Raw genomic sequence first — 47505 nt, 5'->3', positions numbered from 1 at the left:
TGATCGTCGATACCTGGCAGAACAAACGCAATCGGATGAAACAGGTGTGCACCAATTGCCATACCGACAATTATGTCAACGCGTTCTACCAGCAATACGACGACTTCGTGATCAACTACAACGAGAAGTTCGCCAAGCCAGGACAAGCGATCATGGGCGCGCTGCGTTCGGCAAAGCTCATTTCAGAGCAGGAATTCGACGAGCCGATCGAGTGGACGTGGTTCTACCTTTGGCACCATGAAGGACGCCGCGCTCGCCATGGCGCCTCCATGATGGCCCCAGACTACGCTCATTGGCACGGCATGTACGAAGTGGCCGAACGGTTCTATCAAGGACTCGTGCCCGAGGCCCGCGAGTTGGCCGATCAGGCAGCCGAGCACGGCAATGCGGAGGCCGCTGAATCGGTGCGCAAAGTCATTGACGAGATTCTGGCGCGACCAGAACACAAATGGTACGAAGCTCATCGCATACAGCCGCCGCAGGCGGCGAAAATCTCATTGCCAGCGCAGGTCGCCGAGGATCGCGTTGAAGCGCCCTAAACGGCCGATTCGCGCATGACGGCCATCGGCGCGCGTTATGAACTTGCCGTCTCCGCGTCTTCACGCCGTTCACCGCCGCTCGGCAGCGTATGCGCCGTGCCCAATAGCGCGCCGGATCCGGCGCCGTAACGCAGGATCGAGCGTACCGTCGTCAGCATGGAGGCCTCGAGCGGACGGACGCGATCAGCGGTCATGAAGTAAAGCGACCCCACTGCGGGAGTAGGCGCGCTCGGCACGTAGACCGTGACCAGCGAGTTGGGGGCGCGCTCGATCACAAAGCCGAGTACCCAGCAATCGTCAAATTGGATTAGCGCGGCGGGCAGTCGTGATTCGGCGTCGCTCCCCGTTAGGCTGTGGGTCAAAGCCCTGACCAGCGAAAAGCCGGGCAAATGACGCAAAAATATAGAATCGACACGCTGGCTCATCGCGCGCCCGGGCCGCGTGGCGATCACCAAGCCGGCGAAGAACGAGAGCAGCACCAGCACCAGGATCGCAAGTAGATCGACGATCAAGACGCCGGCAAACTGTTCCGTGGGAAACAACCTGGCGACCGGCCGCAGGAGGTCTGCCGTCTGCCGCAGCGCCGCTCCGATGATGACCAGGCCGACGAGCAACGGCGCCACGACTAGCGCGCCCCCCAACACGGTCGCCTTGAAGTATTGAGCGAGGGCTTTCACAGGTCTGCCTTTCCCAACAGGATTCGTGGTGTTCTCAATGGAGCACATCATATCTGCGCGCTTATGGCGGCAGGAGATTTCTTCCGCGTGGCGGAAGCAAGAGGCCAACGAGCGCCAATGAGAGATCGGCGCGGGCAATACTTTCGCCGCACGATCGCGCGCTATTTCTGCTCGGCGGGCGCGATGGTAAGCCAGGGCTGCTCGGTTCGCTGGGTTCGTCCGGCGATGGCCGCCATGGCACGGCGCGACATGGGGGGCGCGCCGGCTGCCTCTCCCACGCACTGAATCGGCCCGGTGAATGGTTCGGCGCCGGCGACAATCGTCAGCTTGATCTGTTTGGCCGTGTCTCCCTCGGGGGCCGAGGTGATAGCCTCTGCTGTCGCTCCGGCGGGCAGGCCAACTAGCCGCACCGAGATAGGCTCGGCAAAGCCGTGGCGCCGCTCCACCTGAACCGGGATTTCGAGTTTGCCTCCGGCGGCCAACACGAAGGAATCGCGATCGAGTGAAAGCGCAAAGTCGGGCGCCGCGGCCTCGCAGGTGAGGCGATACACATATCGCTCTCCGCCCTGTCGATGCAAATCGCTGATCTGCGCGCGATAGTCCCCCGCTGCGGGGACGGCAAAGACCAACTCGCCGTCGCGCTCGGCGCCAATGTCATCGACACGCGCCAGCAACTTGCCAGCGGCGTCTTGAACTTCGATCACCGGGTCGAGCGGAAAGCCCAGCGCCCGACTCTCGGCGCGGAGCAGCACCTTGGCGCCGGCCGGCGCGTTGAATTGATAAACGTCTTTGTCGCGCGGCGCGTCGATTCGTCCTGTCACCGTCACAGGCCACGGCACGCATTGCGGCTGATCGACGCCATTGGGTTCGCTCTCCACGATCGCGGCGTGGTCGACCCGCGGCACCATATAGCTATTGGCCAGCGCCGGATGCCGGGCCAATAGCAGTTTGCCATCGGTCGAAGGAACTGGAACGATTTGCCGCGCCTCGGGCGGGATGTTCCAGCCGACTGGTTCAACGCTCTGCTCGCCGTTGGCCACGGCCAGCGGCAGCGTGTAGTCGATCCAACCGCTAGTCGCCAGCGTTAGGCGGTAGATGTAAGTGTCGTGCCCAGCCAGCGAAATGGAACTATTGGGATCCGCGGGAAAGCCCAACAGGCGAACTAGGTACGTGCCTGCCCGCGGCGCGGTGAACACCAGTTGTGGATCGAGTCCTTGCGAGTCGTCATTCTCTTGCAGTACAAAACCGCGCTCGTCGAGCACCTGCACAATGGCGTCGAGTGGCGCCGCGAGGACTTGGTTGGCGTCGACCCGTGCGACTAGCGTCTGACCATGCGCCAGGCTCACGGCGTACAAATCGACATCGCCGGTGCGCTCGAGCCGGCCATTTAGCACCTGATTCGCCTGCGCAATAACTTGTGGCTTCTGCGGCAGATCGTTGGGCTCTGCCTCATTGATTTCCGGCATTTGGCCAACGACGAACGGCACGGGGCGGCTGGCGCCTTGAGCGTTGTATAGCCGCGCCCAATAGGCGCCCGGCAACGCGTCGGCGGCAACCACTGCCTGCAATTTCCCAGACTCGGGGAGCGGTTCGAGCGCCACGCCGGCGCGATCGACCCAAACCTTAGGCGGCCACGAATCGAATTTGCCCTGCGCGGTCAGTTGCGTTGTGGCGCCAATTGGCGCGCCGGCGGGAAAGAAATAGCTGAGATCGGGAGGGGCCCCGAAAAGAGCGGGAGCGGCGACCAGGCAGATCACCGAGGCGACAAACACGCCGTGCCATAGTCGGCTTTGCGACATCAGCCCATCAACTCGCTGATTGGATTGGGATTACTGACCAGATGCGCCGGCCGGCCATTGGGGGCGTAATACATTTTGTTGGGATCGATGCCGAGCTTGGAGTAGACGGTCGAAACGAAATTCTCCGGCGCCAGTAGTCGATCGATCGGGGCGAAGCCGTTCTTGTCGGTGGCGCCAATCACTTGGCCTCCGGGCGTGCCGCAACCAGCGAACAAGATCGACATGGCGTTGGACCAGTGATCGCGGCCGGACTTGTCTTGTCCGGCGAGCGTGGAGATCTTCGGCGTGCGGCCAAACTCGCCCAAGGCGACCACCAGCGTGGTTTCCAACATTCCGCGCGCTTCGAGGTCGGTGATGAGCGCGGCGATCGCCTGCTCGAAGGGAGGCATGCGGCGCTTGATCGCGCCAAAGATGTCGGAGTGGTGATCCCAGCCCCCCTCGTTGAGAGTGATGAAGGGCACGCCCGCTTCGACCAATCGCCGCGCGAGCAGGGCGCGCTGACCAAAGGTGTTTTCGCCATAGGCCTCGCGCGTCCCTTTCGGCTCGGCGTGGATGTTGAAAGCGCGCTGCGCCGATTCGCTCGTCACCAGATTGTAGCCTTGCTGGTAGTACTCATCGAGCGCGTTGACCGGGTCGGCGGCCGCCTCGTCGGCGATGCGGATCATGCGGTCGACCACGCCCCGCAGGTCGCGGCGCTTGAGCGACCGGTCGTCGGCCAACCCTTCCGGTGGCGCCACATCGCGCACGCGAAAGTCCTTGTGATTGGGATCGCCGTTGACCACGAACGGCGCATAACGGGCGCCCAGAAAATTCGGTCCGCCAGAGCGCGTCATGCTCGGCATGGAAAAGTAGGCGGGCAATCCCCCCTGGCTGCCGCGCTCCAAGGCGGCCACCGATCCCAGGCTGGGATGAAAGCTGACAAACGCCCCACAGCCCACCGGGATGCGCGGCGGCGAGCCGGTCATCATGTAGTGATTGCCGGCGCCGTGGTTGCCCTGGTTGTGGCACACCGAACGGACAATGGCCAGTTTGTCGGCCATCTGCGCCAATCGCGGCACATACTCGGAGAAGTAGACGCCGGGGATCTTCGTGCCGATCGCCCCCAACTCGCCACGAAACTCGGCGGGCGCCTCGGGCTTGGGATCGAAGGTTTCGAAGTGCGACGGTCCGCCATCCATCCAGATGAGGATGCAGCTCGTTGGCCGCTTGAGCGGCGCCGGCGACGACGCTTCATTGGCCTGGCCGGCCAGTCGCAGCAGATCGACAAAGCCGCCCCCCGCCAACACGCCAAGTCCCAATTGCAGACAATCTCGGCGGCTGAAGCCTTCGCAATTTCGATTGACGCTCATCGAGAAGCTCCTACAAGGGGGTCCGCGTTCTAGTCCTTGAACACAAACTCGGGCGAGTTAATCAGGGCCCACAACAGGTCTTCGACGATTGGTCGCCGTTCCCCCGTGGAGAACAGCGCTGTGGTGGCGGCCGATTCTTCGCTAGTGGGCGGACGTGAATAGCACGCCAGATACAGTTCTTCGACGATCGCCGCGGGGGGCTGATCGCTCTTGGCCAGCCGCGCAGCGCGGCCGGCGTCGCTCACCACTTTGTTATGCAAGCCGGGCGCGTTCATCAGGTGCAGCGCCTGCACCATGGTCGTGTCGGGCGTGCGCTCGCACGGCGGGTCCTGATTCGCGTCGGGACGGCCAAAGGCGTCGAGGAACAGCGAGTCGACGCGGTGCGTCCACAGCTCCACCGCCCGCGAGCCAGAGGGCATCGCTTCAAACGACTCGGGGACCTCGGTCACGTCGCAGATCGCGTCGAACAACGTCTCAGCCCGTAGACGCTGGCGATAGTGCCGCGAGTAGTTGCGAGTGTCGGCCACGTTGCGCTCGCCCGGCAACGACGACAAACCGTAGACGTACGATGAGGCGATTAGCCGGATCAATCGCTTCAGGTCGTACTCACCGGCGCGAAACTCCTCGGCCAGGGCGTCGAGCAATTCTGGATTGCTGGGGGGATTGGTCGCCCGCAGATCGTCGACCGGATCGACGAGTCCGCGCCCCATCAGTTCGGCCCAGACGCGGTTAACGGCCACGCGCGCAAAGGGCTGGCGACCGTCGGCCAGCATCCAATCGACCAGCACCACGCGTGGATCGTCTTCGGGGCCGATCTCGCGCGCCGCGCCAAACAGCGGACGCGGCGGCAGCGTCTCACCTGTCAAGGGGTGGCGGACGTCGCCACTGTCGGCGGTGAAGATGATTTCTTCGCCACCGGAGATGGGTGGCGATAGGCCGGTACCCTTGTAGCCCACCCGCGCAAAGAACGCGGCCAGGCTGTAAAAGTCCTTCTGTCCCCAAATTTCGAATGGGTGCTGATGGCACTTGGCGCATTCGAGCCGCGTGCCGAGGAATAGCTGGCTGACGAGCGTGGTGATCTCGTCCGGCGAGCGTCGATCGCGAAAAATAGTGGTCGCGCCGTTGCGCCAAGTGCTGCCTTGCGCGGTGACGAGTCCGCGCACAAACTGGTCGTACGGCAGATTGCGCCGAAACGCGTCGCGCAGCCAGGCGTCGAGGCTGCGGGTGGCCTTGATGCCAACGCGATACGGATTGGGCCGCAGCAGGTCGGCCCATTTGTTGGCCCAATGGTCGGCGTACTCCGGACGCGCCAGCAGCGCGTCGATCAGCTCGCCGCGCTTGTCGGGCGACGCGTCGGCCAGAAAATCGCGCGTTTCTTGCGGGGTGGGCAACCGGCCGATGATGTCCAAATAGAGTCGCCGCAGCAGTTTGCTGTCGGCGGCCGGCTCGCTGGGAGTGATGCCAAGCGTTTGCAAGCGATTCCAAACATGGCCGTCAATCACGTTGTAGCGTGGCAGCCCGGCGTAAACTTGCGGATCGACGGAGTCGGCCAGCGGCACGGCCGTGTTCCAGGTGGCGATGTTGCCCATATAGCGCGCCATGATGCTCGCCTCGCCAGGGAGCGCGCCGGCGGTCAGTTGCCCTTGTCGGTCGACCGACACCACCGCCGCCTCGTTGGAAGCAAAGCTAGTCAGGCGGGTCACATCGCGCGTTGTGCCATCCGAATATTCGGCGGTGACCACCAATTGCTCGCGCGAGTTGGCCGGCAGCACGTGCTGCGCAGGCGCCAGCGCGATGCCCACGACGGTGGGATCGTCCTTGGTGGCCCGGGGCATGCCGGTGGCGATCCAACGGCGGACCGTCTGGTACTCGGGCCCGGCGGGATCGAGCCGCTTGCCGCCGCCATGGGGCAGTTGGGCGCTGGGCTTTTGCAGCAGCAAACTGTAATCGGGCGCAGCCGGAAACACGCGCCGACCACGGCTTTGCAGTACGATCGAGTCGTAGTCAAAATTGGGGTCGAACCCCAACAGCGACAGCGCAAAGCCATTTTGACCGCGGGCCTTGCCGTGGCAGGCGCCGGTGTTGCACCCAGCCGCCGTGAAAATCGGCTGCACATCCAGCTCAAAGATCACGCGCGACGAGTCACTCTCAAGCGCCGCCGGCGGAAGGCGATTGGCCTCCGCGCCGCCGGCAACCTCCAGCATCAAACAAAGCGCCGCGAGCAAGCTCACAAGCGCGAGGCGGGCGATGGAACGAGCGGTGTGCGACATGGCGGGGCGCATGGGGCGGGCGGGTCGTGGCTGCCTGCGCGGCAGCCGAAGTGACCCTTAGGCTAACCCATTCACCACCATCCATCAACAATTATCCATCTGTTGACGTTTCGGCCGCTGGCTCGCGCTCGGCGTCGGAGCCACGGTCGCGCCGCGGGCCGCCCCGCGAAAACAGCTTCAAAATGTTGGTCAGCTCTTCTTTGTTGATGCCGCCATCGCGATCGCGGTCGGCCAGCAATAGTCGTTCGCCCATTTCGTCGGGCAACTCATCCTTGGTCAACTTGCCGTCGCGATTCGCGTCGAGGGCCGCAAAGACCTTTTCGGGATCGATTCGGCCAAACGCGCGGCCGAGCGATGCGTTTTCTGGCACGCTCCCTTTGGGATAAACCTCGACATAAAAGCCAATCATCATCTCTTCAAACGTCTGGTCGCCCCAGGTCACCTGTTTGGTCGGATCGGGATTGGAGAGATTGTTCTCCGAGTTGTCCCAATGCGCGGTGCAAACCAGCCGCGTTCCCTTGGGAAGGGTCTTTGGCTCGGTCAGGTTATAGGTGGTTTGCCAGTTGAAGTCGTAGGCCGGCACGTCAAGCAAGATCTCCTGCTCGCCGTTGGGGTAAAACGCTTCGTACCGGAACGCCTTGCCACGCGTGTGCATATGTGGGGTCATGTTCAAAAGCGTGATGTCGTGCTCCAGCGTGTTATCGGCCGTGACCTGATAATCTTCGGCGCCCGCCGGAATCACAAAGAAGGGGGTCATCACCGCTGTGCTCCGCGCCACGTGGGTCACCTTGGCGGGGTCGGCAAACCGAAAGCCCACAAAGCTGCGATCCTTCTGCGGCGAACCGTTGGGGGTGTAGTGCATTTGAAAGATCAGCTTCGAGCCGGCCTTCACGTGCATGGCGGTCGTGCCGTCGGTTTGCACCATCGGGTTCATGCCCGGCGCATAGCCGGCGATCAAACTTCCGTTGGTGAGGCCAACACCTTCAAATTCCCCGCGACCGCCGCGGTTGCCGCCGCGCTGCGCCAATCGGCGCCGTCGCCGCTGTGGCTGGTCGTCGCCGCTTCCGTCGGAGGCAGCCGACTCCGGCTTGTCCCCCGCGCCACCCTCATCGCGCGGGCGCGCGGCACGGCGGGTATTGGGGGGCGCCACGAAAACCAGAATGTGATGAACCGTCTCCAAATTGCCCGGCCGCGCCTCGGCGGCCATGATCCATTTGTCTTCGGTCCAGCCGGGATCAACCACAAAGTGGTAGTAATCAATCACTCCTTCGGCCGCCACATCAACCGGCTCCTCGGTGGCGTAGATGATCTGGTCGGGTTCGCCAATCGTCCAGCCTTCGGTAAATTCCTTCGGCGCCGGCAGGTCGGACGGGTTACCCTCCGGGCAGCCGTTCTCCACCCAGGTGGCGATCAACTTTTTGTCGTCGTCCGACAAGCGCAGATCGTTTTGGAAATGTCCGTACTTGGGATTGGCGTGCCATGGCGGCATGCGTCCCTGGTCGACGACCTCACGAATCATTTCGCCCCAGCCGACAACGTCGGCGTAGTTGGTCATGGCGAAGGGACCGATGCGTCCTGGTCGATGACACTCAAGGCAATGTTGTTGAAAGATGCGCGCGATCTGATTGCTGTAGGTCACCGCGCTATCGGCCTTCACGGGACGCACGCGGCCGATGAAGCAGCCAATCGCTTCGGTCGACGGCACGCTCACCGACTTGCCGGCCAGCAGTTCGTCGACCGCCATGGCCAGATCTTCGCGCGTGGCGCTTGGTCGTTGAAAGCCGACTCCGTCGTCAAAGCCGTACTGGTCGTCGATCCGCCCTTGGTAGCGGACGACGCGATCGCGATCGAGCACGTACACCACCGGAGTGCGCTCGGCGCCAAACTTGTCGGCCACCTCGTTGCCGGTGTCCTTAAGAATGGGGAACTCAATATTGTGGCGCACCGCGTACGCGCCGATCTCTTGCAGCGAATCCTGCTGATTGGAGTCGATGCCGACAAGCGCGACCTTGTCCCCCCAGCGCTCGCTCAGTTCGGCCAGCCGCGGCCCATATAATTTCGCCAAGGGACATTCGGTCCCCACGAAGGCGACCACCACCACGTCGCGATCCTTGAAATCGCTGAGTTGGTAGTCCTTGCCGAAATGACTCTTCAGAGTGAAGTCGTCGATCTTGCGGCCGATCGCTTCCGCCGCAACGGCGTTCGCCGCGATCAGCAAGACGGAGCACAACAAGAGAACCCCAAACGCAGCACGTCGCATGATGGCGCCTCGCGGGAAGAAAGGTCGCAGAGTTTGAATTGGATTGGCGGACGCCATTGTCGAACGACAATGTGGGAAATTCTCGATCGGCGTCCTGGGCAATTATTCTAGACTTTGCGGGAAATAAAAGCACGCTCGATTCCGCGAGCACCGCCCCCCCATCGGAGCTATTCACGCACCTCGGAGCTAGGGCGTAGCCAATAAGAGAACTCCGGCGCGGTGAACGCCTCGCGCGCCTGCTCGCTTTCGCGATTGAGGACCGTCGGACGCCGGACGCCTGGTAAATAGCAGATATCGAACAACTCTTGGCACCCCGCGGTGAAGCGCAGCATGCCAATCGATTGACCGGTGCGCAGATCGACCACTGCCAAGCCACATTGCAACTGGCTAAATCGCTCATGGACGGGCAATCCGCCAAAGATGTGCCGCTCGCGAATTTGCGAAAGGCCAACCACTGCATAGGGGCCGACGAAGCACAGGCCGCGCAGGTAGCCGGGCAGCGCGCAGACCACGGTATGGTCGCCGCGAACCAAATTGGCGCAGATGAATTCGCCCTTGCCAGAGTTGAGCAACCACAGCGCGCCATCGTAAATGCGTGGCGAGTGCGGCATCGACAAGCCGCGCAGGACGACCTGATTGTTCGCCACGTCGACAACGACTCCGCCGCGCGCCTTCTGGTCACGCCAGCCACCCACGGCGTCGCTTTCTCCGAGGGCGGTGACGAATCGTGGAACGCCAGCCTCAATCGCCAGGCCATTCAAATGGCAGCGATCCTCAGGGGCAAGTTCGCTAATGAACGGCGGGCGCCAGCGCGGCAAAAAGCTATAGTCGGCGCCCGGTTGGCAGAGACAAGAAAATCTGGTGTTCACCAGCCACAAGCTGTCGGCGCCGAAGGCCACATCGTGCACATTCGCGTCCCCCGTGATGAAGCTGGCGCGAGGTAGATACAACGCGTCGTAGCGCCCCGGTTCCTCCTCGACCAGGTCGGGAGCTAGCAACGGCGCATTGGCCAAGAGCAACACCTCGTGCCGAGTGGCGATCGCCAGCCGATTCTCATGGGCGGCCAGGCCCATCGGCTTGTCGAACTCGCGCATCAACAGCGAGACCTGCGCGCCGTTCCAACCGACAAGCGCCAAGCGGTTGGCCTGATAGGTGGTTACCGCCAGCGATCCGCCAAGCTGCGACATCCAGGCAGCGAAACCCGCATCGAGCTCGCACGTCACCAGACAAGGCTCGGATTGCGGCGTCAACGATTCGCGATCGGTCATGCGCGGACTCCTCGCCCGATAGTCATGGCCTGCGGCGCGCGTCTATCTGGCCGCGCGTCCGCTCAGGCGATGTCGGTGCGAGTTTCCTCGACAAGCCAATCCGGGGTCAAGTCAACGCCGATTGTGACCAGGAACCAGTCCTGATCAGCATCGCCGAATACCTGATCCACCGCGCTGTCGTTGGAAATGTTGACTCCCGGCTGCAAGAAGACATTGCCGTTGTTGCGCGGACCCACGCCCGTCCCCGATAGGTTCGCCACCCTTTCCGCATAGGTGCGCGCGCTGGTCCATTCCGCTCGCACGGCGGCCAAGTCGCCATTGGCGGCGGGACGGTGCATCGCGGACACCAGCAAATCTTCTCCCGCGCCGCCATGCATGGTGTCGGCGCCGGCGGTGATGCTCTTGATGGTGACGATGCCAAGGTCGCCAATCAGCACGTCGCGCCCATCGCCACCGTTGAGCGTGTCGTTGCCGCCCTCAGCGCCGTCGCCGCCCACCAGGATATCGTCGCCCAATCCACCATCAGCGGTGTCGTTGCCGCCACCCGTGTACAGGATATCGTTGTCGGCCTCGCCAAAGAGCAGGTCGGTTCCTCCTTCACCGCCATCGGCGTCGCCATAGATGACGTCGTCGCCATTGCCACCATAGACGGTGTCGCCGGAGGTCAGCGAGCCTTCGGCGCCATCGGCGTAGATCGTGTCGTTGCCGTCGTCACCGTAGATGGTGTCTGGGGCGCCTTCGCCACCATCGCCATCGCCGTAGATCGTGTCGTTGCCCGCGCCGCCATGAATGGTGTCGCTGCCGAGGAATTGCTTGGCCAAGGAGACGCCGGGCGTGGTCGCATGTTCGCCAAACAGAATATCGTTTGCGCTGCCACCTTGGAGCAGATCGGCGCCGCGGCCGCCATAGAGCCGTGCCACAATGGACAGGGCGCTGGCGTTGAGCGTGTCGTCGCCATCGCGGCCATGCGCCACCACAGCGCCAGTCACGCCAGCCACATCGACGCTCTCGTTCACCACGGAGCCATTCAGCAGTGTGCTGTCGACACGGATCGTCCCCGGCGCGACAACGGAGAACGCCACGGCGTCATTCGCGGTCGTGCCGTACCAAACCAGGTCGGTAACGCCAGCATTAGGAACGAGCGCGTATGCCAACACATCGATCGTTGTCGATGCGCTGGAGCTAACCCCGCCGTCTTTGTCGGTGGCGGTGACGCGCACCGTTTGCAAGCCGGCGACATTAAACACATGCGATACTTGCAACCCCGAGGCGCCGCTGGCGGTTTCGTCCACCGTGCCGTTTCCATCCCAATCGATGGCGAACGTGAAAGGCGCCGCCTGATCGGCGCCCGCCGGGTCCGTGGCGCTGAGGGTTAAGGTGGCCGTTGCGCCTCGTGGCGCGGTGGCTGGGCCACTCACGCCAGCCGTGGGCGCCGCGTTGTTCACGGTCAGTGTGACCGGGATCGAATCAACGCTGCCGCCGTCGCCGTCGTTCACTCGCACGGTGACTTGCCGCGTGGCGGGCCCATCGGCGATACCGAGCGCGACGAGCTGCGCCCAAGTCAACGTCGCGTTGTCGCCGATCGCATCATCAAATACGCCATCGCCATTGATGTCCCAAGAATAACTGAGCGGATCCGCGACGCCCGCCGGATCGCTGGCGGCTGCGGAGACGGCCAGGCTCTCGCCTTCCTGAATGGCGGGCACGGAAACCGAGTCGATCGTGGGCGCCAGATTGTTGATCGTCAGCGCGACGGCGGCAGAAGTCGTGACATTGCCCTGTCCGTCATCAACGCGCACGCGGACCATGTTGGCGGCGACTTGGTTGTCGACGATTCCCAGCGCATTGAGTTGCGCCCAAGTCACCGTGGGTGTCAGTCCGCTGGCATCGCCGAAGACATCATCGCCGTTGATGTCCCACGTGTAGGTCAGCGCGTCGAGGTCGGGATCGCTCGATAAGGAAGCGTTGAGCGCGAGCGTTCCCCCTTCGTCAATCACATAGGGGCCTCCCGCATCGGCCACCGGAGGCAAGTTGACGCGGTAGCGCTGTCCATAGTTGCCATAGCCGGACCCATCTTGCGCCGCGCTCGACCACACGACAATGCTGTTGCCATTGTCGTCCATGGCTACGGACGAGAAAAATTGATTGCCGGTGGTGTACGTATTGGCGCGAAACTCAGCGCCTTGCGGCACGCCAGCGGCGTTGTAGCGCTGGGCGTAGACGCCGTACAGGCTGCCGTCCTGTTGCAGATTGGGCGCCGGCGGAGGATCGGCGGCTGCCACACCGCTGGACCAACTGACGACAAAATTGCCGCTGGAATCCATGGCCAGCGACGGCAAGAACTGTTCGCCATCGGTGTAGGTGTTGACGAGGAATTCGTTGCCTTGGGCGGTTCCCGCGGCATTGTAAAGTTTGGCGTAGGCGTCGGTGCGCAGCAGATCGCCGTGATTGCTCGCCCAGGCGATGGCAAAGCCTCCCGCGTGCATCTTTACCGTGGGAAAGAACTGTTGTCCGCTCGTGGTATTGTTCACCAGGAACTCGGTTCCCTGTGCCGAACCCGCCGCATTGTAGCGCCGCGCGTAAACTCCAAAACCGCCCGAGGCGTCTTGTCCATAGGCGTTCCAGGCCACCACAAAGTTGCCGGCCGTGTCCATCGCCATGGTGGGCAGGCCCTCAAAGCTATCGGTGGTGTTGTTCACACGAAACTCGTTGCCTTGGGCAGTTCCCGCAGCGTTGTAGCGGCGCGCATAGACGCCGTACAGCACGCTGTCTTGCGGCAAGGGGAAGGTGAGAACGTCTTGCGTGCCGCTCTGCCAGGCGAGCGCGAAATTGCCCGCCGCGTCCATGGCGATCGAAGGCGAGTTCTGTTCGTAAGTCGTGCTCTGGTTGACTCGGAATTCCGTCCCTTGCGCGACGCCTGCCGCGTCGTAACGCTGCGCGTAGACATCGGTGTTGCCAGACGCTTTGCTCGTCCAGGCAATGACGAATGCGCCGCTGGCGTTCATGGCAATCACGGGCTGGGCTTGATCGGCGGCGGTGGTGGTGTTCACCAAGAACTCGCTGCCTTGCGCTAGGCCTGCCGCGTTGTAGCGCTGCGCATAGACTCCCGCGCCGCTTCCGTCTTGACCGTAACTCACCCAGGTCGTGACGAAGTTGCCGCTGCCATCCATCGCCACCTTGGCGTATTGCTGATTGCCGACGGTGGCCGTGTTGATCAAGAACTCCGGTCCGGCAGGATTGATCGACAGCAAGCGGCGTTCTTCCAGCCCCTCGCAGCGCAGAGTGCGCGACTTGGCAGCGGAAGGGATTCTATCCGTCGAACGACGCCAAATTGCAGGTAAGCGCATTTGGATCCTTCTCAAGTGTGGACGAGGGCTCTCGTGCCCATGATGGGGTGCGATTCTCAGCCAGAGGCGGCCGCAATATGCCGCCGTCAAGCGACAAGCTGCTACTGGCAGACAAAGGCGGGTGAGACAGTTCCGTTGAAGTGCCACTGGCCAACACAAATGCGCGGCGCAAGCCATTGGCTTTCGTGATTTCCTGGCGGCATGAACGGTGCAAGGTAAAGCGGAGAGAGCCGAACGTCAAACGCTAGCAAGTGCGCGTGAAGCGAGTTTAATGTTGGTGGCGCCGTGCGAATATGCCGGCGGAGCAACATTTCAGCCAACAGTAACCGGAGGCGCGCGATAAGGATTCTCCTCGAGTGTTACCCCTTCCGGCGCGCGCAGATCGATGTTTTGCAACAGGTGGTCGGCTTCTCCCAGACTGGGACGAAACACCGCCTGCTCGCGATGCCGCGTCCAGATCACCATCGTTCCGGCCCAATGGTCGCCAAGCCGTTGTCCACCGCCAACCTGTAGCGCGGCGATGATGGCGCTCAAAGGTGTGAGCAGCGCGAGAGTTCGCTTGATGCACGCTGCCAGCCCGGCCGGTTGACCGCTACGAGCGTCGATCACCCGCAGACCAAAGAGCGCCTTGCCCGGCGAGGCGCCGGCGCCCAACAGATGATCGCGCGCCGCCAGTGGGACGATGGTAAGTGCGAGTGTAGCCACCGGCAGCGCGGCAGCAATGACGGAGCGTCCTTCGAGGGCGATGTAAATCGCCGCCGAAAAGAACCACGCCGATACCGAGGCGACTTGCCAGAGGATCAAGTCGAACAAGAGCGCGGCCCGGCGACGATTGACGAATGCCAAGCCACAGCGCTGACAGACCCAGTGACCATACAAATGGCGTCGTCGTTCGGTGCCAGCGCCGCACAGCGGACAGCGCCAGTCGGCTGCGCCGCGCGCGGCGCCGATTGAATGTGAAGCGACGTCGTGCATCACCAACCTAGCAATTTGGCAAGCCGATAAGCCAACATGGCCAGGCAGGCAAAGTATGCCGCGTTGGCGAGGCGCAGCGCGGATAGCTCCGCGCGATCAATCCACATCGCCTGCATAGGGGAGAATGTCAGCGAGCGCGGCGCGTGATCAACTGCCCACGATCCACCCCGGTATCCCAGCGAAAAAACGAGCGCCGCGGCCAACACCAGCCACTCGCCGCGAGCTTCCTCGTATAGCACGCGGCCGGCATTGGCGACAATTGGCAACAGCGCGCTCGACAGCGCCGGTTCCGCCTCGATCTCCGTGATGGCGATTGCATCGCGGGCCGGCGGCGCGGGTGTCGGCTCCGCGGCGAGCGCGACGCCAGAAGACTGCGCCAGCAGTCCCAGTGCGGCGGCCATGCAGCGCGCGTGCTCGCCGCAAAATAGTTTGCACAGCGACTTGATGGTGAATGAAGCCGAGTTCATGACGCTCGTCGCCTTCCGATGATGCCTTGCGCGCTGCACGTGTCCCTATTGAATAAGGACGTAGGCGGTCGAGATGCGACAATCTGAACAGAAAAAAATCGGACGGTGAAAAACTCGCGGCGCGCGAACTTTTTTTTTTGCGCGCGGCAATTTGGTTTTGCCCACGCATTAATAGTTTGTCCGGTGAGGGGTGCTTTTCTCGTCTAGTTAATTAGAGGGGTGCGTGGAGGGTTCCGCGTGACACAACCTAGAGTGGGCGACGCCAAAGGCTATCCGGCATGGAAATGCGCGCGCTGGATTCGAAAAACGTTCGACCACTCGGCGGTTTTCAACCGCACGGCGTTCGCACAACTGCGCCGCAATCGCTGGAGCAACTGTTCGATTTCTATCGCGGCTATCTGCTGTCGGCCGCAGCGCGGCGCTTGAGCACCGACTTGCAGACCAAGGCGAGCCCCTCGGATCTAGTCCAAGAAACTCTCGAAACCGCATACCAGGTGGTGGACCGGTTTTCTGGCGAATCCGAAGCCGAACTGCTGGCTTGGCTCATGCGCATCTTGCAGCGCCGCTGCAACACCGCACGGCGCCGCTATCGCGACACGCTCAAGCGTCGGTTGGCGCGCGAGGTGACGCTCGACTCGGTTGCGCGCGATCGCTCGCCGACGTTGGCCGACGCCGAGCGCACCCCGTGCGCGCTGGCCATCGCCCACGAGGAGTCGGCGCTAGTTCGGCAGGCCATCCGCGCCCTGCCGCACGACTATCGCCGCGTGCTCATCCTACGCAATTGGGAGCGATTGCCCTTTCAGGAGATCGGACGGCGCATGGGGCGTTCGACGAAGGCCTCGCAAAAACTTTGGACTCGAGCACTGGCGTGTTTGCAATGTCGACTGAAACTGGCGACTCGCGATTGATCTGGGCCGCGCGATCGACGGCGGTGGAGAGCGCCTCATCGCGCAGCGCCGTCGCAATCGATCGGCTTACCAGCGCACTGACCGAGTACGACGAATGGCTTGGTCGAACTTCGGCTGCCGAGACGCACACAACCGAAACATTGGCGACCGTTGAGTTGAAAAAGTGCTTGCGCGACTTGCACGCCGCGGCGTCAGTGTTGAGCGTGGATGAATTGTTGACTGAAGTCGATGCCGTCGATGAGGAAGGCCGCGACGATCCTTGCTCCGCGTCTCCGCTACCCTGCCAGCTCGGGCGTTTTCGCATTATCTCGCGCGTCGCCGAGGGAGGGCATGGGATCGTGCTGGCCGCGTGGGACGAACTGCTCGAAAGGCGCGTGGCCATCAAACTTCCGTTGCCGCGACTGCGGCGCTGCGCCGGATGGAAGCCGATGTTTCTGATGGAGATGCGAGCGGCTGCGCGGCTAAACCATCCCAATATCGTTTCGCTCTTGGAGGCCGCCGAGACCGGTCCGTTTTTGTATGCCGTGCAGCCCTGGTGCGCGGGGAGCACGCTGCGCGATTGGCTCCGATCCACTTCGTCGCCCATGCCGATCGGCGCCGCCATGCGGTTCGTCTCGCTCCTGGCGGTCGCTATGCACTACGCCCATGGCCAAGGCGTGTTGCATCGCGATCTCAAACCAAGCAACGTGCTTTTGGCGCCGTGTGAACCAGGGAACGCCCATGGTGTGCGACTGGGGCGGCGCCGCTGGTCGACGCCAATGATCTGCGATTTTGGGTCGGCGCGCTATTGGAACCCAGGCGGCGGCGACTCGCGCCAGCCGTCAATCTGTCCGGCGCTAGGCACCGTGCCGTATATCGCCCCCGAGGAAATGACGGAACCCGGCGTGCGCTCAGGACCGTGGACCGACGTCTTCTCGCTCGGCGCCATATTTTATGAGCTTCTCACCGGCTCGCCGCCATTTCAGGCCGAAGATTTCACGTCGACCTCCAACTGGCTGCTCTCGGGCCACCCTCCCCGGCCGTTAAGGCAATCGCGCGCCGACGTGCCGGACGAGCTCGAACGGATTTGTCTGAAATGCCTGGCCCGTGAGCCTGTGGAGCGATATGCCTCCGCTGCGGCGCTGGCCGGCGCTTTGTCGCACTGGCTGCGTAATGAGCGCGCGCAATTGGCGAAGGGCGAACTGGGCGACGTGGCCGGCGCCGCATGCGTTGCGCGTTCTTGCGCCAAGATGTCGGTTTATTCCTGCAAACAGCGTTCTAAATATAGGCGCAGGCCGAAAGGCCAATCGAACACTCACGCTGGAATGAGCGGTTCCGCGTGAGTGTTTTTTAAATTCGCGGCGGGAGGAAACTCTATGATCTCGGTCTTGATAGTGGACGCTATTCCTCAGCGCGCGGCCGGCTTGGCCGTGCTGTTGCGATTGCAGGGACACGACGCCTACACCACGCGGGAAACCACCTGCGAGCGGTTGATCGAACGCTCGCCGAGGCGCGAGGTGGTGCTGGTGCGCGCGCCCACGTTCGAGGACCAGTGGATCGTGCGCATGTTGTGGCCCGAAGGCGCATCAGACGATTCGGCGCATGTCATCAACGCGGCGCTAGCCAGCCTCCGTTCGCCTCCTGTCGCCGCGCTGGCCACACCAACTAGCGCCATGGCCGATGCTCCTGGCACGCGCGCCGCGTGGAAGTTGGTCACCAACCCGGTGCACGCCTCACGATCACCGTTCACTGGCCGGCGAAGGATACTCCGTGCGACGCCATTGGCAACACGTTGAATGCCGCATAGGTCGTCTACTCAGCGTTGTCGTCGTGCTGGGGCTGGTCCGGACCGGCGCGGCGGCGCCGCTGGTCGATCTTGCGGCGCTAGCCGACCTAGTAAGCGAAAGTCCCCTCGCGATCGCCGGGTACCCGCTGCCGCTTGTTTCGCCACCGGCCGATACCGGGGAAGGACTCGTGGGACCGGCGCTGTTTCTCAGCGATGGATTTCATCCGGGCACAGTGCCGCAAGGAATCATCGCCAATGCGTTTTTGCAAAGCGTGGCCGACGGCTACGGCATCGACACCGCTGCCTACCGAATCTCGGATCAAGAATTGGTGGCGCGCGCGGGACTGGCGCGACCGTCGGGCGAGACTTACATCAATGCACGCCGCTTCGTACGGCTGACGCCAGAGCCGCGCACCGCGCAGTTCGTGGCGGTGTTTGGCGGCATTTGGCTGCTGACCGCCGTCGCGCAGCGCAGTCGGCGGCGGCGTGCGGTTCGCGCCAGGCCCGGCGTTAGCGCCCCTTCTTGAGCAGCATCCGCAGCACAGTTTGCAAGATGCCGCCGTTCTTGTAGTAGTCCAGTTCCACCGGCGTGTCGATCCGCGCCCGGCAGGTGAACTCCTTCACATCACCCCCCGCGCCAGTGGCCTTCACTTTGAGCAGCGCGCGCGGCTTGAGCGAGTCGTCGAGCCCCTCGATGTCAAACACCTCTTCGCCGGTGATGCCGAGCGATTGCCACGTCTGACCCGCCGGAAGTTCGAGCGGCAAGACGCCCATGCCCACCAGGTTGCTGCGGTGGATTCGCTCGAAACTGACCGCCAGCACTGCCCGCACGCCGAGCAGCAGGGTGCCTTTGGCGGCCCAGTCGCGGCTGCTGCCGGTGCCATACTCAGCGCCGGCGATCACCACCAGCGGCACGCCCTCCTGTTTGTAAAGCTCGGCGGCGTCGTAGATCGGCATCACCTTGCCGCCGGGCAAGTGGCGCGTGACGCCCCCTTCGGTTCCAGGCGCCACCTGGTTGCGAATGCGGATGTTCGCAAAGGTGCCGCGCGTCATCACGCGATCGTTGCCGCGCCGCGCGCCGTAGCTGTTGAAGTCCAACGGCTGCACGCCGTTCTCTTGCAAAAACTTGCCGGCCGGGCTGGCCGTGGCGATCGAACCGGCGGGCGAGATATGGTCGGTGGTGATCGAGTCGCCCAATAGCGCCAACACCCGCGCGCCGTGAATCGGCTGAATCGGCTCGGGTTCGGCGCCGATATCGACCAGAAACGGCGGCTCTTGGATATAGGTGCTGCTGGCGTCCCACTCGTAAAGGTCGCCGCCGCCGACAGGCAACTTGTTCCAGCGCTCGTTCGATTGAAACACGTTGCCGTATTGCTTGCGGAACATTTCCGGGCCGAGCATGTCGCGCACCATGGTGGCCACTTCTTGTTGCGTGGGCCAAATGTCGCGCAGGTAAACTGGCTGGCCATCATTGCCGGCGCCAAGCGGCTCGCGATTGAGATCGATGTCGGTGGTGCCGGCCAAGGCGTAGGCCACCACCAGCGGCGGACTGGCTAGGTAGTTGGCTTTCACCAGCGGATTGACGCGACCCTCGAAGTTGCGGTTGCCACTGAGCACCGCCGACGCCACCAGATCGCCTGAGGTGACCGCCTTGGCCACGGGGTCGGGCAGCGGACCGCTGTTGCCAATGCAGGTGGTGCAGCCATAGCCCACCGTGTTGAAACCCAACTGATCGAGCGCCGCGGTGAGCCCGGCCTTGTCGAAGTAATCGGTGACGACGCGCGATCCCGGCGCCAGACTCGTTTTGACATATGGCTTGACCTGCAAGCCTTTGGCCGCTGCCTTTTGCGCCAAGAGTCCGGCGGCCAACATCACCGAGGGATTGCTGGTATTGGTGCAACTGGTGATGGCGGCGATCACCACGGCGCCATGGCCGATATCGACGCTGTTTCCATTGTCGCTGACCGTGCCCGTGCGCCGCAGGGCGGCGGCATCGAGGGCGAATCCCCGTTCGGCGACCGGCGCCACCAGCGCCTTGCGAAACGCATCTTGCATGTCGGCCAGCGGCACGCGGTCTTGCGGCCGTTTGGGGCCTGCCAGACTTGGCTCAACCGTGCCCAAATCGAGCGACAATGTCGAAGTGAAGCTCGGTGCGGGGGCGTCGTCGGTGCGGAACAGGCCTTGTTCCTTCGCGTACCGTTCGACCAGCATGGCCTCGGCGTCGGTGCGGCCGGTTTGCTTGAGGTAGGCGATCGTATGCGCATCGATCGGAAAGAAACCCATCGTGGCGCCATATTCGGGCGCCATGTTGGCGATGGTGGCGCGGTCGGCCACGCTCATGGTCGAGACGCCGGCGCCATAGAACTCGACGAACCGGCCCACCACCCCCTTCTTGCGCAGCATCTGCGTGACGGTCAGGACCAGATCGGTGGCGGTGGTGCCCGGCTTGAGTTGGCCCGTCAGCTCAAAGCCGACCACTTCCGGAATCAACATATAAATGGGCTGACCGAGCATCACCGCCTCGGCTTCAATGCCCCCCACGCCCCAGCCCACCACGCCAAGGCCGTTAATCATGGTGGTGTGGCTGTCGGTGCCGACCAGCGAGTCGGGCAGCGCCACGTCGCCATTTTTGTCTTGGCGGATGAACACCCCCTTCGCCAGGAATTCGAGGTTCACCTGATGAACGATGCCGACCGACGGCGGCACCACGCGGAAGTTGTCAAACGACTTTTGACCCCAGCGTAGAAACTCGTAGCGCTCTTGATTGCGCTGATACTCCAGATCGACGTTTTGCGCTAGCGCCTGGTCGGTGCCAAAGCGATCGACTTGCACCGAATGGTCGATGACCAGATCGACCGGAATGAGTGGGTTGATATTCTTGGGATCGCCGCCCAATCGCTTCATCGCCGTGCGCATCGCCGCCAGATCAACAACGCACGGCACGCCCGTGAAATCTTGCAGCACCACCCGCGCCGGCAAGAAGGGAATCTCCGCTTCGGGCAAGCTGTTCGCGTTCCAGGCGGCCAGGTTCTTCACATCGTCCTCGGTGACGAGGAATCCATCGCAATTGCGCAGCGCCGATTCGAGCAGCACGCGAATCGAGTAGGGCAATTGGCTGATTTTGGCGAGCCCCGCCTGTTCCAACTTCGACAGCCGATATATCCCGGCCTGGCCGCTGCCCGTGTCAAACGTGTCGCGCGCATGAAAGGGATCGAACTTTTGACCGGCCGCGTTCATTTCAGGCTCCTCTTTCCAAATAATCCGCAACTCGCCGGGTTCGGTTGGAGGGGAGAACCGAAGCTCGGGCTTTCATCGGCGTTGGCAGCCGGATTCTAGCCCATCGTCGAGAAACTGTCTTGGGGTTGGCGCGCGGCTGGGGCGGCGCGCTCGGCAAAGACGCTACGACCGGCCAGCCAGCCGGTTTGCTCCGGTGGAGTGCGCGTTCTAGGTTTGAGATGCCAAATCAGGTCCCTAGCCACAAACCTCAATAGTCGCTACCCATGCCCGAAAACAGCACCGACACATTGCTCAAGCGTCTGGCGTCGCTGAACAAATCGGGGGCCGATCCCGAGGCTTGGCAGTCGGTCCGCTCGACGCAGCCCAACCACGATGTGCCGACGCACGCCAAAGTCGAAAGCGCGCCTGCCTCGCCGCCCGCCGACTCCACGCTCGACCGGATGTGTCAGCGAATCAGCAGCCTGGTGACCAGCCCCGGTCGAGCCGAGGTGAACACCGGTTCGGAACGCGGCGAGTTCGTGCCGATGGAGCCGGCGACCTTCGCGGACGCCGGCATCACCGACACCGAGGTGGAGACGCTGATCCTCAAGTTCTTGCTCAATCGGGGCGCGGCGTCGGGCCGTGAGACGGCCGACCAAGTGCGCCTGCCATTCAAGTTGATCGAAGAACTGCTGCGGCAGATGAAGAACGATCAACTCTTGGTCTTCAAGGGCTCGGCGCCCATGAACGACTACATCTACACGATCACCGACATGGGGCGCGAACGGGGTCGGCGGCTGTTCGAGTTTTGCACCTACTTTGGCGCCACGCCCGTCTCCCTCACCGACTACATCGCCAGCGTCAAAGCGCAGTCGATCGAAAAGCAGCGCCCCACCGTCGACGACCTGCGCCGCGCGTTCTCCGACTTGTTGCTCAGCCAGCGGATGCTCAACCGCCTGGGCCCCGCCATCAACTCCGGCCGCGGTTTGTTCCTGTATGGGGCGCCGGGCAACGGCAAGACGAGCATCGCCGAACGCGCCACCCGCGCCTTTGGGCAAACGATCTGGATTCCGCGGGCGATCAGCGTCGACGGCAACATCATCCGCCTGTTCGACCCGGCCAACCACGAGGAGGCCCCGCTCGACTCGCACGACGGGCTATTGGACCAGAGCCGCGTCGACAAACGCTGGGTGCGCATTCGCCGCCCCACAATCGTCGTCGGCGGCGAGCTCACCATGAGCAGCCTGGAAATCACCGCGAGCGAAACAACCAACATCTGCGAGGCGCCGTTGCAGATGAAGAGCAATTGCGGCACGCTGGTGATCGACGACTTCGGCCGTCAGCGGATGAGCACTGACGAGCTCTTGAATCGCTGGATTGTGCCGCTGGAAAAGCGCTACGACTTTCTCAATATGCCCAACGGCAAGAAGATTCAGGTGCCGTTCGATCAGCTCATCATCTTCTCCACCAACCTGGAACCGAAGGACCTGGTGGACGAGGCGTTTCTGCGGCGTATTCCGTACAAGATCGACGTGATCGACCCCAGCGAGGAGGAGTTCCGCGAGCTGTTCCGGCTGATGGCGCCCAAGCTCGGCTTTGTCCATCGCGAGGAAGCGGTGGACCATCTGGTCGACAAGCACTACAAGTCGGTCAAACGCCCGTTCCGCTGTTGCCAGCCGCGCGACTTGCTGATGCAAGTGCGCAACTTCTGCTTCTATCAAGACCGCCCGCAGGAGATGACCCGCGAGAACTTCGACTTCGCCGTGGAGAACTATTTCGCGGTGATGTAAGCGGCCAGCGGCGCCAGCGCGCTATTTCACCCGCTCGTACCCAAATTCGAGCTTAAGCTGAGGGTCTTTTTCGGCGTCGGGCTGCAACTCGCGGAACAAGAGACTCGGCTGAATGTCGCGGTTGTGCTGGTACTTGGCCATGTACTCGGTGTGGTCGCCGCGAATCTCGTGGTAGAAGATCTGGCAGATCTGCACCCCCGGATAAATGCGGATCGGCTGCACCGCGAACATCTCCAGCGTCCAGTAGCCGGCGAAGCCGACGTCGCCAAAACCGGCCGTGACATGGACGAACAACCCCAACCGCCCCACCGACGAGCGCCCCTCGATCATCGGCACCAGATCGTGCGTCTCGGTCAGTTCGATCGTGCGCCCCAGATACAACTGATTGGGGCTGAGCACCAAACCCTCGGGCGGGATCACCAGCCGCCGAAAGCGGTTGGGCTTGCGCATGTCGAGCACCACCTCTTCGTAGGCGAGCAGTTCGTGGTGCAGGGTCAGGTTGTAGCTGTTCGGATTGAGGTTGGCCTCGTCGAACGGCTCGATCTTGACCTCATTTCCCAGGCGTCGTTGGATTTCCAACCCGGAAAGAATCATCGCCACGGCTCCCGACGGCGGTTGTCGACTTGATATTGCGGTTGCTGGCGCCCCGCGACGCGGACCGTCAGCATAACAAATGACTCACTCGCTGACTTTGACTCCCACTCGCGGACAATCGGCCGCCAAGGGGCACCGGCTGCAGCGCGGCTTACGCGCCAGACAGACCTGGCGTCCGTGATGAATCAACCGATGGCTGAAATCGATCCATTCCTTGGCTGGCAGAAGCTCCATCAAATCACGTTCGATTTTCACCGCGTCGGTCTGCCGCGTCAGGCCAAGGCGGTAGGTGATGCGCGAGACATGGGTATCGACCACCACGCCCGAAGCGATGCCGAAGGCCGTCCCCAGCACCACGTTGGCGGTTTTTCGGCCCACACCAGGAAGCTGGACCAATTGGTCGAGGTCGCACGGCACTTCGCCGCCATGCTCCGCTACCAGCTTTTGGCAACAGGCCTGAATGTTCTTCGCCTTGTTGCGAAAGAAGCCGGTGCTTTGGATGACCCGCTCCAGCGCTGCCAACGGCGCACGCGCATAGTCCTGGGCCGTGCGGTACTTCTTGAACAACTCGGCCGTGACCAGGTTCACTCGCTGGTCGGTGCACTGGGCCGATAGAATCGTCGCGATCAATAATTCCAGCGGATTCGCGAAACGCAGCGCGCATTCGGCGTTGGGGTAGTGCTTGCGCAGCAGTTGGGCCACGCGTTTCGCACGGCGCTTGGCGTCGGCGGCGGCCTGAGAGCGTGCCAAGCGGTGACTCGAAAACGAGGGCTGGAAGCGGACAAAGGCGTCCCGATTGTCGAGACGCCTTTAAGGGGTGTCAAGCAACCGTTTTTCAGCAGCGAAATGCGTTTGCCCCCAATCGACTCCCGCAGTAGATTTCTGGCAGTAGTGGCGATCGTCACAGCGGCGTTGTATTTGGCCACCGGCGAGCCCTGCGCTCCCTCACAGTATCTCCTACTCCTTCTCCCCACAGGAAAGGGGCTCCCATGAGCTCGTACGAAAATCCTTACGCAGTCGGATTAGGCGGGGTCGCTGCCCACGCCGGTGAGAACGAACGGGCCGACTTCATCACCAAGACTTACCTGCATCTGGCGGGCGCCGTGGCCGCCTTTGTGGCGCTGGAGGCGGTGCTGCTCAACCTGCCCGGCATCGACGGCATGGTGCAATTGATGGTCAGCGGGCGCTGGAGCTGGCTGATCGTGCTGGGCGCGTTCATGCTAGTGTCGACAATCGCCAGCAATTGGGCGCAGTCGACCACCAGCCTGTCGACGCAGTACTTTGGGCTGGCCCTCTATGTGGTGGCCCAGGCCATCATCTGCGTGCCGCTGTTGTGGGTGGCGCAACGTTTCGCCGGGCCGCAGGTCATTCCGTCGGCCGCGCTGATCACCGGCGTCATGTTTTCCGGACTGACCGCCGTGGTACTGTTCACCCGCAAGGACTTTTCCTTCTTGCGCTCGGTGCTGATGTTTGCGGGCTTCGCGGCGCTAGGCATGATCGTCGTCGCGGCCATCTTTAATTTTGAGCTTGGGGTGATTTTCACCTGCGCGCTCATCGCTTTGGCCTGCGGGTATATTCTCTACGACACGTCGAACGTGCTGCACCACTACCGCACCGATCAGTATGTGGCGGCGTCATTGGCTTTGTTCGCTTCGGTCATCCTGCTGTTCTACTATGTGCTACGCTTGCTCATGTCGCTTAAGCGCGACTAAGCAAGACTGTCAGCCGTCGCCGGCAACGGCGGTAAGAATCGAGTTTGTTTCGGCCTCGCGTACTCGCCGGTACGCGGGGCCTTTTTTTTTGCTCACTCGCGATGGCGTCGCCTACATCGCAAACCGCTCGAGCGCCAAGGTCTTGAGCGCCTTGAGATCGAGCTTGCCGGTTCCCAATACGGGTATCTCGTCGACTTCGGCGAAGCTGTCGGGCGAGGGAATCCAAAGATTCGGAATGCCCGTCTCGCTGAGTTCCCGGCAGATCTCGTCGGGCCGCTTGCTGAGCGAGGTGTGCAGGACGACTAGCCGCTCTCCCTTGCGCGCATCGGGCACGGCGGTGACGACCGCCTTCAGTTGCTCTTCGTCGGCCGAGACGACTTTTTGAATCAACTCCTCGATGCGGATGTGCGGCACCATCTCGCCGCCGATCTTGGAAAAGCGGCTTTCGCGTCCCGTAATCTTGATGAACCCGTCGGCGTCGATCAGCGCGATGTCGCCGGTCACGTACCAGCCGTCTCGCACCACCAGCGCGGTGAGATCGGGCCGGCCTAAATAACCCTTCATCACGCCCGGACCGCCAATCAACAACATGCCGGGCGTGCCTTGCGGCAACTCTTCGCCCGTCTCCGGATGCACAATCTTGGCGAGCACGCCGGGAATCGGGCGCCCCACAGTCCCTTCCCGAGTGAAAGAGCGGTCGTGCGTGGGCGCGCGGCTCTCCGGCACGTTCACCGCGACCAAGGGAGACAACTCGGTGGCGCCATATGCCTCAACTGGCCGTACGTTGAACTTGTTCTCAAACGCGTCAGACAATTCGACCGGCAACTTCTCGGCGCTGGCGAACACCACATCGCAGGCGGCGAAATCCTCCGGTTCGCAGCGCTTGAGATAAGCGCGAAGAAACGTGGGGGTGGCCATCATGATGGTGGCGCGATGCTTGCGCACCAGTTCACCCACCTGTTGCGCCTCGAGCGGCGAGAAATGGTACACCGCCTTGGGACGCAAGCAGAGCATGGTCCAGAGCGTGGCCGTGTAGCCATAAGAGTGAAAGAACGGCAGCACGCCGGCGGCGCAATCGTTTTCGGTCAGATGGATGACTTCGTCGATCGCCTGCACGTTCGACCCAACATTGCGGTGCGTGAGCATCACCCCCTTGGGCTCTCCCGTCGAACCCGACGTGAACAGCACGGTCAGCACGTCGTCGGGTTGAATACGATGCACGCCACACAGTCGCGCCAATAGCGGCACGGGCATGGTGTACGCCTGCAGCGCGCCGAGCAGTTTGTCGGCCTTGGTCACCTTGGGGATCAGGTCTTCCAGGCAAACGACTTTGGCGTTCAAGTCGAGCTTGATGCGCTGGAGAACCCGTTTGCTGGTGAGCACATGCTTGATGCCGCATTGGCGGATGCACGAATTGAGCGCCTCGGACGAAGCGGTGTAATTGAGATTCACCGCGATGCGGCCCGCCAATGGCAGCGCCACATTGGCCAGCACCGACCCGCCCGATGGCGGCAGAACAAGGCCGACATACTTTTCATCGGGCGACAGCAACTCGCGGGTCAAGAGTCGCCGGAAGATCAATGAGCGCATGAGCAGCGATCCACCGGTCATCTCCATGCCGGTCGAATCGGCGACCTTGGGGCGAAACATGCTGCGGCGACAGTTGTAGAGATACGCCAGCAGCGTGTTGTTCGGCAGAATCTTCTCCAATTCCACGTGGCACGTCCTTATTGAGCGCGGCGCGGGCCGCGATGTCTACACTCTAAAACGCCGCCTTAAATCGCGGCCCAATCAACATACCCCCCCGTCCGACAAGAAGGTAGTATTCGGCTGCGCTATAGACGCCGCCTCGGAATGGGCAAGTCATTGCGACTGGTTGCTTAGTCGCCTGCGGCGCGGGACCGGTCACACCCGGACCGCGCCAACTGACTTCGCGGCCGCAAATCGAGACGAGTCCCATACATAAAGTTCACCCACTTTACCAAGTCGTCAGACTCGTCTTGAGCCGCCGGCGCGATTTGGATTACTCTCTGCGCCTCAATGGAAGAGTCTTTCGCAACTTGGAGGCGTTTGTCATGAGCCGTTTGGGCAGCTTTCTTTTCGGCGCGATCTGCGGCGCCATTGTGTGTTTCACCGCGCTCAAGTACCACGTGCTGCGCACCAACGACGGCTACCAGTTCGTGCCGAAGCTGACCGCCAATTTCGAAGAGACCTACGTCGATGTTCGCAAATTCCAGGTCAACGACTGGAACGAGCACAAGGCGCTGGTCGCCGCCATCGTGCAGGCGGGCAAGAGCGACCTGTTGGGCGATTCGGCCGCCAGCTCATTGCACGAGGAAGCCAAGAGCCTGCTCGACAAGCTCGGCTGGCGATCGCAGACGGGCGAATCGAATCTGCGTTAGCAGCGCTCGCCGCCCCTACAATCCGCGCCACGCGCGCCGCTCGAACGCGGTTTTGCGCGTGTCGTGTCGCTTGCGCCAATCTCCACTGGCACAGTTGAAGTCGCTGCTAGCGGCCGCCCGATAGCAGCAAGGAGCCGCCGCGCAGGACGCGTGGCGAAGTGTGCCCCCCGGCGTGCCGTCGCGCAGAGGTCAAGCGGACCATGGAAATCAATCGCAATCAGTGGTTCATGATCGGGCTGGTGGTGCTCGCCCTAGGCATCCAGCTTCGCTTTGTCGATTCCTACGTGCTCACCGAAAAGACTACGCACTGGCTGGCCCAGCGCTTTGGCAAGCCGCATGAGCAGGCAGCCACCGGTATTTCGCAACTTTGGGCCGCCGAGGGCCCGGCGCCGCGCAAAGTCGTCGTGCCGCCCGAGTGGCTCGGCTGGGCCACCGTGTCGGTCGGCTCGGTGCTCATCTTGCACAGTCTGGCCATGCCACGGCCGGGCTAAACGCGGGGGCGCTGGCAGTTGCGAAACTTGGTTTGGATGGGAGCGGCGCTCACTTGTTTGGTTCTTAATGAGCCGTGTGCCGCGCAGTCGCCGCGCGTGGGGCGAGAGAGCCTGCTCGACCAGATACCAAGCTCCTCGCCGGCGCTGCGCGAAGGCGCCACCCTCGAATCGACAGCGGGCAGCTTTGTGCGCCAGGGAGATCGCTTGGTGTTTGTGCTGCCGGGCGGGGCGCGGCTCATCACGCTGGAGAATCTCAATCTGCAGCGTGTGGCCGACAAATTGGATGTCGACGGCGCCAGTCTCTCCTGGACCGTCTCTGGCCAGGTGACCGAGTGCCGCGGCGCCTTCTACCTGCTCATCACGCGGGCGCAAGCGCGGCGCGGCGTTCAACAAGAAGCGCGTAGGCCTGTTTCAACCGCGCGCCGGCGGGTGCGCCAGTAAATCGCGCAGATAGTCGCCGTAGGTGTTCTTGAGCTTGGCGGCCAACTGCTCAAGCTGGGCCGCGTTGATAAAGCCCTTGTTGTAGGCGATCTCTTCCAGACAAGAGATTTTGAGCCCCTGCCGCTTTTCGATCGCTTCGATGAAGTTGGCCGCCTCAATCAGCGAGTCGGGTGTGCCGGTATCGAGCCAGGCGAAGCCGCGCGAGAATCGCTCCACCCGCAACTCGGCGCGTTCCAGATACACCCGGTTGACATCGGTGATTTCCAATTCGCCGCGGGCGGAAGGCTTGAGATGGGCCGCGATGTCGATCACCTGGTTGTCGTAAAAGTAGAGGCCCGTCACCGCCCAGTTGCTTTTGGGCTGCTTGGGCTTCTCTTCCAGCGAATTGGCGCGACCGTCAGCGTCGAACGCCACCACGCCGTAACGCTCGGGATCTTTGACCATGTAGGCAAAGACGGTGGCGCCGACCGGCTGCGACGCCGCCCGCACTAACATCTGTTGAAAGCCTTGGCCGTAAAACAAATTGTCGCCCAGCACCAGGGCGCAGTGGTCGCGGCCCACGAACTCGCGCCCGATGATGAAAGCCTGTGCCAGCCCCTCGGGCTTGGGTTGCTGAGCGTAGCGAATCGAGATGCCAAGCTGGGCGCCGTCTCCCAACAGTCGCTCAAAGCCGCCGATGTCCTCGGGCGTGCTGATCAAGAGCACATCGCGAATGCCGGCCAGCATCAACGTCGACAAGGGATAGTAGATCATCGGCTTGTCGTAGATCGGCAGCAGTTGTTTGCTCACCGCCTTGGTGATGGGGTGCAAGCGCGTCCCCGATCCGCCCGCCAGAATGATCCCCTTCTTGCACAGCACTGGTTCGCTCATTGGTCGATGCTTCGCTCTGAGTGTTCGCTGACCTTAGTGTTTGCGTCGTTTCTCAATAGCCAACCCTTGGCGTGGCGGCCGCTTCCACGTCGAGTTCGGCCTTCGCCCCCGCGTAGCCGGGAAAGATGGTGCGTGCAGGTCGGATGAGGGGTCACTAACCGCTCGCTTCTGTTCTCTCACCCCACTCCCAATCGCTCCTGCTGGTACTTGCCCGACAAGACGCGCTCGACCCATACCGGATGGTCCATATACCAGCGAATAGTCAGTTCGAGCCCCGACTCGAAATTCTGCGCCGGTTTCCAGCCCAGGTCGCGCTCGATCTTGCCGGCGTCGATGGCGTAGCGGCGGTCGTGTCCGGGGCGATCGGCGACGCGGGTAATCAGGTTGCGGCAGGGACGATGCTTCAAATCGGGACGCAGCCGATCGACGGTGTCGCAGATCGCATGCACCACGTCCTTGTTGGTGCGTTCGCAATTGCCCCCCACGTTGTAAGTTTCGCCCACCTTGCCGGCGGCAAGCACCGCGCGGATCGCGTGGCAATGATCTTCGACAAACAGCCAGTCGCGAATGTTCATGCCGTCGCCATAGAGCGGCAGCGGTTCTCCCTTGAAACACTTGGTAATCATCAACGGCAAGAGCTTCTCGGGAAACTGGTACGGCCCATAGTTGTTCGAGCAGTTGGTGACCAACGTCGGCACGCCAAAGGTGTGATGATACGCCCGCACAAAGTGGTCGCTCGCCGCCTTCGATGCCGAGTAGGGGGAGTTGGGCGAATAAGGGGTGGTCTCCAGAAATTTGCCCTCGTCTCCCAGCGATCCATACACCTCGTCGGTCGAGACATGCAAGAAGCGAAAGCCGTCGCGCTCGCCGGGCGTCAGACCTTTCAGATATTCACGCGTGGCTTCGAGCAATTCAAACGTGCCGACCACATTGGTTTGCACGAACTCCGCCGGGCCGTCGATCGAGCGATCGACATGCGACTCGGCCGCGAAGTTGACGATGGCCCGCGGTCGATGTTCGGCCAGCAGGCGGCCCACCAATTCACGATCGGCAATGTCTCCCTGCACAAAAATGTGTCGCGAGTTGCCTTCGACCGGCGCTAGCGAATCGAGGTTGCCCGCGTAGGTGAGCTTGTCCAGATTGACGAGCTGGGTCGATTCTTCAGCGATCCATTGGCGGACAAAACAACTGCCGATGAAGCCGGCGCCGCCGGTCACCAAGATGGTCTGCATGACAGGGCCTCGAATTGCGACCTCCACGCGCCATGGACCGAGCGCCAGGCAACGCGGGATCGGTGCTGAGCTAAATTGGGAAAAACGCAGCGGCGCCCGCTTCATGAAGTGTGATCGGGACGCCGGTCCGAACGACTTGCGAATCGACGTAAGAGTATACCGGCGAAGTGGCTGCGCCCGAAAGGGTCTGGCCGGCTCGGCCAGCGCCCACCGCGCGGCGCCAACTGCCTGATAAACCCTGCCGGCTGGTGGGGCTTGTTCGGTAACTCGCGATTCCTTCGATTTGCCGTTCGTGCCGGTCGAATTTGCCTGTAAGGAGCAAGCCATGCACCGGCTGGCGCGCTGTGCGCCGGCCGACCTACGACGACGGCAGGGAATGCCGGAGCGGCTTGCACGGGGAACGCCAGAGCCTCACCGATTCCAAACTTTGGCAAGCTGGGAGCTGGACCGTGTCGTTCGCCGAGCGGCTGCGCTATTGGTATCTCGCTTGGTTCTCGCGTCCCGTGGGAGAACGCCTGCTCTATCGCGCCATCCGGCGCCAGCGAGCCGGCGCCATCCTGGAGATCGGCGTGGGCGATGCTGCTCGCGCCGCGCGCCTAATCCAGGTTGCCGGGCTGGGGCGCCCGCGCGCCGAGGTGCGGTATGTGGCGATCGACCCGTTCGATCTGCGAGGCGAAGAGCAAGGCGCGCCGCTGCCGCTCAAAGAGGCGCACTGCCGGCTGCGTCCCACCGGCGCACAAACCCGGTTGCTCCCCGGCGACGTCTATTCGGTGCTGGCCCGCATGGCCAATGGGCTAGGCAAGTTCGATATCGTGGTGATCGCGGCCTGCCACAACAACGACGCGCTGGCCCGCGCATGGTTTTACCTGCCACGCGTAGTGAACGACCAAACGCAGTTTTGGATCGAGCAACCGGCGGACAAGGGGGGCACGGCCTATCAACCGCTCGATCGCGCCCAGATCGCAGCGTTTACCCAGCCCGCCGCGCGCCGCAAGGCAGCCTAACAGTGTGGAGAAGTCTTCGACGGACGGCCAGGGCCTTGAAGAATCGCTTGTGACGCCCCAAACTTCATTCGCGCCAAACGCAGCCGCGCCCTTCACGCCACGACGCCATCGCTGCCGAGCCAGGTGACCTGCATCTCCTTGACCAGCGGCGCTTCGTAAGCGCGGGCAGAGAAGTTGGCCAGCGCCATCGCGTCGGCATTGGTGTAACGCAGATCGCCGCGGAGCGTCGCCAGATTCTGATCGAGATCGCTCTGCATCGAGACGCCGATATTGAGTAGCGACACTCGCTCGTCTTGCAACACCCAGCGGATCGCTGCCGGCGGCAACTTGGCCAGCGACTCGGGCGCCGCGTCGGGCACGAGATTGGCCGCGTTGTGGCCCAAGATGTTGGCGCCCATCACCTTCATCGCCACGATCGCCATGCCCTGCTCGTGCGCCTTGGCAAGGCACATTTCGCGCAGTTCCAGGTTGCGATGCGAGAGAATGGTATCCATCCCCTTGCGAAAGTAGCCATACGCCAACAGTGTTTGATCGAAGCCGCCCGTGGAGATCATCTTGAGTACGTCTTCAAACGCCACGTGCGTCGTCAGTCCGATGAACCTCAGCAGCTTCTCATCGCGCAGTTTGACCAGTTCGGCGTGCAACTGCATGGCGCCGTCGAAGCCGATCTTCTCAATCGCCGGGCTGTGGATCTGCACGCAATCGACATAGTCCGTGTTCAACTCGGAGAGCGACTTCTCCAGCATCGGCCGCACCCCCTTCGCCTCCATGGCATGGCACTTGGTGGCCAGGTACACCTGATCGCGCACGCCGGCCAAACCCTGGCCAAATATTTTTTCGCTTTCGCCATAGACGCGGGCAGTGTCGAAATAGCGGATGCCTTGGTCAAAGGCGTAGCGCACCAGCCGCGCGCTTTCTTCCATCGGCGGCAGCGGCACGCCATAGGCCTGAATGAACATCTTCACAAAGGCCGATCCGCCCATGCCGAGGATCGGCAGCACATGCCCGGTCTTGCCAAATGGCTTCATCGGCAGCCCTGTGGCCGTGGTGGCTATCTCTTTCTGATCGGGAGCAGCGGCGAACGCGAGGGCCGAGGGGAGAACAGCGCCCCCCGCGGCGGCCAGCAATCCCTGCTTGAGAAAATCGCGACGCTCGGTGGCGGCTTCATGACCACGACTCATGGCGGGCTCCTTCAGAGGACGAGTAAGTCGCCGACCTGGCCGCAAACGTGGTGCGCCGGCGGCCCAGGCAGCGCGGACCGACAAGATGAGACGAGCGCCTGTGATGATAGGCGCCGGCTGCGACCGATTGCAAATAATTCTGGCCGCGGCAGTCGCTACAATCTCATGCGAACCCGTCTCGATGTCACCCCGAATGGAGTAATTCGCATGCGCGTCGCCAAGCTTCCGTTGCTACTTGGACCAGCGATTGTGGCCGTCGCCCTGGTCGGCCTGGGTTTCAACTATCAGAAGGCGCCAAGCGCCCCTCGGGACGGCCGGTTTGTGTTTCCGGTGTTGCACAGCCTGGACGCCGCCTACCTGGGAGACACGCCCGCCCATCGCGGCAAATATGGCGGCCTGGACGGGGTGGACGTGAACGTGGCGCTGGGAGACCCCGTTTATCGCGGCGACACCATGGTCGGCACCATCACGCAAATCGTCTGGGAGCGTGTGCATGGCAGCCTGGAAATCGAGTTCGACCCCGCGCCGCTGCAACGCGTGAGCGTTGGCGACGAGGTGTGGGTATCGATCGCCAAGGTGCCCGTCAAACCGTAACCGCGCCGCAGGCGGCGGCGGTCGCGCTATTCGGTGAGCGTGCCTTTGGTGCTCGGCACGCCCGGCATGCGCGGATCGTGCTCCAGCGCCATCCGTAGCGAACGGGCAGTCGATTTGAAGATCGCCTCGGCGATGTGATGGCTGTTGCGCCCGTGGTGCAACACTACATGCAGATTAGCCAGCGCGTTGGCCGCCACCGCCTGCCAAAAGTCTTCGACCAGCTCGGTATCGAACTGGCCGATCTTTTCGCTAGGAAACTTGGCGTCGAACACCAGGTAGTAACGCCCCCCCAGGTCAAGCGCGGTGGTCACCAGCGTCTCATCCATGGGAAGCGTGAAGTGCCCGTAGCGACGAATGCCCGCCTTGTCTCCCAGGGCCTGCCGCATGGCCTGGCCGAGGCAGATGCCGACATCCTCAACCGTGTGATGCTGATCGACATGCAGGTCGCCGAGCGCATTGACTGTCAGGTCGATGGCGGCATGCCGCGCCAACAGCGTGAGCATGTGGTCCAGAAAGCCGACTCCGGTCGCCACATTGGCGATGCCGGCGCCATCGAGGTTGAGTTCCAACTCGATCGCCGTTTCGGCGGTGCGGCGTTGTATTTTGGCGGTGCGTGCCATGCGGTCGGAGCCGATGTTGGCTTTGGGGTGGTGTTGGCGAGCGGCGCTGAACGGCAAATCCTAGTCGATTTGCTGCCTGTCAAATCATACCCTTCAAGAGGGCCAGACAGGCATCGACCTGATCGTCGGCCCCGATCGAAATGCGTAGGCCGTCCCCCCAGCCCGCATAATGCATGTACCTGACCAACACCCGGTTCTCCTTGAGTCGCTCGTAGAGCGGCTTGACCGGTACTTGCGGGTGTGGGCACCAGACAAAATTGGCCTGGCTGTCGACGGCGTCGAAACCCAACTCGCGCAAAGCGCGGGTCATCCGCTCGCGCGTGGCGATGATCTTGCCGCGCGTCTCGGCCAACCAGCGCTGGTCGTCGATGGCGGCCACCGCGCCGGCGATCGATAGGGCGTCGCAGTTGTAGGAATCTTTGAGTTTGACCAGCCCCGCGATCACGTGCGGCTGCGCCACGACAAATCCAAATCGCAGCCCGGCCAGCGCGTACGACTTGCTGAAGGTCCGCGAGATCAGCACCTTGTCGGTCTGCTTCACCAGGTCGAGGCAGCTTGTCTCGGCGAAATCGACATAGGCCTCGTCGACCAACAAAGGGCAGGGAAGCCGCTGGGCGATTTCCAGCACCCGCGCCGGCGACAGCACGGTGCCCGAGGGGCTGTTGGGATTAGGCAGAAACACCAGTCGCAGGTCGGCGGCGGCCTGCGAAAAGTCGTCGCCGAGCGTCCAGTCGCGCCGAAAATGAACTTCTTCGCTTTGCGCGCCTTGGATTTCGGCCAAGGTCTTGTAGAGGATGTAGCTGGGAAATGGCAAACGGATGCGCTGCCCCTCGCCGACAAAGGCGCGGGTGACGATGGTCAAGATTTCGTCGCTGCCGTTGGCGGCCATGATCCAATCGGGGCCGACCCCCAGCACATCGGCGGCGCGTTCGCGAAAGGCGGTGGCCATCGAGTCGGAATAGCGCTCCAGTCCGCGCTCCAGCACGGTTTGGATGGCCCGATTCACCGCCGGCGAGCAGCGATACGGGTTCTCGTTGGTGTTGAGCTTGATGAACTTGCCCACCTGCGGCTGCTCGCCCGGCGCGTAGCCCGTCATTCGGTCGATTTCGGCGCGAAAATGCGACACTTATGGGCTCTCCTTCGGCAAGCGAATATCGACGCTGGCGCGGTGCGCCGTCAGCCCCTCCTTGTCGGCCATGACGCGCACCGCGGGGGCGGCCGCTTGCAGGTCGTCGGCGGTGAAGTGGATCACGCTAGTGCCGCGCACAAAGTCGAGCGCCGACAGCGCGCTGAAAAAGTGCGCCGTGCCGCCGGTCGGCAGCACATGCGATGGGCCAGCGACGTAATCACCTACCGCCACCGGCGAATAGGGACCGAGAAAGGCGGCGCCCGCGTGCGGAATTTTAGCCAATAGCGCCTCGGCGTCTTGCGTGGCGATGTGCAGGTGCTCGGCGGCCAACAAGTCGGCGATGGCGCAAGCCTCGTCGGCGTCGCGCGTCAGGATGATCGCGCCAAAGCTTTCCAGGCTCTGACGGGCCAGGTCGCTACGTTCTAGTCGCGCCAGTTGCCGGTCGAGTTCTAGCGCGACAGCGCCGGCCAATTCGCTGCTCCAGGTGACCAGGATGCTCGCCCCGGGGGAGTGCTCCGCCTGGGCGATCATGTCGGCCGCCGTGTAGTCGGCCCGCGTCGACTGGTCGCCGATCACCACTACCTCGCTAGGGCCAGCGATCGAGTCGATATCGACGTCGCCATACACCAGCTTCTTGGCTAGCGCCACGAACAGATTGCCCGGCCCCACGATCTTGTCGACCTTGGCCACCCCTGGCACGCCATAGGCGAGCGCGGCCACGGCCTGCGCGCCGCCGATGCGATACACCTCGTCGATGCCCAACTCGTGACAAGTGGCCAGCAGATCGCGGTTGTAAGAGCCAAAAGGAGTTGGCGGAGCGACCACCACCAACTCGCGTACGCCGGCCGCCTGCGCCGGCACGGCGGTCATCAGCACCGTCGATGGATAAGCCGCCGCGCCCCCTGGCACGCAGATGCCAACCCGCGACAGCGGCAAGTAGCGCTGGCCCAGATGGCCGCCACCGGCCAGCGGCAAGCGCACGTCGCGCGGGACCAGTTCGCGCTGAAAGCGCAGGATATTGTCGCGAATTTGGCGGATGGTCGACAGGAACTCTGGCTCGACCGCGCGATGCGCCTCGACAAGCTCATGCGCCGGCACGCGCACCGTTTCGGGCGTCAACTCGGCGCCGTCGAGTTTGTGTGTGTAGCCAAGCACGGCGGCCCACCCCTGCTCGCGCACGTCGCGGCAGATGCGCTCGACCACCTGGCTGGGCCGCAGCGCCTCGCCAAACACCTCGATCGTACGGCGCCGACCCGCCTCGCTGACGATGTCGCCGCGCGGACTCAGGCGCTCACGCACGGCGGCCAGCGCCTGGGCCACGTCGTCGTGTCGGGTGTCGATGCGGGTGATTTTCAAACCGTTTTTGCCTTGCGCGGAAGGGAGCGAAACAATGTCTGATATTCAGCCTAATTCAGACAGCCATCAGCACGGTGGGGTTCGGGAGCGGCCGATTGGCCATTGTGTAAGGTAACCCGGTTTCTGAAAAGGACTTGGTTTCGGTTTGGCTTGTGACACCTTCCGCCCCGCGATAGAACGATTCGGCCGAATCTTGGTCCCCGATTCAACCCTCCAGGAGACGTCATGCCCGCTCGTTTGCTCGACTTTCGCAGCGATACGGTGACCCGCCCCACGCTGGCGATGCGTTCCGCCATGGCCGCCGCTGAAGTGGGAGACGATGTGTTTGGCGAGGACCCCACCGTTTGCGCCTTGGAGGAACGCCTTGCCGCGCTGCTGGGCAAGGAAGCCGCTATTTACGCCCCCTCGGGCACCATGACCAATCAAATCGGCGTCAAGGTGCACACGCAGCCAGGGGACGAAATGATCTGCGAGGCGGGCTGCCATATCTACAACTACGAGCAGGCCGGGTATGTGCAGCTAAGCGGCGTCGCCGCGCGCACCGTGCCGGGCAAGTTTGGCGTGCTGGAACTGTCTCAGCTCGAAGGCTTGGTTCGCGGCGGCGACGATCATTTGCCGCGCACGCGGCTTGTGTGTCTGGAAAACACGCATAATCGCGGTGGCGGCAAGGTATTTCCCTATGAGAGTATCGAGGCCATCTGCGGCTGGGCGCACGGCAAGGGGCTGGCCACGCATCTCGATGGGGCACGGCTCTTCAACGCGGTGGTGGCCACCGGCGTCGCGGCCGATCGCTGGTCGAGCCACTTCGATACCGTAAGCGTTTGCTTCAGCAAGGGGCTGGGCGCTCCGGTCGGCTCGGCCCTGGCCGGCACCCACGAGCATATCCGCAAGGCGCGACGCCATCGCAAGCTGTTTGGCGGCGGTATGCGGCAGGCGGGCGTCATCGCGGCAGGCGCCTTGTACGCGCTGGAGCATCACATCGACCGCCTCGCTGAAGACCACGCCAACGCCAAGCGCTTGGCCGACGCCATACGGGCGATCGACGGCTTTTCGCTCGAACCAGAAGAGGTCGACACCAACATCGTCATCTTTGGCATCGCTCCGCATTTGGGAACCGCGGCCTACGTCGCCACACGGCTACAAGAGCGCGGCCTATTGATGCTGGCAATCAGCGAGCGGCAGATTCGCGCTGTGACCCATCTCGACGTGAACGCAGAGGATGTCGCGGCGGCAAGCCAGATTCTGGCCGCGGTCGCCAAGACAAAGCCCGGCAAGTCGGATGGCGACGCCAAGCGACGGCGGACCTCGTACGCCTGATGGGCGCCGCCTGGCCGCCTGAGTATCACCGGTCAGGCCGCTAAGCCTTCCAGATGCCCTGTAGTTGCTTGCGGAAATTGTTCCACTCGTCGACGCGGACGCGGCGCGTTTCGGCGCCGGCCAACTGAGCGACCCAGTGATCCATCCGCCGTAGCCGCTCGGCCAGCGTGCGCACCGAGCCCAGCGCCAGCTTGCAGGCCGCTGTCGAGCCCGCCTCGGTCAAGCGATCGAACTCGGCGCTATCGATGCACAATAGTTCCACGGGGCTCGCCGCGCGCACATCGGCCGAGTGCGGAGCCCGATCAAAGAACGACATCTCGCCAAAGCTGTCGTTCCGCTCCAGCACCGCCAGTCGCAGCGGGGAAGCAGCGCCGTCATGGGCGGGGTGGCAAATCACTTCGCATTGGCCGGACAGCACCACGCACAAGCGCGCGTCGCGGCCCCCTTCGCGAAAGATCATATCGCCGGTCGCGTAACGCTCGGTATGAGCCACGGAGGCAAGCTGTTCGCGCTCCTTGGTCGAGAGATTGGAAAAGATCGGCACGTCGGCCAGCGCGGCTGCGGCCACGCCAACGGGCAACGCCCGATCTTTCGTCGCTGCCGGTTCCCCCTGATGATTCAACATCGCTCTGTTCCTCGCCTATGCGATTCCGCCTAGCACCGTGGCACGGCCCACGCGGCCAATGCCCAGGATGTACGCCGCCGTGCGGAGACTCACCTTGCGCTCTTGCGCGATCTGCCAAACGCGTTCAAAGGCGTCCGTCATAACGCGATCTAGCTCCTGTCGCACGCGGTTGAGTCCCCACTGGTAGTGTTGCAGATTTTGGACCCATTCGAAGTAACTTGCGGTCACACCGCCAGCATTTGCCAGAATGTCCGGCAAAATCGTCACACCTTGCTTCTCTAAATACGCATCGGCCTCGGGATCGGTTGGGCCGTTCGCAGCCTCCAGGATCAACGGTGCCTTGATTTGCTCCATGTTGGTGGTGTTGATGACATCCCCCAGCGCCGCCGGAATCAAAAGTTCCACGTCGAGCCCAAACAAGCGCGACGGCTCCAAATGCTCGGCATCCGGGTAGCCAGTCAACAACCCCTTGTTTTGCAGCGAGTGGCGTAGCATCGCGGCTACGTCGAGCCCCTCGGGCCGATAGTACGCCCCGCTCAAATCGCTGACCGCCACCACCTTAAAATCGGCCTCGTGCAAGAACTTGGCGGCGTGCGAGCCCACATTGCCAAAGCCCTGGATAGCCACTCGCGTATCGCGCGGTTTGCGATTCAAGCGGCCAATGAACTTATAGGCCAGGATGCCCACCCCTCGGCCCGTCGCTTCTTCTCGGCCGGGCAGGCCGTGCAACTCGACTGGCTTGCCGGTCACGCAGGCGGGACTGAATCCGTGGTACTTCGCGTATTGGTTTGCAAACCAAGCCATTACCTCGGCGTTGGTGCCCATGTCGGGCGCCGGAATATCAACCGTCGGACCAACCAGGTCGTGGATTTGATCGACAAACTTGCGCGTGATGGTTTCCAGTTCGCGCGGGCTGAGCTTGCGCGGATCGACGGCGATGCCCCCTTTGGCGCCGCCGTACGGCAAATCGACCACTGCGGTCTTCCAGGTCATCAGCGCCGCGAGCGAACGCACCTCGTCGAGATCGACATCGGGATGAAACCGTAGTCCTCCCTTCATCGGGCCGCGGGCGTTGTCGTGCTGCACGCGGTAGCCAATGAAAGTGGTCACCTCGCCGTTGTCCATCTCCACAGACACCTGCACGCGAATCTCGCGCATTGGGGTGAGGAGCAGAGTGCGCATATTGCTGGTCAGATCGAGTTGATCAGCCGCGCGATTGAAGTAGTAGCCCGTGGCCTCGAATGCTCGCATGCCAACTCCTTGTTCGCGGAATGCGCCTGGCGTGCCCAATTCGATCGAATCATAGGCCGCGAGCTTTGAGGCCAGCAAGACAAGCGGCGGGGGGTGGGGCGACGTTACAATCGTATACGTTGCGGGCCCGGAGTCGAATCTGCCGCGCGAATTGTGGCTGTTTTCACGAGAAATTGCGATGCGAACCTGCTGCCTCTCCCTGCTGGCCCTGCTAGGCGTCTCGGCGGCGCAAGCCCAACCGGCATCGGGGAGCCTTCCGCTCTGGTCGCCGCCAACACAAGGCGAGGCACTAAGCTCGCCGCTCGATTACGTGCCGACCGCAGCGCAGGTCGTCTTGTATTGGCGCGTCGACGATTTTCTAAAACACCCCGAAGCGGCGCATGTGCTCGCGGCAGCCGGCGAGTTGGGCGAATGGCTGCAAGTCGAGGCGCCACGGCAATTGGGGGTCGCGCTCGACGATTTGCAGTGGCTCACCATCGGGCTAACCCCCGGCGACGAGGCGCCGCGCATCACGCTGGCTGGGATGACCAAGACGGCCAAGCCAGTGACGGAGTTGCAAGCCGCCTGGGGGACGACAACCGCGCGACCCGCCGCGACTGACTCCCAGTCCAACGGCAAGACTTCCCGCGTTAACGCCACGACATTCCCGCAAGGGGACAACACCTATTTTCTTCCACCCGAACAAGATGGCCGTCTGATTGTCCGTGCGCCGACGGCGCTGGCCAGAGAACTGTCGGCCGGGGCGAGCAAAGATCGACCGCGGCGCCGGGAGTTCGACGAACTCTTGGCGCACAGCGATGCGAGTCGGCACTTCACCGTGTTGTTCGCTCCCAGCTTCTGGCTCAACAGCGGCAAGCCGCTGCTGCGCGACCAGTATCAACACGTCCGCGACTGGTTGACTTGGTTCTTTCCGCGCACAACCGAGGGGGCGCTCGTGAGCTTGAACCTCGACGAGCGGCTGTTTCTTGAGCTGCGCATCGCCTCCAGCGCCGATCGCAAACCGGCGGTGCTATTGCGCGATTTTCGCGACCGGGTTGGCGAAGCGGCGGCGCGACTGGAATCAGAACTCAAAGACCGCGCGGCCACCGACTACGACCGCAAGGTGTTGGCTCGCCTGCCAAAAATGCTCGCCACGCTGGCCGAGTTCACTCGCGCCGATCTGGATGGCCGCCAGGTAGTGCTGCGCGCCTATCTGCCGACGGTGGCGGCGCACAATCTGGCGCTGGGCGCTCGGCTGCTCTTCGAACCGCTGCCCGCCGCGCCCGGCAGTCCCTGACGCCGGGCATTACTCCGGCGCTTTCTCGCCAGATCGCAATTGCAGATGCACGCGAGGCACTTCCCACATATAGCCGCTGTCACTGGCGTGCGTTGCCGCCTCGCGCATGGCGGCCAGCGACTCGGCGGAGCGACCGTGCGCCTCGTGCCAGAGTCCTAAATAAAGCTGCGCAAAGAACAACCGCTCGCGCAATTCTTGCTCGCCGGGCTTACCGGCCCGCGCGGCAGCAAGCACATCGTTGGGCGCGCCTTTTCCAGCAAACAGGCGGTAAATCTCCATCAGCGGCACGCGGCGGTCGCGCTGGATCGGCAACAACTGTTTGGCCGCGGCTTCGAGCGATTCCTCCCTGGCGTGGCATATGTAGCACCACACGGCGTTCTCCACGTCATTGGCATCGACCGTTTGATAGGCCTCGAATTGGCGGCGCCCCTCGGCGAATCGCCCAGCGTAGTAGTACGAAATGCCTCGCTTCCAGTGCCCCGCCAGCCGGCCGGGGTCGAGCTCGATGGCCTTGTCGAAATCGGCGATGGAGGCGTCAATTTCGCCAGCCAAAAAATGCGCGCTGCCACGGCGGTCGTGGATTTCAGCGGCGCTGGCCGGCGCGAGCGGCAGCCCCTTCAAACTCAAAATGTCGCTGTATGCCACTGCGGCATCGCGATACGCGCGACGTTGTTCGTGGATGCTCGCCAGCAGTAGGCGCGGCCGGGCATCGGCCGGCGACGCGTCAATGGCTTGCCTGGCCTTGGCGGCCGCTTCGTCCAGCTTGCCGGCGGCGAGCGCGGCGCGGGCGCTATCGACCAGCAATTCGGCGTCGCCCCCGCTCGCCATTGGGGACGCCAAGAGCAGCGATAACAAAGTGATGATCGCGCGTCGCATGCGGTCCTCTCCCAGGCAAATCAACAATGTCACCGCGACATTGTCGCCAGGAATGCGACCGGAGAAAATGAGGCAAGTCTTATTTCAAGGCCGGCTTGTCTGGCGATGCTCCGCCCTGGGCCGTCTGCTGCGCAATCGGATTGAACCTAAGTTGCGCGACAATCGCCTCGTCGGCGTTGCCAAAGGCTTCCAACATCGGCGTTTCGACCGCGAAGATCAAAAGCGATTGCTGGCCCGCCGGAGTGGTCATCAGATAGTAGATCCACTGCATCGGCAGTTCTTCCACCTTGCCCGTCGCCACCACGCGATACACCAGTCGGCTCGGGTCGTCGCTGTTCTGCGAGGCGGTGACGAACTGCCCAAACCCCTCGCCCAGAGCTTTTTGGATATCGAGCTGAAACTTGGCCAACGGCACCGGTTTTTCAGTGCGCGTGAGGGGCACCACGTTGCATTGTGCCACCAGTTCGCCCCGATCGATCAGTCGAAACACCGCCCCTTTGGGCTCTTCGGTCAGCAGCAGCCAACGTCGATCGTAAAGAAAGCTGAATTCGTCGTTCAGGCCATAGTAGGCGAGCAGCAGTTGATCGTCGGTTGGGGCGTGTTGTTTGCCCGCCACCACTGCCGGCAGCAGTTTTGACTGCTGAATTGGCTCAATCTTAAGCTGCAAGCGGGCCGTGGCGTCTACGCCCGGCGCGGCATGCCCGATCGAGCGATTCTCTTTGATCAGTAGCGCCAACCAGGTCACGCGGCGGGCGGCAAAGTCGAAGGTGTACTTTGCTTTCACCTCGATCTCGGTGGCCACGCCGCCAATCGCGCCGAGCAGTTTTCCTTGCAGTTCGCATTTCGCCTCGGCGTCATTGGCTTCGATCAGCACGCTCTCGGCGTCCGAAGTGCTGACCGCATCGACTCCCACCAAGGCCGCCATCAGGTCGGGCGTGTGTTGCCAACGATCCTCGATCGCCACCGACTGATCGGGCAACAGAGCATCGACAATCAGGCTATCGCCCGGCGTCGAAAGCAGATCGAGTTCCTCGCGCGCGATGTGCCCGTCCGGGCAAAACAGTCGCAATTGCTGGCCGGTCCAGTCGCCTACGATCGCCGAGTGTTCGGGATCGAGCAGCGGCTCTTGCGATTTGCCGTCGATCGTGAGCTTGGCGGTCGCTTTGTCGAAGCACCGAATCGAGCGTCGCGCTGTGGCGGCCTCGACATCCACCAAACGCTCATCGTAGTTGGCCGAACCGACCGCCTGCATCGGCAGCGTCTTCACCTGCTCTTGGTCCGGCAGCTTCAGATTGCCGGTGACCTCCAACAGGGTTTCGATATGCGAGGTGCGGCCCACGGTCAGGTCGGGCCGCAGGTTATAGGTTTCCGCTGCGGCCGCTGGGTCGAGCAGACAAGCGACCAAAATCAGCGCAACCCAAAATCGCGTAAAGCCTTGCATTCAATAGTCCCCAGGCGGCCCTGATCGATGGAACGGCTTGTCCTAGATCGACCGACTGGGGGAGCGAATTCCATTGAAAAGTTACGTCCCCGCTTAGGGGAGTGACCGTGGGGCGGGTCAGTGGACACAAACGGTTATGGCGCAAAGAGAAAATTTGCCAGCTCGCGACGGAACCTAAGGTCCCAAGAATTTGTCAAAAAAGTTGAAGTTTGTTTGGGCGACTGGACACTTGGTTACGTACAACTTGTAGCGGACGCCGGGATTGGCTCAGCAATGGACCATTTTGGGCATCGGCCAGGCTGTTTTTCAGGAGTGCCGCCTGTCGGGCGAGGGAATTGCCGGAACACCGACAGGCGTGGATTGGTTTGGAGAAGAAGTTAGCCATGCATACCGACTATTTGCTTGCCAGCTTGCGTCAATTGCGCGATCACGAGGTGGAACAAGCCCCGCGTGAACGCCAAATGGAATACGTCGATCGGGCCGAGCGCCTGTTGAGCGAAATCGACCCCAAGCGCAATTACAGCTTTGATTTCGTTTGCCAGCGCTTGACCGAAGGCGCCTGCAGCGCGCGCAAGTCGCAGAAGTGCGCCGGCAAGGATTTGCAGCACGACCTGCGGCTGTGGGTCGAAGACCTCTCCGATGCCGCCAACGTGGCGGCTGACACCGCAGGCGAGCCTGTGCTCACCGTCGAAGATCTGAGCAAGCGTTACAACGTGTCGACCAAGACCGTGTCGCGCTGGCGCCAGCAGGGGCTGGTCAGCCGGCGATTTGTGTTCGACGGGCGAAAGCGCGTCGGCTTTTTGCGTAGCTCGGTGGAGCGGTTTGTAACCGCCAACGAGGACCGTGTGCGCCGTGGCTCGAGCTTTAGCCAGCTTGACGACGCGGAACGCGATCAGATCATCGAGCGCTCGCGGCGTCTGATTCAGGCCGGGGCGTGCCCCGCCGAAGCGATGAAGCGGGTCGCTCGCCGCTTCGATCGCAGCGTCGAGACTGTTCGCTACACGATCAAGCAGTTCGATGGCGAGCATCCCGACAGTGCGGTGTTTCCGGAGCATTCCGGCACGCTGGCCGACCACGTGAAGCAGCGGATTTATCAGCAATATCGCCGTGGCATCACGGTCGACGCGTTGGCCAAGCAGCACTGCCGCACCAAGACCAGCATTTACCGCGTCATCAACGAGATGCGGGCGCGCCAGATTCTGGACTTGCCGCTCGACTTTATTCCCAGCCCAGAGTTTGAAAAGGCAAACGCGGATCGCGTGATTTTGACGCCGATGCCGGCCTCGCCCACCGCCCCCCGTGCGGTGCGCCTGCCGAGCGGGTTGCCCCCCTACCTGCAAAGCCTGTACGAGGTGCCGCTGCTCAATCGCGAGCAGGAAGGGCATCTTTTCCGCAAGTACAACTACCTGAAGTATCGGGCGGGCAAGCTGCGCAACCAGATCGATCCGCTGCGACCCAAAAGCGCCTTGATGGATGAGATCGAAGGGCTGCATCAGCAGGCAATCGACACCAAGAACCAGATCATTCGGGCAAATCTGCGTCTGGTCGTGTCGATCGCCAAGCGGCATGTCGGCGCCACCGGCGACTTTTTCGAGCTGGTGAGCGATGGCAACGTCTCGCTGATGCGGGCGGTGGAAAAGTTCGATTACGGTCGCGGCAACAAGTTCAGCACATACGCCACCTGGGCGATTATGAAGAACTATGCTCGCACCATCCCGGACGAGCATCGACAGCGTGATCGCTTTCGCACCAGCCACGACGAGATGTTCTCGGCGACGCAGGATGTTCGCAGCGATCAGTTTGAGCTGGAATTGGCTCAGCGCTCGCGGGAGACGCAGATTGGCCGGATTTTGGACGCGCTCGACGAGCGGGAGCAAAAGATCATCATCAGCCGCTTTGGCCTGGAACGTGGTCACGAACCATTGACCCTGAAAGAAGTTGGGGCCGAGCTGGGGGTCACCAAGGAACGGATTCGCCAAATCGAGGCCCGTGCGCTGATGAAGCTGCGTAAAGCGGCCGAAGATGAACGGATCGAGGTTCCTGGCGTGTAGTCGCCAGCAACTGCGATGCGGATCGATTACGGACGATCCGAGAGTCGAACCCGACGCTCGGATCGTCCGTCTATTTTGTGCGCGAGTTGCGAAAATCGCCACGGGAGCGATGCCGGTTGGTGGCGTGCGGCGCTTGGCGCGGCACGTTGACGAGCCGGGCAAGGTTTTTGCGCGGATTTTCGTGCGAGCCCGCCTTGCATACAGCCTTTGTTTCTTTATAGTTACTGGTTTTCCGGCATCCTCAGTCGGCTAGCGTAGCTCAATTGGCAGAGCAGCTGATTTGTAATCAGCAGGTTGTGGGTTCAAGTCCCTCCGCTAGCTCGTGTTCGCCCGCAGTTTGGGCGACTCGCCGGCTGGATGGAAACTGGCCGGCAAATGCAGCGTGAACGAAAGTAATTTCGATCGGCCGAGAAGGCCGGTTTTGAGCGGATTGAAGGTGTGCGTGGGGCTCGCCCCCGAGGAGATGTGAACGGGGGGTTTCCCGAGCGGTCAAAGGGGTCAGACTGTAAATCTGATGGCTTATGCCTTCACAGGTTCGAATCCTGTACCCCCCATTAACTAGGGCCGCTTGGCGCGGCAAAGAGAGCGAGAAAAGAGGATCGAACGCGGGTGTAGCTCAATGGTAGAGCAATAGCCTTCCAAGCTAAAGACGAGGGTTCGATTCCCTTCACCCGCTCTGGCGAGTGCATGTTGGAAACGAAGGCAACAAGCTGAGTGCGCGGGGCGACAACGAGGGGCAACGACGAACGGGCCAGTCGAGGGGCGAGGTCCGAACAACAAGGGGCGCGAGTAGTAGGGGCCGCAAAAGCGAGATACGACGACAACTGCGATGAGGACACACCCCACAATAAAGCGACCTGTTCGCTACGCCAGCGAATAGCCGCAACTGCTGCTGTAGCTCAGTTGGTAGAGCGCGTCCTTGGTAAGGACGAGGTCACGGGTTCAAATCCCATCAGCAGCTCTTGGGTTTGATCAATTTCAACAACAACGGCCGACCGCCTGGTTTTAGGTAGAGATTAGGGAGAGCAATGGCTAAGGATAATTTTGAACGCAAGAAACCGCATGTAAACGTCGGCACGATCGGTCACATCGATCACGGCAAGACGACCCTCACCGGCGCCATCCTTGCCGTGCAGGCCGCTAAGGGGATGGCCAAATTCAAGGCCTACTCCGACATCGCCAAGGGGGGCACCGTCCGCGACGAAACCAAGACCGTGACCATCGCCGTCAGTCACGTCGAGTACGAGTCGCCGAATCGTCACTACGCCCACATCGACTGTCCGGGCCATGCCGACTTCATCAAGAACATGATCACCGGCGCCGCCCAGATGGACGGCGCCATCCTGGTGGTGTCGGCCGCTGACGGCCCCATGCCGCAGACCCGTGAGCACATCCTGTTGGCGCGTCAGGTCGGCGTGCCCGCCTTGGTGGTCTTCCTCAACAAGTGCGATCTGGTCGACGACCCCGAGTTGCTCGAACTGGTCGAGTTGGAACTGCGCGAGTTGCTCACGCACCACGGCTTCCCTGGAGACGAGATTCCGATCATTCGCGGCGCCGCCCGCCCGGCATACGACAAGCCGGCCGATCCCGAAGCCAACAAGTGCATCGGCGAGCTGATGGACGCGATCGACTCCTACATTCCCGAGCCGGTCCGCGAAATCGACAAGCCGTTCCTGATGGCCATCGAAGACGTGTTCTCGATCGAAGGTCGCGGCACGGTGGTCACGGGCCGCATCGAGCGTGGCTTGGTCAAGGTGGGCGAGGAAATCGAAATCCTCGGGCTCACCACCGCACCGCGCAAGACCACGGTCACGGGCGTCGAAATGTTCAACAAGACACTCGATCAGGGCCAGGCCGGAGATAACGTCGGCTGCCTGCTTCGCGGCATCAAGCGCGAAGAAATCGAGCGCGGCCAGGTGCTGGCCAAGCCCGGATCGATCACGCCGCATACCAAATTCGAGGCCGAAGTTTACGTGTTGTCGAAGGAGGAAGGCGGGCGTCACACGCCGTTCTTTAGCGGTTACCGCCCGCAGTTCTACTTCCGCACCACCGATGTCACCGGCACCGCGCAGCTCATCGGCGACGCCGAGATGTGCATGCCGGGCGACAACGCTCGTATCAAGGTCGAACTGATCTCGCCGATCGCCATGGACGATGGCGTTCGCTTCGCCATTCGCGAAGGCGGCAAGACGGTCGGTTCGGGCGTGGTCACCAAGATCTTGGAGTAAACGACAACGCGCAATGCGGGCGTCGCCGCCACCGCGGGGCGATGCTTCGTTAGCAGACAACCAACGCGGCCCGGCGACGGGCCGCGTCTTTTGGCCCCCGCCGGGCCGAGCTAGGGGTGTAGCTCAATTGGCAGAGCGCCGGTCTCCAAAACCGGAGGTTGCGAGTTCGATTCCCGCCGCCCCT

39 protein-coding genes and 5 tRNA genes are annotated in these 47505 nt (G+C 62.5%); 21 read left to right on the top strand and 23 right to left on the bottom strand.

All coding sequences use genetic code 11. The annotated features are described in order from the left end of the window. Positions 1-539 (top strand): hypothetical protein (locus tag K1X71_15465; protein MBX7074540.1); only part of this gene is annotated, 539 nt, incomplete at its 5' end. A gap of 35 nt (positions 540-574) precedes the next feature. Here the strand turns inward: K1X71_15465 and K1X71_15460 are convergent. The 9 genes from K1X71_15460 to K1X71_15420 all read right to left on the bottom strand — a co-directional run bounded on the left by K1X71_15460 (position 575) and on the right by K1X71_15420 (position 14951). Next, positions 575-1216 carry a DUF502 domain-containing protein gene (locus tag K1X71_15460; protein ID MBX7074539.1) on the bottom strand — a complete coding sequence of 214 codons (642 nt, stop codon included), beginning with the start codon at positions 1214-1216 and terminating at the stop codon, positions 575-577. 161 nt (positions 1217-1377) lie between these two features. After that, complete coding sequence (locus tag K1X71_15455; GenBank protein MBX7074538.1) at positions 1378-3015, bottom strand: PPC domain-containing protein; 1638 nt, start codon at positions 3013-3015, stop codon at positions 1378-1380. Then, positions 3015-4364: a DUF1501 domain-containing protein gene (locus tag K1X71_15450; protein MBX7074537.1), complete on the bottom strand. Its 1350-nt coding sequence runs from the start codon at positions 4362-4364 to the stop codon at positions 3015-3017. Before K1X71_15450 ends, K1X71_15455 begins: the two co-directional genes overlap by 1 nt. A gap of 29 nt (positions 4365-4393) precedes the next feature. After that, positions 4394-6634, bottom strand: a complete 2241-nt coding sequence (locus K1X71_15445; GenBank protein MBX7074536.1) for a DUF1549 and DUF1553 domain-containing protein — start codon at positions 6632-6634, stop codon at positions 4394-4396. A gap of 91 nt (positions 6635-6725) precedes the next feature. Further along, positions 6726-8894: a redoxin domain-containing protein gene (locus K1X71_15440; protein MBX7074535.1), complete on the bottom strand. Its 2169-nt coding sequence runs from the start codon at positions 8892-8894 to the stop codon at positions 6726-6728. 167 nt (positions 8895-9061) lie between these two features. Next, positions 9062-10162, bottom strand: a complete 1101-nt coding sequence (locus tag K1X71_15435) for a TIGR03032 family protein (GenBank protein MBX7074534.1) — start codon at positions 10160-10162, stop codon at positions 9062-9064. Between the two features lie 62 nt (positions 10163-10224). After that, positions 10225-13413 (bottom strand): hypothetical protein, encoded by a 3189-nt coding sequence (locus K1X71_15430; protein MBX7074533.1) that lies wholly within the window; start codon positions 13411-13413, stop codon positions 10225-10227. Between the two features lie 408 nt (positions 13414-13821). Next, the gene (locus K1X71_15425; GenBank protein ID MBX7074532.1) at positions 13822-14484 is read right to left on the bottom strand and encodes an RDD family protein; all 663 of its coding nucleotides are present in this window, start codon (positions 14482-14484) and stop codon (positions 13822-13824) included. After that, positions 14484-14951 carry a hypothetical protein gene (locus K1X71_15420; protein MBX7074531.1) on the bottom strand — a complete coding sequence of 156 codons (468 nt, stop codon included), beginning with the start codon at positions 14949-14951 and terminating at the stop codon, positions 14484-14486. Before K1X71_15420 ends, K1X71_15425 begins: the two co-directional genes overlap by 1 nt. 278 nt (positions 14952-15229) lie before the next feature. Here K1X71_15420 and K1X71_15415 point away from each other — a divergent pair, with 278 nt between their 5' ends. Genes K1X71_15415 through K1X71_15400 form a run of 4 tightly spaced genes read left to right on the top strand, consistent with a single transcriptional unit; the run spans position 15230 to position 18151 of the window. Continuing rightward, positions 15230-15859, top strand: a complete 630-nt coding sequence (locus K1X71_15415) for a sigma-70 family RNA polymerase sigma factor (GenBank protein ID MBX7074530.1) — start codon at positions 15230-15232, stop codon at positions 15857-15859. Further along, positions 15829-17181, top strand: coding sequence for a serine/threonine protein kinase (locus tag K1X71_15410; GenBank protein MBX7074529.1), 1353 nt, complete (start codon positions 15829-15831; stop codon positions 17179-17181). Before K1X71_15415 ends, K1X71_15410 begins: the two co-directional genes overlap by 31 nt. A gap of 33 nt (positions 17182-17214) precedes the next feature. Then, positions 17215-17634 (top strand): hypothetical protein, encoded by a 420-nt coding sequence (locus K1X71_15405; GenBank protein ID MBX7074528.1) that lies wholly within the window; start codon positions 17215-17217, stop codon positions 17632-17634. Further along, complete coding sequence (locus K1X71_15400; protein ID MBX7074527.1) at positions 17609-18151, top strand: hypothetical protein; 543 nt, start codon at positions 17609-17611, stop codon at positions 18149-18151. The genes K1X71_15405 and K1X71_15400 overlap by 26 nt, the downstream gene beginning before the upstream one ends. Here K1X71_15400 and acnA read toward each other — a convergent pair. Beyond that, positions 18135-20861, bottom strand: coding sequence for an aconitate hydratase AcnA (acnA, locus tag K1X71_15395; GenBank protein MBX7074526.1), 2727 nt, complete (start codon positions 20859-20861; stop codon positions 18135-18137). The genes K1X71_15400 and acnA overlap by 17 nt on opposite strands. A 524-nt stretch (positions 20862-21385) precedes the next feature. Here acnA and K1X71_15390 point away from each other — a divergent pair. Beyond that, positions 21386-22630, top strand: coding sequence for an AAA family ATPase (locus K1X71_15390; protein ID MBX7074525.1), 1245 nt, complete (start codon positions 21386-21388; stop codon positions 22628-22630). Between the two features lie 21 nt (positions 22631-22651). Here the strand turns inward: K1X71_15390 and dcd are convergent, their stop codons facing one another. Beyond that, positions 22652-23224, bottom strand: a complete 573-nt coding sequence (gene dcd / locus K1X71_15385) for a dCTP deaminase (protein MBX7074524.1) — start codon at positions 23222-23224, stop codon at positions 22652-22654. Positions 23225-23308: 84 nt separating this feature from the next. Continuing rightward, complete coding sequence (gene nth / locus K1X71_15380) at positions 23309-23974, bottom strand: endonuclease III (GenBank protein ID MBX7074523.1); 666 nt, start codon at positions 23972-23974, stop codon at positions 23309-23311. A gap of 239 nt (positions 23975-24213) precedes the next feature. Here nth and K1X71_15375 point away from each other — a divergent pair, with 239 nt between their 5' ends. After that, the gene (locus K1X71_15375; protein ID MBX7074522.1) at positions 24214-24936 is read left to right on the top strand and encodes a Bax inhibitor-1 family protein; all 723 of its coding nucleotides are present in this window, start codon (positions 24214-24216) and stop codon (positions 24934-24936) included. A 111-nt stretch (positions 24937-25047) separates the two neighbouring features. Here K1X71_15375 and K1X71_15370 read toward each other — a convergent pair whose 3' ends face one another. After that, positions 25048-26652, bottom strand: coding sequence for an AMP-binding protein (locus K1X71_15370; protein MBX7074521.1), 1605 nt, complete (start codon positions 26650-26652; stop codon positions 25048-25050). Positions 26653-27011: 359 nt separating this feature from the next. On the opposite strand from K1X71_15370, the gene K1X71_15365 reads away from it, so the two are divergent. From K1X71_15365 to K1X71_15355, 3 genes are all read left to right on the top strand, one after another. Beyond that, complete coding sequence (locus tag K1X71_15365) at positions 27012-27338, top strand: hypothetical protein (protein ID MBX7074520.1); 327 nt, start codon at positions 27012-27014, stop codon at positions 27336-27338. A gap of 200 nt (positions 27339-27538) precedes the next feature. Further along, the gene (locus tag K1X71_15360) at positions 27539-27829 is read left to right on the top strand and encodes a hypothetical protein (protein MBX7074519.1); all 291 of its coding nucleotides are present in this window, start codon (positions 27539-27541) and stop codon (positions 27827-27829) included. Between the two features lie 18 nt (positions 27830-27847). Continuing rightward, entirely contained in the window at positions 27848-28270 is a 423-nt protein-coding gene (locus K1X71_15355; protein MBX7074518.1) for a hypothetical protein, read from the top strand. On the opposite strand, the gene rfbA is transcribed toward K1X71_15355, so the two are convergent. Both rfbA and rfbB read right to left on the bottom strand, forming a co-directional pair. Further along, entirely contained in the window at positions 28241-29140 is a 900-nt protein-coding gene (gene rfbA / locus K1X71_15350; GenBank protein ID MBX7074517.1) for a glucose-1-phosphate thymidylyltransferase RfbA, read from the bottom strand. The two genes, K1X71_15355 and rfbA, sit on opposite strands and share 30 nt — an antisense overlap. A gap of 176 nt (positions 29141-29316) precedes the next feature. Continuing rightward, a complete protein-coding gene (rfbB, locus tag K1X71_15345) occupies positions 29317-30372 on the bottom strand; it encodes a dTDP-glucose 4,6-dehydratase (protein ID MBX7074516.1) in 1056 nt (351 codons plus the stop codon). A 449-nt stretch (positions 30373-30821) separates the two neighbouring features. Here rfbB and K1X71_15340 point away from each other — a divergent pair, with 449 nt between their 5' ends. Next, a complete protein-coding gene (locus K1X71_15340; protein MBX7074515.1) occupies positions 30822-31376 on the top strand; it encodes a hypothetical protein in 555 nt (184 codons plus the stop codon). 92 nt (positions 31377-31468) lie between these two features. Here the strand turns inward: K1X71_15340 and K1X71_15335 are convergent, their stop codons facing one another. Next, positions 31469-32557 carry an aldo/keto reductase gene (locus K1X71_15335; protein ID MBX7074514.1) on the bottom strand — a complete coding sequence of 363 codons (1089 nt, stop codon included), beginning with the start codon at positions 32555-32557 and terminating at the stop codon, positions 31469-31471. Positions 32558-32764: 207 nt separating this feature from the next. On the opposite strand from K1X71_15335, the gene K1X71_15330 reads away from it, so the two are divergent. Beyond that, positions 32765-33151: a hypothetical protein gene (locus K1X71_15330; protein ID MBX7074513.1), complete on the top strand. Its 387-nt coding sequence runs from the start codon at positions 32765-32767 to the stop codon at positions 33149-33151. A 26-nt stretch (positions 33152-33177) separates the two neighbouring features. On the opposite strand, the gene hisB is transcribed toward K1X71_15330, so the two are convergent. The 3 genes from hisB to hisD form a co-directional block, all read right to left on the bottom strand. Next, positions 33178-33771, bottom strand: a complete 594-nt coding sequence (gene hisB / locus K1X71_15325; GenBank protein MBX7074512.1) for an imidazoleglycerol-phosphate dehydratase HisB — start codon at positions 33769-33771, stop codon at positions 33178-33180. A gap of 79 nt (positions 33772-33850) precedes the next feature. Continuing rightward, positions 33851-34897, bottom strand: a complete 1047-nt coding sequence (gene hisC / locus K1X71_15320) for a histidinol-phosphate transaminase (protein MBX7074511.1) — start codon at positions 34895-34897, stop codon at positions 33851-33853. Continuing rightward, on the bottom strand, positions 34898-36256 hold the full coding sequence (gene hisD, locus K1X71_15315; GenBank protein ID MBX7074510.1) for a histidinol dehydrogenase: 1359 nt from the start codon (positions 36254-36256) through the stop codon (positions 34898-34900). A 225-nt stretch (positions 36257-36481) separates the two neighbouring features. Here hisD and K1X71_15310 point away from each other — a divergent pair, with 225 nt between their 5' ends. After that, positions 36482-37573, top strand: a complete 1092-nt coding sequence (locus K1X71_15310; GenBank protein ID MBX7074509.1) for a low specificity L-threonine aldolase — start codon at positions 36482-36484, stop codon at positions 37571-37573. A gap of 40 nt (positions 37574-37613) precedes the next feature. On the opposite strand, the gene K1X71_15305 is transcribed toward K1X71_15310, so the two are convergent. After that, entirely contained in the window at positions 37614-38198 is a 585-nt protein-coding gene (locus K1X71_15305; protein ID MBX7074508.1) for a cyclic nucleotide-binding domain-containing protein, read from the bottom strand. A 15-nt stretch (positions 38199-38213) separates the two neighbouring features. After that, positions 38214-39449, bottom strand: coding sequence for a glutamate dehydrogenase (locus tag K1X71_15300; protein MBX7074507.1), 1236 nt, complete (start codon positions 39447-39449; stop codon positions 38214-38216). A gap of 178 nt (positions 39450-39627) precedes the next feature. On the opposite strand from K1X71_15300, the gene K1X71_15295 reads away from it, so the two are divergent. Continuing rightward, positions 39628-40725 (top strand): hypothetical protein, encoded by a 1098-nt coding sequence (locus K1X71_15295; protein MBX7074506.1) that lies wholly within the window; start codon positions 39628-39630, stop codon positions 40723-40725. A 9-nt stretch (positions 40726-40734) separates the two neighbouring features. Here K1X71_15295 and K1X71_15290 read toward each other — a convergent pair whose 3' ends face one another. Beyond that, positions 40735-41601, bottom strand: a complete 867-nt coding sequence (locus tag K1X71_15290; GenBank protein MBX7074505.1) for a tetratricopeptide repeat protein — start codon at positions 41599-41601, stop codon at positions 40735-40737. Positions 41602-41680: 79 nt separating this feature from the next. Continuing rightward, positions 41681-43042 carry a hypothetical protein gene (locus K1X71_15285; protein ID MBX7074504.1) on the bottom strand — a complete coding sequence of 454 codons (1362 nt, stop codon included), beginning with the start codon at positions 43040-43042 and terminating at the stop codon, positions 41681-41683. A 383-nt stretch (positions 43043-43425) separates the two neighbouring features. On the opposite strand from K1X71_15285, the gene K1X71_15280 reads away from it, so the two are divergent. From K1X71_15280 to K1X71_15250, 7 genes are all read left to right on the top strand, one after another. Beyond that, positions 43426-45093: a sigma-70 family RNA polymerase sigma factor gene (locus tag K1X71_15280; protein ID MBX7074503.1), complete on the top strand. Its 1668-nt coding sequence runs from the start codon at positions 43426-43428 to the stop codon at positions 45091-45093. 248 nt (positions 45094-45341) lie between these two features. Further along, positions 45342-45414 (top strand) — tRNA-Thr (locus tag K1X71_15275). Between the two features lie 150 nt (positions 45415-45564). After that, a tRNA-Tyr gene (locus K1X71_15270) sits at positions 45565-45647 on the top strand. Between the two features lie 51 nt (positions 45648-45698). Beyond that, positions 45699-45769: transfer RNA gene (locus tag K1X71_15265), tRNA-Gly, on the top strand. 212 nt (positions 45770-45981) lie between these two features. Continuing rightward, positions 45982-46054: transfer RNA gene (locus K1X71_15260), tRNA-Thr, on the top strand. A 67-nt stretch (positions 46055-46121) separates the two neighbouring features. Continuing rightward, positions 46122-47321, top strand: a complete 1200-nt coding sequence (gene tuf / locus K1X71_15255; protein ID MBX7074502.1) for an elongation factor Tu — start codon at positions 46122-46124, stop codon at positions 47319-47321. A 112-nt stretch (positions 47322-47433) separates the two neighbouring features. After that, positions 47434-47505: transfer RNA gene (locus K1X71_15250), tRNA-Trp, on the top strand.

Source organism: Pirellulales bacterium, from assembly GCA_019694455.1.
In the GTDB taxonomy this organism is placed as follows: Bacteria; Planctomycetota; Planctomycetia; order Pirellulales; family JAEUIK01; genus JAIBBY01.
Note: the sequence above shows the minus strand (reverse complement) of the source record. Positions and strands in the feature narration are given on the sequence as shown.

Coding starts and splice junctions, on each gene's coding strand:
- K1X71_15310 (MBX7074509.1), top strand. CDS start 36,482: ATGCCCGCTCGTTTGCTCGACTTTCGCAGCGATACGGTGACCCGCCCC.
- K1X71_15420 (MBX7074531.1), bottom strand. CDS start 14,951: ATGAACTCGGCTTCATTCACCATCAAGTCGCTGTGCAAACTATTTTGC.
- rfbB (MBX7074516.1), bottom strand. CDS start 30,372: ATGCAGACCATCTTGGTGACCGGCGGCGCCGGCTTCATCGGCAGTTGT.
- K1X71_15295 (MBX7074506.1), top strand. CDS start 39,628: ATGCGAACCTGCTGCCTCTCCCTGCTGGCCCTGCTAGGCGTCTCGGCG.
- K1X71_15360 (MBX7074519.1), top strand. CDS start 27,539: ATGGAAATCAATCGCAATCAGTGGTTCATGATCGGGCTGGTGGTGCTC.
- K1X71_15300 (MBX7074507.1), bottom strand. CDS start 39,449: ATGCGAGCATTCGAGGCCACGGGCTACTACTTCAATCGCGCGGCTGAT.
- hisB (MBX7074512.1), bottom strand. CDS start 33,771: ATGGCACGCACCGCCAAAATACAACGCCGCACCGCCGAAACGGCGATC.
- rfbA (MBX7074517.1), bottom strand. CDS start 29,140: ATGAGCGAACCAGTGCTGTGCAAGAAGGGGATCATTCTGGCGGGCGGA.
- K1X71_15410 (MBX7074529.1), top strand. CDS start 15,829: ATGTCGACTGAAACTGGCGACTCGCGATTGATCTGGGCCGCGCGATCG.
- K1X71_15305 (MBX7074508.1), bottom strand. CDS start 38,198: ATGTTGAATCATCAGGGGGAACCGGCAGCGACGAAAGATCGGGCGTTG.
- acnA (MBX7074526.1), bottom strand. CDS start 20,861: ATGAACGCGGCCGGTCAAAAGTTCGATCCCTTTCATGCGCGCGACACG.
- K1X71_15365 (MBX7074520.1), top strand. CDS start 27,012: ATGAGCCGTTTGGGCAGCTTTCTTTTCGGCGCGATCTGCGGCGCCATT.
- dcd (MBX7074524.1), bottom strand. CDS start 23,224: ATGATTCTTTCCGGGTTGGAAATCCAACGACGCCTGGGAAATGAGGTC.
- K1X71_15440 (MBX7074535.1), bottom strand. CDS start 8,894: ATGCGACGTGCTGCGTTTGGGGTTCTCTTGTTGTGCTCCGTCTTGCTG.
- K1X71_15280 (MBX7074503.1), top strand. CDS start 43,426: ATGCATACCGACTATTTGCTTGCCAGCTTGCGTCAATTGCGCGATCAC.
- K1X71_15335 (MBX7074514.1), bottom strand. CDS start 32,557: ATGAGTCGTGGTCATGAAGCCGCCACCGAGCGTCGCGATTTTCTCAAG.
- K1X71_15425 (MBX7074532.1), bottom strand. CDS start 14,484: ATGCACGACGTCGCTTCACATTCAATCGGCGCCGCGCGCGGCGCAGCC.
- K1X71_15455 (MBX7074538.1), bottom strand. CDS start 3,015: ATGTCGCAAAGCCGACTATGGCACGGCGTGTTTGTCGCCTCGGTGATC.
- K1X71_15330 (MBX7074513.1), top strand. CDS start 32,765: ATGCGCGTCGCCAAGCTTCCGTTGCTACTTGGACCAGCGATTGTGGCC.
- K1X71_15445 (MBX7074536.1), bottom strand. CDS start 6,634: ATGTCGCACACCGCTCGTTCCATCGCCCGCCTCGCGCTTGTGAGCTTG.
- K1X71_15285 (MBX7074504.1), bottom strand. CDS start 43,042: ATGCAAGGCTTTACGCGATTTTGGGTTGCGCTGATTTTGGTCGCTTGT.
- K1X71_15450 (MBX7074537.1), bottom strand. CDS start 4,364: ATGAGCGTCAATCGAAATTGCGAAGGCTTCAGCCGCCGAGATTGTCTG.
- K1X71_15390 (MBX7074525.1), top strand. CDS start 21,386: ATGGAGCCGGCGACCTTCGCGGACGCCGGCATCACCGACACCGAGGTG.
- K1X71_15405 (MBX7074528.1), top strand. CDS start 17,215: ATGATCTCGGTCTTGATAGTGGACGCTATTCCTCAGCGCGCGGCCGGC.
- K1X71_15375 (MBX7074522.1), top strand. CDS start 24,214: ATGAGCTCGTACGAAAATCCTTACGCAGTCGGATTAGGCGGGGTCGCT.
- K1X71_15435 (MBX7074534.1), bottom strand. CDS start 10,162: ATGACCGATCGCGAATCGTTGACGCCGCAATCCGAGCCTTGTCTGGTG.
- K1X71_15415 (MBX7074530.1), top strand. CDS start 15,230: ATGGAAATGCGCGCGCTGGATTCGAAAAACGTTCGACCACTCGGCGGT.
- K1X71_15290 (MBX7074505.1), bottom strand. CDS start 41,601: ATGCGACGCGCGATCATCACTTTGTTATCGCTGCTCTTGGCGTCCCCA.
- tuf (MBX7074502.1), top strand. CDS start 46,122: ATGGCTAAGGATAATTTTGAACGCAAGAAACCGCATGTAAACGTCGGC.